The sequence below is a fragment of the Flavobacterium sp. LS1P28 genome (genome assembly GCF_003970335.1).
Taxonomy (GTDB): Bacteria; Bacteroidota; Bacteroidia; order Flavobacteriales; family Flavobacteriaceae; genus Flavobacterium.
Map to the genome: position 1 here is coordinate 1 of NZ_RYDI01000018.1, position 57,671 is coordinate 57,671.

At 34.6% G+C, this 57,671-nt stretch carries 45 protein-coding genes, 1 tRNA gene and 2 pseudogenes (1 of these 48 running past the window's edge); 29 read left to right on the plus strand and 19 right to left on the minus strand.

Annotated features, from left to right (window positions below):
* Positions 1 to 158: 158 nt before the first annotated feature.
* Complete coding sequence (locus tag EKL97_RS12755) at positions 159 to 1,202, minus strand: NAD(P)-dependent alcohol dehydrogenase (protein WP_126462502.1); 1,044 nt, start codon at positions 1,200 to 1,202, stop codon at positions 159 to 161.
* Between the two features lie 183 nt (positions 1,203 to 1,385).
* Between EKL97_RS12755 and EKL97_RS15890 the strand changes: the two are divergent.
* A pseudogene (locus EKL97_RS15890) lies at positions 1,386 to 1,818 on the plus strand (DUF6526 family protein).
* Between the two features lie 101 nt (positions 1,819 to 1,919).
* Positions 1,920 to 2,489 carry a pentapeptide repeat-containing protein gene (locus EKL97_RS12765; protein WP_126462505.1) on the plus strand — a complete coding sequence of 190 codons (570 nt, stop codon included), beginning with the start codon at positions 1,920 to 1,922 and terminating at the stop codon, positions 2,487 to 2,489.
* Here EKL97_RS12765 and EKL97_RS16050 read toward each other — a convergent pair.
* Together EKL97_RS16050 and EKL97_RS12775 are read right to left on the minus strand one after the other, a co-directional pair.
* Positions 2,439 to 2,615, minus strand: coding sequence for an ATP-binding cassette domain-containing protein (locus tag EKL97_RS16050; RefSeq protein WP_317125144.1), 177 nt, complete (start codon positions 2,613 to 2,615; stop codon positions 2,439 to 2,441). The genes EKL97_RS12765 and EKL97_RS16050 overlap by 51 nt on opposite strands.
* A 202-nt stretch (positions 2,616 to 2,817) precedes the next feature.
* Positions 2,818 to 3,228 (minus strand): OsmC family protein, encoded by a 411-nt coding sequence (locus tag EKL97_RS12775; protein ID WP_126462508.1) that lies wholly within the window; start codon positions 3,226 to 3,228, stop codon positions 2,818 to 2,820.
* Between the two features lie 241 nt (positions 3,229 to 3,469).
* On the opposite strand from EKL97_RS12775, the gene EKL97_RS12780 reads away from it, so the two are divergent.
* Genes EKL97_RS12780 through EKL97_RS12790 form a run of 3 tightly spaced genes read left to right on the plus strand, consistent with a single transcriptional unit; the run spans position 3,470 to position 5,005 of the window.
* Positions 3,470 to 4,090, plus strand: coding sequence for a hypothetical protein (locus tag EKL97_RS12780; RefSeq protein ID WP_126564041.1), 621 nt, complete (start codon positions 3,470 to 3,472; stop codon positions 4,088 to 4,090).
* Positions 4,091 to 4,139: 49 nt separating this feature from the next.
* A complete protein-coding gene (locus EKL97_RS12785) occupies positions 4,140 to 4,523 on the plus strand; it encodes a hypothetical protein (RefSeq protein ID WP_126462513.1) in 384 nt (127 codons plus the stop codon).
* 14 nt (positions 4,524 to 4,537) lie between these two features.
* Entirely contained in the window at positions 4,538 to 5,005 is a 468-nt protein-coding gene (locus EKL97_RS12790) for a PEGA domain-containing protein (RefSeq protein WP_126462516.1), read from the plus strand.
* A 248-nt stretch (positions 5,006 to 5,253) separates the two neighbouring features.
* Here the strand turns inward: EKL97_RS12790 and EKL97_RS12795 are convergent, their stop codons facing one another.
* Positions 5,254 to 6,312, minus strand: coding sequence for a sensor histidine kinase (locus EKL97_RS12795; protein ID WP_126462519.1), 1,059 nt, complete (start codon positions 6,310 to 6,312; stop codon positions 5,254 to 5,256).
* A gap of 635 nt (positions 6,313 to 6,947) precedes the next feature.
* Between EKL97_RS12795 and panB the strand changes: the two genes are divergently transcribed.
* From panB to EKL97_RS12830, 6 genes are all read left to right on the plus strand, one after another.
* Positions 6,948 to 7,766, plus strand: coding sequence for a 3-methyl-2-oxobutanoate hydroxymethyltransferase (gene panB / locus EKL97_RS12805; RefSeq protein WP_126462522.1), 819 nt, complete (start codon positions 6,948 to 6,950; stop codon positions 7,764 to 7,766).
* A gap of 91 nt (positions 7,767 to 7,857) precedes the next feature.
* On the plus strand, positions 7,858 to 8,547 hold the full coding sequence (locus EKL97_RS12810) for an RluA family pseudouridine synthase (RefSeq protein ID WP_197037243.1): 690 nt from the start codon (positions 7,858 to 7,860) through the stop codon (positions 8,545 to 8,547).
* A 71-nt stretch (positions 8,548 to 8,618) separates the two neighbouring features.
* A complete protein-coding gene (locus tag EKL97_RS12815) occupies positions 8,619 to 9,959 on the plus strand; it encodes a hypothetical protein (protein WP_233579303.1) in 1,341 nt (446 codons plus the stop codon).
* A 26-nt stretch (positions 9,960 to 9,985) separates the two neighbouring features.
* Positions 9,986 to 11,314, plus strand: coding sequence for an aldehyde dehydrogenase (locus tag EKL97_RS12820; RefSeq protein WP_126564042.1), 1,329 nt, complete (start codon positions 9,986 to 9,988; stop codon positions 11,312 to 11,314).
* A gap of 185 nt (positions 11,315 to 11,499) precedes the next feature.
* Positions 11,500 to 11,832 (plus strand): nitroreductase family protein, encoded by a 333-nt coding sequence (locus EKL97_RS12825; protein ID WP_233588586.1) that lies wholly within the window; start codon positions 11,500 to 11,502, stop codon positions 11,830 to 11,832.
* A gap of 32 nt (positions 11,833 to 11,864) precedes the next feature.
* Positions 11,865 to 12,647, plus strand: a complete 783-nt coding sequence (locus EKL97_RS12830; RefSeq protein WP_233588587.1) for a hypothetical protein — start codon at positions 11,865 to 11,867, stop codon at positions 12,645 to 12,647.
* A gap of 543 nt (positions 12,648 to 13,190) precedes the next feature.
* Here EKL97_RS12830 and EKL97_RS15895 read toward each other — a convergent pair.
* A complete protein-coding gene (locus EKL97_RS15895; protein WP_233584064.1) occupies positions 13,191 to 13,376 on the minus strand; it encodes a hypothetical protein in 186 nt (61 codons plus the stop codon).
* A 22-nt stretch (positions 13,377 to 13,398) separates the two neighbouring features.
* On the opposite strand from EKL97_RS15895, the gene EKL97_RS12835 reads away from it, so the two are divergent.
* The 3 genes and pseudogenes from EKL97_RS12835 to EKL97_RS12845 all read left to right on the plus strand — a co-directional run bounded on the left by EKL97_RS12835 (position 13,399) and on the right by EKL97_RS12845 (position 18,673).
* The gene (locus tag EKL97_RS12835; protein ID WP_233588588.1) at positions 13,399 to 16,779 is read left to right on the plus strand and encodes a PAS domain S-box protein; all 3,381 of its coding nucleotides are present in this window, start codon (positions 13,399 to 13,401) and stop codon (positions 16,777 to 16,779) included.
* A 126-nt stretch (positions 16,780 to 16,905) separates the two neighbouring features.
* Positions 16,906 to 17,166: pseudogene (locus tag EKL97_RS12840) on the plus strand (neutral zinc metallopeptidase); the annotation flags it as partial.
* A gap of 226 nt (positions 17,167 to 17,392) precedes the next feature.
* Complete coding sequence (locus EKL97_RS12845) at positions 17,393 to 18,673, plus strand: DEAD/DEAH box helicase (protein ID WP_126515451.1); 1,281 nt, start codon at positions 17,393 to 17,395, stop codon at positions 18,671 to 18,673.
* Between the two features lie 638 nt (positions 18,674 to 19,311).
* Here the strand turns inward: EKL97_RS12845 and EKL97_RS12850 are convergent.
* Both EKL97_RS12850 and EKL97_RS12855 read right to left on the minus strand, forming a co-directional pair.
* Positions 19,312 to 20,667: a RagB/SusD family nutrient uptake outer membrane protein gene (locus tag EKL97_RS12850; protein WP_126515452.1), complete on the minus strand. Its 1,356-nt coding sequence runs from the start codon at positions 20,665 to 20,667 to the stop codon at positions 19,312 to 19,314.
* 11 nt (positions 20,668 to 20,678) lie between these two features.
* Positions 20,679 to 23,699, minus strand: coding sequence for a SusC/RagA family TonB-linked outer membrane protein (locus tag EKL97_RS12855; protein WP_126569008.1), 3,021 nt, complete (start codon positions 23,697 to 23,699; stop codon positions 20,679 to 20,681).
* A 665-nt stretch (positions 23,700 to 24,364) separates the two neighbouring features.
* Between EKL97_RS12855 and EKL97_RS12860 the strand changes: the two genes are divergently transcribed.
* The 3 genes from EKL97_RS12860 (at position 24,365) to EKL97_RS12870 (ending at position 28,192) form a co-directional block, all read left to right on the plus strand.
* Entirely contained in the window at positions 24,365 to 24,580 is a 216-nt protein-coding gene (locus tag EKL97_RS12860) for a hypothetical protein (protein ID WP_126462544.1), read from the plus strand.
* Between the two features lie 222 nt (positions 24,581 to 24,802).
* Entirely contained in the window at positions 24,803 to 27,298 is a 2,496-nt protein-coding gene (locus EKL97_RS12865; RefSeq protein WP_126569023.1) for a serine hydrolase, read from the plus strand.
* A gap of 42 nt (positions 27,299 to 27,340) precedes the next feature.
* Positions 27,341 to 28,192, plus strand: a complete 852-nt coding sequence (locus EKL97_RS12870) for a cyanophycinase (RefSeq protein WP_126462550.1) — start codon at positions 27,341 to 27,343, stop codon at positions 28,190 to 28,192.
* Between the two features lie 646 nt (positions 28,193 to 28,838).
* On the opposite strand, the gene EKL97_RS12875 is transcribed toward EKL97_RS12870, so the two are convergent.
* On the minus strand, positions 28,839 to 29,624 hold the full coding sequence (locus tag EKL97_RS12875) for a pseudouridine synthase (protein ID WP_126554144.1): 786 nt from the start codon (positions 29,622 to 29,624) through the stop codon (positions 28,839 to 28,841).
* Between the two features lie 128 nt (positions 29,625 to 29,752).
* The gene (locus tag EKL97_RS12880) at positions 29,753 to 31,288 is read right to left on the minus strand and encodes a YifB family Mg chelatase-like AAA ATPase (RefSeq protein ID WP_126462556.1); all 1,536 of its coding nucleotides are present in this window, start codon (positions 31,286 to 31,288) and stop codon (positions 29,753 to 29,755) included.
* A gap of 234 nt (positions 31,289 to 31,522) precedes the next feature.
* Between EKL97_RS12880 and EKL97_RS12885 the strand changes: the two genes are divergently transcribed.
* The 4 genes from EKL97_RS12885 (at position 31,523) to EKL97_RS12900 (ending at position 37,902) form a co-directional block, all read left to right on the plus strand.
* Positions 31,523 to 34,519, plus strand: a complete 2,997-nt coding sequence (locus EKL97_RS12885) for an amidohydrolase family protein (RefSeq protein WP_126569009.1) — start codon at positions 31,523 to 31,525, stop codon at positions 34,517 to 34,519.
* A 44-nt stretch (positions 34,520 to 34,563) separates the two neighbouring features.
* Entirely contained in the window at positions 34,564 to 35,868 is a 1,305-nt protein-coding gene (locus EKL97_RS12890; protein ID WP_126462562.1) for an amidohydrolase family protein, read from the plus strand.
* A gap of 8 nt (positions 35,869 to 35,876) precedes the next feature.
* Positions 35,877 to 36,254 carry a PH domain-containing protein gene (locus EKL97_RS12895; RefSeq protein WP_126462565.1) on the plus strand — a complete coding sequence of 126 codons (378 nt, stop codon included), beginning with the start codon at positions 35,877 to 35,879 and terminating at the stop codon, positions 36,252 to 36,254.
* 331 nt (positions 36,255 to 36,585) lie between these two features.
* Entirely contained in the window at positions 36,586 to 37,902 is a 1,317-nt protein-coding gene (locus tag EKL97_RS12900) for an ammonium transporter (RefSeq protein ID WP_126569010.1), read from the plus strand.
* Positions 37,903 to 38,155: 253 nt separating this feature from the next.
* Here EKL97_RS12900 and EKL97_RS12905 read toward each other — a convergent pair whose 3' ends face one another.
* Complete coding sequence (locus EKL97_RS12905) at positions 38,156 to 40,003, minus strand: CocE/NonD family hydrolase (protein WP_126462571.1); 1,848 nt, start codon at positions 40,001 to 40,003, stop codon at positions 38,156 to 38,158.
* A 495-nt stretch (positions 40,004 to 40,498) separates the two neighbouring features.
* Here EKL97_RS12905 and EKL97_RS12910 point away from each other — a divergent pair, with 495 nt between their 5' ends.
* Genes EKL97_RS12910 through EKL97_RS12930 form a run of 5 tightly spaced genes read left to right on the plus strand, consistent with a single transcriptional unit; the run spans position 40,499 to position 45,761 of the window.
* The gene (locus tag EKL97_RS12910) at positions 40,499 to 41,971 is read left to right on the plus strand and encodes a sodium:solute symporter (protein WP_126554123.1); all 1,473 of its coding nucleotides are present in this window, start codon (positions 40,499 to 40,501) and stop codon (positions 41,969 to 41,971) included.
* Complete coding sequence (locus tag EKL97_RS12915; protein WP_126515464.1) at positions 41,952 to 42,386, plus strand: GNAT family N-acetyltransferase; 435 nt, start codon at positions 41,952 to 41,954, stop codon at positions 42,384 to 42,386. Before EKL97_RS12910 ends, EKL97_RS12915 begins: the two co-directional genes overlap by 20 nt.
* Before the next feature lie 6 nt (positions 42,387 to 42,392).
* Positions 42,393 to 43,547, plus strand: coding sequence for an amidohydrolase (locus EKL97_RS12920; protein ID WP_126569011.1), 1,155 nt, complete (start codon positions 42,393 to 42,395; stop codon positions 43,545 to 43,547).
* Positions 43,537 to 44,688, plus strand: coding sequence for an alanine racemase (gene alr / locus EKL97_RS12925; RefSeq protein ID WP_126569012.1), 1,152 nt, complete (start codon positions 43,537 to 43,539; stop codon positions 44,686 to 44,688). Before EKL97_RS12920 ends, alr begins: the two co-directional genes overlap by 11 nt.
* Complete coding sequence (locus EKL97_RS12930) at positions 44,688 to 45,761, plus strand: alanine/ornithine racemase family PLP-dependent enzyme (protein ID WP_126462586.1); 1,074 nt, start codon at positions 44,688 to 44,690, stop codon at positions 45,759 to 45,761. Before alr ends, EKL97_RS12930 begins: the two co-directional genes overlap by 1 nt.
* A gap of 172 nt (positions 45,762 to 45,933) precedes the next feature.
* On the opposite strand, the gene EKL97_RS12935 is transcribed toward EKL97_RS12930, so the two are convergent.
* Genes EKL97_RS12935 through EKL97_RS12945 form a run of 3 tightly spaced genes read right to left on the minus strand, consistent with a single transcriptional unit; the run spans position 45,934 to position 50,591 of the window.
* The gene (locus tag EKL97_RS12935) at positions 45,934 to 47,967 is read right to left on the minus strand and encodes a protein-disulfide reductase DsbD family protein (RefSeq protein WP_126569013.1); all 2,034 of its coding nucleotides are present in this window, start codon (positions 47,965 to 47,967) and stop codon (positions 45,934 to 45,936) included.
* Positions 47,967 to 49,277, minus strand: a complete 1,311-nt coding sequence (tilS, locus tag EKL97_RS12940) for a tRNA lysidine(34) synthetase TilS (protein WP_126569024.1) — start codon at positions 49,275 to 49,277, stop codon at positions 47,967 to 47,969. Before tilS ends, EKL97_RS12935 begins: the two co-directional genes overlap by 1 nt.
* 27 nt (positions 49,278 to 49,304) lie before the next feature.
* On the minus strand, positions 49,305 to 50,591 hold the full coding sequence (locus tag EKL97_RS12945; protein WP_126462592.1) for an anthranilate synthase component I family protein: 1,287 nt from the start codon (positions 50,589 to 50,591) through the stop codon (positions 49,305 to 49,307).
* 142 nt (positions 50,592 to 50,733) lie between these two features.
* On the opposite strand from EKL97_RS12945, the gene EKL97_RS12950 reads away from it, so the two are divergent.
* A complete protein-coding gene (locus EKL97_RS12950; protein ID WP_126569014.1) occupies positions 50,734 to 51,138 on the plus strand; it encodes a VOC family protein in 405 nt (134 codons plus the stop codon).
* Positions 51,139 to 51,174: 36 nt separating this feature from the next.
* A complete protein-coding gene (locus EKL97_RS12955) occupies positions 51,175 to 51,555 on the plus strand; it encodes a DoxX family membrane protein (RefSeq protein WP_126462598.1) in 381 nt (126 codons plus the stop codon).
* Positions 51,556 to 51,632: 77 nt separating this feature from the next.
* Here the strand turns inward: EKL97_RS12955 and lpdA are convergent, their stop codons facing one another.
* From lpdA to EKL97_RS12965, 3 genes are all read right to left on the minus strand, one after another.
* Positions 51,633 to 53,036, minus strand: a complete 1,404-nt coding sequence (gene lpdA, locus EKL97_RS12960; protein ID WP_126569015.1) for a dihydrolipoyl dehydrogenase — start codon at positions 53,034 to 53,036, stop codon at positions 51,633 to 51,635.
* 127 nt (positions 53,037 to 53,163) lie between these two features.
* On the minus strand, positions 53,164 to 53,319 hold the full coding sequence (locus tag EKL97_RS15600) for a hypothetical protein (RefSeq protein ID WP_156063275.1): 156 nt from the start codon (positions 53,317 to 53,319) through the stop codon (positions 53,164 to 53,166).
* Positions 53,320 to 53,926: 607 nt separating this feature from the next.
* On the minus strand, positions 53,927 to 54,385 hold the full coding sequence (locus EKL97_RS12965; protein ID WP_126462604.1) for an Lrp/AsnC family transcriptional regulator: 459 nt from the start codon (positions 54,383 to 54,385) through the stop codon (positions 53,927 to 53,929).
* Between the two features lie 280 nt (positions 54,386 to 54,665).
* Here EKL97_RS12965 and EKL97_RS12970 point away from each other — a divergent pair, with 280 nt between their 5' ends.
* Entirely contained in the window at positions 54,666 to 55,871 is a 1,206-nt protein-coding gene (locus EKL97_RS12970; protein WP_126569016.1) for an aminotransferase class I/II-fold pyridoxal phosphate-dependent enzyme, read from the plus strand.
* A 104-nt stretch (positions 55,872 to 55,975) separates the two neighbouring features.
* Here EKL97_RS12970 and EKL97_RS12975 read toward each other — a convergent pair.
* From EKL97_RS12975 to EKL97_RS12985, 3 genes are all read right to left on the minus strand, one after another.
* Positions 55,976 to 56,051: transfer RNA gene (locus EKL97_RS12975), tRNA-His, on the minus strand.
* 74 nt (positions 56,052 to 56,125) lie between these two features.
* A complete protein-coding gene (gene bshB1, locus EKL97_RS12980) occupies positions 56,126 to 56,842 on the minus strand; it encodes a bacillithiol biosynthesis deacetylase BshB1 (protein ID WP_126554109.1) in 717 nt (238 codons plus the stop codon).
* Between the two features lie 52 nt (positions 56,843 to 56,894).
* Positions 56,895 to 57,671: the 3' portion of a chorismate-binding protein gene (locus EKL97_RS12985; protein WP_126569017.1), read on the minus strand. It continues 300 nt past the right edge of the window; only the last 777 of its 1,077 coding nucleotides appear in the window; the start codon falls outside the window, past its right edge; it ends in the stop codon at positions 56,895 to 56,897.

The window sequence follows — 57,671 nt, forward strand, 5'->3', positions numbered from 1 at the left end:
TTGAAGAATTTAACAATCAAATTAATTACAAAAATGTAGCTTAACTTAATGTGCAGTTTTTATTTGCATATCCACATTCCTATTTACACATAAAAAAAGCCCCTAAAAAAGCCGAAATGTATCAGTTTTTTTTAGGGGCTTGGTTTTTAAACTTATTTTTACAATGTAGCCATGTCTATTACAAAACGATACCGGACATCTCCTTTTGTCATTCGGTCATATGCTTCATGAACATTTTTGATATCAATCATTTCTATTTCAGAAACAATGCCATGTTCCGCACAATAATCTAACATTTCCTGAGTTTCAGGCAAGCCGCCTATAAGCGAACCTGCAAGACTTCTTCGTCCGCCTATGAGACTAAAAGCTTGAATTTCATAAGGTGTTGGTGGTACGCCCACACAAATATGCACGCCGTTTACTCTCAATAATGACAAATACAAATTTAAGTCGTGTGGTGCAGAAACAGTATCCAGAATAAAATCAAAAGAACCAGCTACACTTTCGAGTTGTTTGGCATCTTTAGTAACGATAAAATTATGTGCTCCTAATTTTCTGGCATCGGCTTCTTTATTTGCTGATGTACTTAACACGGTAACTTCAGCTCCAAAAGAAACTCCAAATTTAACCGCCATATGTCCCAAACCACCCAAACCAAGAACGGCTAATTTATGCCCTTTCCCAACTTTCCAGTGTCTCAATGGAGAATAGGTCGTGATTCCGGCACATAATAAAGGCGCTACAGCAGCCAAAGGCAATTTATCTGAAACTTGCAAAACAAAATCTTCATGTACTACAATGGTATTCGAATAACCGCCATAAGTAGGTGTTTTTCCGTCTTGTCCTAAAGCATTATACGTGTCGGTTCTTCCTTTCAAACAAAATTGTTCTAATCCCTCTTTACAGTTTTCACAACTTCTACAAGAGTCTACCAAGCAACCTGTCCCTGCTATATCTCCTATTTTAAACTTCTTTACATGACTTCCTACCTTTACCACTTTACCTACAATCTCATGTCCCGGAACCATTGGGTAAATTGAACCGCCCCAGTCATCTTTAATTTGGTGTAAATCACTGTGACAAACACCACAAAACAGGATGTCAAATTGTACATCATGTGGTCCAACTTCTCTTCTTTCGAAATCCCAAGGTGCTAAATCTGTCTTAGCATCTTGTACTGCGTATCCTTTTGTAGCTATCATTTTTTTTATATTTTCAATAAAATTATTGAATTTATCTTGAAAAACGAGTTATCGAAATGTTAAAGAAATCTAAAGAAATTATAAAGGTCTACTCCGTTAAAAAAAAACTCATAGTAATTGCATAGCCTTTAATGCTTTAAATCCATAGTTTAATTTATATTTAATTTTTTTTAAACTACATTAATGAAAGCACAATCTTATAAAAATCACATTCGGTACTATCCGCCTCATCATTTTATTCATTATCCAATAATCATGACATTGCTGCCTTCAGTATTTATTTTAGTTGTACCAAAAGAAGATTCTTTAATCTGGATATTTATTAGTGTACTCTTTGTCGTGCTTTTGCCTTGTTTTTATGTTGCGTCAACATTATGCGTTGATCCTACAAAACCGAATTGTCTATTTAGAACTTCGGTACCGTTATTTTTCTCTTACCGGAAAAACATTGGAAGATTTTTAACGTCATTTAAATGACGATCAGCTATTTGCGTTACGTTTTGCCTCAGATGATGAATTTCAAGCGTTAACTCTAAGAGCGCTGAATGAAAATCTTTCGGCAAAGGAAATTAAAAAAGCGATTCAGCACTGGAAAGCGGATTACGAAAGAGTTTAAAATTCCAAAAATAATAAGACTAATTTATCCAATTTAACAATTTCGAATTTTGTTTCTTTGTGATGAAAAGATAGCAATAAAACTGAATTTAAAACCACTAAATGCCCGAATATTTTCTAGATATTGAATACAAAGACATTACGTACAAGGAAGAGGAAGTCAATTTTAAGGAATTTGAATGCTGTACTTTTACAAATTGTAATTTCTCCCAATGCGTTTTTTTAGCGGTAACTTTCATTGATTGTACCTTCAATGACTGCACTTTTAGCAATGCTAAAATTAATTATGTGGCCTTTAGAACCGTAACTTTTAATCGGTGTGAAATCAAAGATGTCAATTTTGCCATGTGCGATAAATTAATTTTCGAAATCGCTTTTAAGGATTGTATTTTGGATTTCTCTAAATTTTACACTTTAAAAATCAAAGGAACCTCCTTCTCCAATTGTAGTCTTATTGCCGTTGATTTTATGAGCACTGATTTGACCGAAGTTGTTTTTGAAAACTGCGATTTATACCGTTCTGAGTTTGCAAAAGCAATTGCCAACAAAGCTAGTTTCAAAACAAGCTATAATTATACAATTGATCCCAAAACAACAAAATTAAAAAAAGCCGTTTTCGCTTTAGAAGGATTGAAAGGATTGCTCTATAAACATGAAATCATAGTAAAATAGTGCTTTATGAATCAATATCTGATCGTCATACTCCGTATCCATCGTAGAAAGCAAATACAACAACGTCGATTTTCCACAGCCAGATTTTCCTATGATTGAAACAAACTCTCCATGTTTGACACGCATATCCAGTGATAATTATTTAATGAAAGAAACATTAGTTTTATTTACAAGTTTTTAAATAGTTATTTTACTGATAATCAAAGAGTAATTATACGTTCATTAAGTAAAAAAATTTGTATTACTATTTTTTTGAAACATTCCTTTTACAGACATCAAAAAGGCTCGATTTAAAATTAAACCGAACCTTTTTGATGTCTGTATATTTTTAAACTAAGGAAGCAGTCGAAGAAATTGCAGCATTCAAAACTTTAGAAATAGGACAATTTTTTTCTGCTTTAGTTACTAATTGTTGAAAAGCATCTTCTGTTATTCCGCTAATTTTTGCTTGAAGCATCAGGTGCGAGGTAACAATGGTTCCATCAACTAAATCAATGTCGCATTTGGTTTCGATACTTTCGATTTCAAACCCTTCTTCACTAATGTAGGCCGAAAGTTGCATCGTAAAACAGCCTGCGTGTGCTGCGGCGATAAGTTCTTCAGGATTAGTCCCCACTCCTTCTTCAAAACGAGATTTGAATGAATATTGGGTATCTTTTAGTGTGGTACTTTGTGTAGTTAGTTTTCCGGCTCCTTCTTTGAGTGAACCATTCCAGACTGCGGTTGCATTTCTTTTCATAATTATAAATTTTCTGTTTTCTCAAATTTAGTTCTTTTTAAAAAAAGAGTATAGTATATCCACTATTTTTAACTAAAATTTAAAATTAAATCAAAAAAAATTAACAAAAACGTGGTTAAAATAAATACTGTTTAATTTTAATAGTATCAGTAAATTCTTTATGTTTGCTTTTTGAAAAAGTATACTTTACTTACAAAAAAAACTAATTGACAACCAATAAAAAAAACTAATTAATCAGCAAATGAAATTAACTACAATTATTTTTTTATTATCGATTGTAATTTTACTAAATAGTTGTGCTTCAGGATACAAACCAATACAACCCGCTTCACTTAATTATATTTCGAACAACACACTTCATGGAGTAACGCTGGAATACAAATATGATTTATTAAATAAGAAATACGCAAAGAAAGAGACTAAAAAAGGGCTTCGACTAGTGGCTGTTAAAGTAAAAAACAACACTGAAAAAGATTTGGTTTTTGGAAAAGATATAAAATTAAATTTTGAAAGCGGAAATGAATTGTATCTATTGGAGAATGAAAAAACATTCAAATCTTTAAAACAAAGCCCAGCCTCCTATTTGTTTTATTTATTACTATCTCCAATTCAATTTTTTACCACAAAAACCAATTCAAACGGAATGACGGAGCAAACCAGCTCGACACCAATAGGACTGATTATTGGACCCGGATTAGCCTTAGGAAATATGATTGTTGCGAGTAATGCCAATAAAAAGTTCAAAACTGAGCTGAACGATTACTCCATTAATGGCAAAATAATAAAAAAAGGAGAAACTGTTTTTGGACTTATTACTTTTCAGTCTGATAATTATGGTGCTATTAAAGTTAGAGTAGAATAAAAATTACCCATAAAATAATAATAATAATAATAACCAATTCCATCTGACAATGAAAAAATTATCTCTTCTCGTTTTTGTATTTTTAGCTTTTAGCTGTAGTCCAAAAATCACTTCTAATTTTGAATCTTCAGAAAAACCACTAACAATTGAAGACCCCGTAGCCTTTCTTGATGTTCATCATGCAATTCCTGAAGGTGCCAAAAAAATAGGAAATGCCAGATATCAGGACAGTGGTTTCACAACCGATTGTGATTTTAACTCACACCTGACAAAAGCCCGAAAATTAGCCCGAGAAAAAGGCGCTAATCTTGTAAAAGTAACCGAAAAGAGAACTCCCGATATATGGAGTCTTTGTTATCGCATCAAAGTAGATTTCTATTATTATGACGGCGACGTAACCACAATCCCCCAATATAAATTACAACTTAATTAATTATACACACTCTAATGAAAAAAACAATCCTTATTTCTACATTATCCCTAGCGCTACTAATGAGTAGTTGTGCTACAATTGTTTCCGGCTCTAAACAAAAAGTAAATTTTAGAAGCAACCCTGCTGCTGCCTCTATTTTTATTGATGAAATCGAAGTAGGAAAAACGCCTTTTGAAATCAAACTGGAACGAAAAAAAGAACATCATGTGATGATTAAATTAGAAGGATACCAAACTTTTGAAACTAACTTGACCAAAAAATTCAATGCTTGGTATATTGGAAATATTTTATTTGGTGGCTTGATTGGTATCATTGTAGATCCTATTACTGGAGCAATTTACAACTTAACACCTAAAGAAGTCAATGCTGAAATGAATAAAGGAACTGCTTTCAAAGTAAATAAAAGTGAAGTGTACATCGCTGTCGCTTTAAATATAGATCCAAACTGGAAAAAAGTAGGTCAATTAGAAAAAATAAACTAATACTAAGTATTTACACCAAAAGCTAAGGTGGCAAAAATATGGTATTAGGTGTACTAAAAAGCACCGGTTTTGCCGTTCTCTTTTTATCCCTGTCATAAACTAAAAGCTGTAACGCTATTCCAAATCAAGAATAGAATTACAGCTTTTTTTTATATTGCACCTAGTAATCTTGTTGTTTACAGTGCTTAAAATATTTTCTCAGATTTCGTAAGCCCTAAGAAGAACAAAAACACATTAGAAAACTATTTTTAGCCCTTTTTTGTATCAAAAACAATTGAAAAAGTAGCCCCTTTATTTGTCCCACTGCTTTGTGCATAAATTACACCGTTGTGTCGTTCTACTATGTTTTTGCACAAATACAATCCAATTCCTGTAGAAGGCTCATTTGAAGTGCCAGACATACTCATTTTAGTGAATTTTTTAAATAATTCGTCACTCTGTTTTTGAACAAAACCTACTCCTGTATCCTTCACTTTTAAATACAGTTTAGTGCCATCAAGATACACATGAACCTCAATTTCACTATTTGGGTAGGAGAATTTTATAGCATTATCAATTACGTTGACTAAAACTCGAATCAACAACTCGTCGTCAATTGATAAAAGTGCTTCCTGAACGTCAATTGATAAAACTAATTTAATATTTTTGACCACTAATACCTGATCTAATTGTTTTGCCACCATAGAAAAAACAGGTGAAAATTGAATTAGGGAGTCCTGAGAATTTCTTTTTATAATTTGATCTTGTTCTTTTAATAATGTGATAAAACTTTCAATATAATGAAATTGTTCACCACTGGATTGAACTATTAACTCCGCTAATTCTTTTATATAATCCGAAGAATCCTCTTCTAAAATAAGCAATGCGGCCGATTTTGAATTTCCTACAAAATTTCTTAGATCATGCGAAAGCAAATAAACTAAATCTTGTTTTTCAGTAATGAAATTTTCGTTATCAGCTATTGATTCTTGAATATTACTCATTAACAACCCTGCTTCATCCGAAAAATTAGTTGGCAAAGAAGGTATTGTTCTGTCTTTTCTATAGGCAATTAATGACCTGGAAGCTACCTCAATTGGTTTAATTAGTTTTTTTAAAAAAAATAAAGTGACCGCTGTTGCTAATAAAGTAATAATCAGCGCAAAAATTAAAATAGAATCGGCTGAAATTGTTTTACTTGCATAAAGCACAAAAAATAACAATCCAATTAATGGAATGTGAATGCCTATAAATGCAACAAACAGGAATTTGAAGGCATAACTATTTTTGAGAAAACCAATCCGAGACAATTTTTCATACAACTGCATAAATTTATTTTTTTAAAATGCAAATGTATTAGTAAAAAATTACAGAACCCAAAAATTACAATTAATTTTTATCTTATTTGTAACACACAATGAATATTCTAAAAATAACTCATCAAACTACTTTCTTCGAGTGTCAATAAGATAAATAATTTTCCAGTGGTTGTCTTTTTTGAAAAGTGTAAACGCATTTACCTCAGTATGACATAGTGTACCATTAACATAAAACTCATACGTTGTCCAGACATGCGCCATGGCTCCGTTTATTTGAATGGAATACCTGAGAATTTTTTCTTGAAATTTTAAGCTATAGATTTATAAAATGCCCCCTGGTTTTTCATGAGAAAGCAAAGTGCCTTTTTCATTCTCAGCAATGGATTGCAATATCTTTGTATCATCACAAAGTAAATGCAATTGAGGTGAATCTCTGGCATGGAAGGCTTGAAAAAAAGTGTCAATTACGCTTTGAACTTCTTGATATTGAGACTTCTAATATACTGAGGAGAGCAATAAAGTCAGTACTAGAATTTTTCGTATGATTACTTTTTTGATTAATTTGTATCCGATATAATATAAGTGCTACATTTTCAACCTAAAATTATACATTTTAGTACCTTTACACTCTCAAAAAAGGAAATATGTCTGTCGCAAAAAAAGATTATAAAAGAATTACAACAAAGTCATTGATTGAAATGAAGGCTAATGGAGAAAAAATTTCGATGCTCACCGCATACGATTACACCATGGCAAAAATCGTTGATACGGCAGGAGTTGATGTAATATTAGTGGGAGACTCCGCTTCAAATGTTATGGCTGGTCATGAAACTACATTACCTATTACGCTGGATCAAATGATTTATCACGCCTCCTCTGTGGTAAGAGCCATTGAAAGAGCTTTGGTAGTGGTGGATTTACCCTTTGGAAGTTACCAATCCGATCCTAAAGAAGCCTTGCGCTCTGCCATCCGAATCATGAAAGAAAGCGGTGGTCATGCCGTAAAACTAGAAGGTGGTAAAGAAATTAAAGACTCTATCAAGAAAATATTAAACGCCGGAATTCCAGTTATGGGACATCTAGGTTTAACACCACAATCCATTTATAAATTTGGAACCTACACCGTTCGTGCCAAAGAAGAGGAAGAAGCTCATAAGTTAATCGAAGATGCTAAATTACTAGAAATACTAGGCTGTTTTGCCTTAGTTTTAGAAAAAATTCCAGCTCATCTAGCCGAAAAAGTAGCCCAAAGCATCTCGATTCCAGTTATTGGTATTGGTGCTGGGGGTGGTGTTGACGGACAAGTATTAGTAATTCATGATCTGTTAGGAATGAACAACGAATTCAGTCCTCGTTTCTTAAGAAGGTATATGAATTTATATGACGGAATGACAACGGCCATTGGCCAATATGTTGCAGATGTAAAATCAAGTGATTTCCCTAATGCAAATGAACAATATTAAATTTGACTTCTTAGATGAGTAGCCTTTAAGAGAATTTGATTATTGTCGAATACTCTAAGAGTATTGGAAATCCAACAATCTAAAAATCCAAATGAAAATAATTTCTACTAAAAACAACCTTCAAATCCTTCACGAAGACAATCATCTTATTGTAATTAACAAACGTGTAGGAGATATTGTTCAAGGGGACAAAACGGGTGATAAACCCTTATCAGATGTGGTTAAAGAATACATCAAAGACAAATACAACAAACCCGGGGAGGTTTTCCTGGGTGTTGTACATCGCTTAGATCGGCCAACAACCGGAATAGTTGTATTTGCCCGAACCAGTAAAGCTCTGACTCGAATGAATGAATTATTCAGTACCCGTGAAACTCAAAAAACATATTGGGCCATTGTCAAAAACAAACCTGCCAAGCCCACTGATACACTCGTTCATTATTTAAAAAGAAACGAAAAAAACAATAGTTCAAAAGCGCACGAAAAAGAAGTCCCTGAAAGCAAATTAGCCAGTTTAGAGTATACAATTATCAAAGAACTAAACAACTACTATGCGCTTGAGATCAATCTTCATACTGGAAGACACCATCAAATAAGGGCTCAACTTTCAGCGATTGGATTACCTATAAAAGGGGATTTAAAATATGGTTTTGACCGAAGCAATCCGGACGGAGGAATCCATTTGCATGCTAGAAAATTAATGTTCATTCATCCTGTTACAAAGGAAAATATAAAAATAATTGCTCCTGCTCCAAATGATGTGATCTGGAATGCCATTTAATACTAAAAAAACAGTATTTTACTTTCAACCTTTCAATAACTCAATAATAAATATTCACAAAAACAAATTGTATGAAAAAACTACCTATTATTTTTTGTTTCATTTCGTTCTTAAACATGACCGCTCAAGACCATTTTTCAGGAATCAATATGTCTACTAGAGTCGGAATACTTAATGCCGGTATGAATCCTGCGGAACTGTCTAATTTAAGTTCAAAATATGAAATAAATATTTTTTCGGCCAGCGTAAATGCTTCTAATAATAAAATAGGATTTAGTGATATTGTTAATGGTGAAAACTTAGAAAATTTGTTATTTACAGGAAATACCCCTGTAAATATGCGCGTAGATGCTGAAATATACGGCCCAGGTTTTGCTATGAAAATGGATAAATGGGCTTTTGGTTTTACTACAAAAGCTGCTGCAAAATTAAATTTAATTGATATTGACCCACAACTTGGTGCGGCGATCAATACCGGAAATCTTATTGGTTCTTCATCAATAAGCAATGATTACAACCAACGTTTAAATGGAACAAGCTGGGGAGAAATAGGAATTTCAGCAGCCAGAAACGTATTTGAAAATGAAAACCATAAATTTAATGCGGGTGCTACCTTGAAATTATTATTTCCAGGCTCGTACACCAACTTAGGCCTGGATCAATTTCAGGGAACCATTAATACTATTGGTGCCGAAGCGTATTTAAATAATACTCAAGCGTCAATGAATATTGCGTATTCCGGGAACTTCAATGATGGTTTTACTGATTTTAATAATTACTCTGAATCCGTTTTTGGAAAACTAAACGGAGTTGCAGCTGATTTTGGTGTAAATTACCAATGGAAAGACCAAGACGGTTACAAAATAAATGCGGGTATCGCAGTGCGAAATATTGGTACGATGACCTTCAAGGATGATGCAAATTCCTCTACTAATTATGCATTAAACATACAGTCTACTTTTTCTAACCCAAATGGTTTGGCATTAAGCCAATTTCAAAACACTACTACTTTAAAGGAAGTAGAAACCATTTTAGTAAACGACGGATACTTAACTAAAACCACATCCAGCAAAAACTTCAAAGTAACCTTACCTACTGTTTTCTCCGCCTATGCAGATATAAAAGTAATACCTAAATTTTTTGTTGCGCTTTACACACAACAAAAATTAAAGGATGACACCAGCGATAATCAGGTGACAACACAAAATGTGGTTTCTATTACACCTCGATTTTCTTTGAAAAATTATGAAATTTATTCCTCTTGGTCAGATAACGAAATTTCCGGAATTACTGGTGGTGTCGGGTTAAGAGTGTATGGCTTTTATATGGGATCCAGTTCTATAGTGACTGCTTTGGCCAGCGACAGTAAACAAGCTGATTTTTATGTAGGCTACCGACTTGGGTTAAAATAATAAATCTGTACCTTTAAAATCATAATATGAAAAATGAAAATAGTGTAGACTACCGAAAAGAATCTTTAAAAAAACTATTGCATACCATCATAAAACAGGAACAAGCAATTATTAAAGCGCTTTACGATGATTTTAAAAAACCAGCCTTTGAAGCCGTTTTAACAGAAACAAATTATGTCGTAAGTGATTTAAAAGAAACCATTAAAAACATTGATTCTTGGGCTAAACCCAAAAAAGTTCTCGCTTCTTTTTTGAATTTTCCATCGTCAGATTACATATATAGTGAGCCTTACGGAAATGTATTGATCCTTTCGCCTTGGAATTATCCGTTTCAATTAGCCTTATGCCCTCTGATTGCTGCTGTTGCTGCCGGAAATAAAGTAACCCTAAAACCCTCTGAACTTACCCCAAATACGTCTACTATAATAGCGAAAATTATAAATGAAACTTTCCCTGTAAAAGATGTCGTCGTCATTACCGGAGACGCGACTGTTGCTCAGGAATTATTAAAAAAACGTTGGGATTATATTTTTTTTACAGGAAGTGTTGCCGTTGGCAGAATTGTAGCAAAAGCTGCAGCCGAAAACCTAACTCCAGTTACGCTGGAATTAGGCGGGAAAAGTCCTTGTATTGTTGATGAAACTGCCAATTTAGAATTGAGTGCCCGCCGCATTGTCTGGGGAAAAATTATAAATGCCGGACAAACATGTGTTGCCCCTGATTACATAGTGGTGCACCATAAAATGAAAGCTACTTTCATAACTTTACTAATTCTGGAAATTGAAAAGGCACTAGGTCCAAATCCGGAAGAATCCCCTGATTACGCCAGAATTATCAATTTGAAAAACTGGCAACGCCAATTGCATCTATTGGAAAACCAAAAAATACTTTTTGGAGGTCAATACAATAAAGACACTTTATTCCTTGCTCCTACGCTATTGGACGAGCCAAAAATGGACAGTCCGGTGATGACCGAAGAAATTTTCGGCCCCATACTTCCTATACTCTCATACCATTCAGAGGCAGATATTGAAAAAATAATTTTAAGTTTCGAAAAACCATTATCCTTGTATTTATTCTCTCAAAACAAATCTTTTATTGCAGAAGTTTTACAAAAATATTCTTTTGGCGGTGGCTGTATCAATGATACCGTAATCCATTTAGCGAATAATCGCTTGCCTTTTGGCGGTGTTGGTACTTCAGGAATGGGAGCCTATCACGGAAAACGGAGTTTTGATACTTTTTCGCATAAAAAAGCCATTGTAAAAAGGGGGACATGGCTGGATTTACCCCTTCGGTATGCGCCTTACAAAGACAAATTAAAGACCTTTCAAAAAATATTAAAATGGATGTAACCCATGAAAAAACCGTCAGTGCATCCATAAAATACCGACGCTCAGTTCGGGTTTTTATAAATGAAACTATTGTGCGAAAAAAGTAAAAAAGTGTATTTACTTAGCCACAATATGGCAACAAGCTGGAAGCAGAATATTCAAAAAGAGAACAATTTGCTTTTCATTATTATCAAAAAATCGTTCCGTTGTTTTACTTTGATATCACAGGAATTATTGGAATAATCAAATTTATTGCATTTCAATTCATTGGGTTATTCAAACCCATATATGGACAGGTAAGACAAAGTGACATGCACATTGTAGCCCATAAAAGTGCCAGACTTACGGCACAAAATTTCATGATCAACATGACTGCTATAAACTATGATACGTGCCAAATGGAAGGTTTTGATTCGCTACGAATAAAAATATTACATTTACCGGCATCATCCGAAATTAATATGCTACTGGGTAGCGGAAAAGGAGTGTACGGAAAACGATTCAGAGTTCCTTTTGAATACGTTTATTTTGAAAAATAACAGAATAATTAACCCACTAAAACGACCAACAAATGTTGAAAACTACACAAAACCGAATACACGAAATAGAAAAAAATGGATATCCTTTAGATTTTGGAATCGTTTTTAACCATGCTTTTGAAAATTATAAAAAAATTGCGGTTTATGCCGGTTTAATTATTTTTGTGTTTTTTATACTGCTGATTGTTTTTGTATCAGTAATATTTGTTGCCTTTTTTGATTCTGCCATGATACTGGAAAAAATGAAACCGGAAAATTTACAACTGGAAAATTTAAGTTTAAACTTTATTTTAATTGTATCCGGGGTTTCTGTTTTACTATCGAGTTTATTTAGTCCTATTAGCGCCGGTTTAATCAAAATGGCGTATTGTGCTGAAAGAGATGAAGAATTTCATGTATCAACCATGTTTGAATACTATAAAATATCGTATTTCAAAGAACTCTTCATTGCTACTTTACTAATTTCAATTTTTAGCACCTTACTATCATCATTGATTGACTATGCACAAATACCCTTCATCGGATTTATTATCACAGTAACTATAACATTATTCACGATACTGACCATTCCACTTATTATTTTTGGAAACTTAAATGCTATTGAAGCTTTAAAATCAAGCATACTAATCGTGGTAAAACAACCGCTTATTTTGCTGGGTTTATTGGTAGTGGGTGCCATTTCTACATTAGTGGGACTCATTGGGTGTTGCATTGGTATAGTATTTACAGTACCCTTTATGTATTCTTTATACTATGCGATTTATAGTGAAATTATTGGTTTTGAAACTACACTAGAACCGGAACAAATGTTCTAATAAAACCGCTTTTTACTAAAAGCCAGAACATAATTACAAGCTGATTTTGGCTTTTTGTAAAAAATAATCTTATATTTATTTTTTACAAAAAGCCAAATCTAGTCTTTAAACCTAACAAACAGTTTCTATGGTGTTATACTGTAGCTTATTATTTACCATTGACTCAGAGTCAATTTTATTCAGCGTTTATAATTCTTTTGCAATCAATAATTTTTTGTGGATTGTAATTCCTGTTTTATTTGTTTTTCTAGTCTGTAAAATTTTTAAAATAAAAATACTATTAAGCAATTCCTTTATTAAATACTATAATGAAGAGGATAGTAAAAACATAGAAAACCAGCGCTATCTTTTATATTTGGGCATACTAATTCCGGTACTTGAAACCCTATTTGAAATTTTCAAAATAAGACCTCTAAGCTTACTGATTTCAAATCTTGGTATCGGTACTTTTTTACTGATTCTCTATTTTATCAGCAAAAAATCAGCTGTTGTGTTTCAAAACCTGGGAAAAATATTTATGATAGTGTATGTAATCTGTTTTAGTTACATATCAATAAATTTGATTTTTACACCCTCTGACAGCATACCTATAGCCGCTTTTGTACTAGCTTTATTCTTTTCGTATACCATCATCAAACCCACCAAACTATATTGGATTTTCCTTATGTGCGTATTTATCTTTTTATTTATACTGTATTTTTTTGAAATAATACCCTTACGATCAATCATTATTTTATCGAATTTCTCATTAATGATCCTAATTATAAACTACATACGGTACACCTCTTTATTAAAAATTACTGATAAACTACGTTTTACTAATGAAATTGTAAATAAAGGCAACTCTCTCATTCTTGCTACCAATAAAAAAGGAGAAATTGTATTTTGCAGTGAAAATGTAAAGACTATTTTAGGTTATTCAGTAAATGAAGTTATGGGATTGGGCTACTGGAAAGTTACTGAGGACAAAGAATTTTATGGTGAAGAGTATCATATTAATTTTAAGGATGATCAGTTGTTTACCAGCAAAGTAAAATGTAAAAATGGAGCATACAAACACATTCAATGGAATGATAAAAAATTCTCAGATGATTTGATCATTGGGATAGGACAGGATGTAACAAATGAAATTAAAATACAAAACCAATATAAAAATTTAATTGAAAATGCTATTGATCTAATTTTTGAAGTCGATAATGAAGGAGATTTTATATTTGTCAATGATTATACTATTAAATCTTTGGGATACAAAATAGATGAAATCATAAATCGAAATTATTCAGAATTTATACGAGAAGATTACCTTATCAGTATCAAAGATCTCTACCAGAATTTATTAATAAATGAAAATTATTTTTCTACCATTGAATTTCCATTGATAAAAAAGGATGGGCAAGAATTGTGGGTTTCCCAGAAAGTGATTATCCGGAGAAATGAATTTGGAGAAGTGGTAGCTTATTCTAGTATTGCCAGAGATATCACTAAGTTTAAAGACATAGAAAACGATATTAAAATACGTCAGGAAAAAGTAGAGGAATACAATGAAGCTGTAAAAAAACTATCAACAACCAACTTTAGTAATTACAAAAACCTGGATGTTAGTGTGATGAAAATAATTGAATTAGCTGCTAAAGTATCAAAGTGCAATCGGGTAAGTTATTGGAAATATACCGAAGATACAATTACCTGTGAAAATTTATATGACTTGGACCATAATTCTTATTCTAAGGGCTCCGTTTTAGAAAAGAAAAATTATCCTATTTATTTTGAGTCCATCAAAAACAAAACACAAATCAGTGCTCCTGATGTTTTTAATAAATATGAAATATCAGAATTTATAAATGACTATTTTTTAAAAAACGATATCAAATCACAACTTGCCATTCCCATTTTCATAAATGGAGATTTATCTGGAACCATTAGCTTTGAAACAGTAAAAACACAACGATACTGGGACAACGAGGACATTATTTTTGCCCGAACCATCTCGGATATTATATCGTTGACTATGATTTCTCACAGTCGGTATGAAACAGAGAAGAAATTAGAATACAAGAGTGAACTTTTATCTGCTATGGCACTTTGTACAGAGAAATTTTTGAACAGCAATGACATCAACGATATTTTCTCAGATGTACTCATTATTATGGGTAAAACTACAAAATCCCATAGAGCGTATTACTACGAAAATGATAGTAATACAGGTTTTATTAGCCAAAAATACAGATGGATAATTAACAATCATAAAATAACGGAAAACAATATTAAACTTCAAAATCTACCACATGTGTTTTTTGAAGAATTGTTGATACCGCTTTTAAACAACAAAGTTTACGATGCAATAATTTCAAAAATTGAGAATCCTTCCTTAAGGAATAAATTAGAAAATCTTGATGTTGTAGCAATAATCCTTTTTCCAATTTTTATCAAAAATAGGTTTCATGGCTTTTTGGGATTTGATGATACTCAAAATGAGAGATGTTGGTCCGAAGATGAGGTCAATATTTTACAAACATTAGCTAGAAACATAGCCTCATCAATAGAACGTATTACGAACGAGACCGCGATATATGAAAGTGAAGAGAAATTTAGATTATTAGCCAATAATATTCCAGGAACCGTTTATTTATCAAATTATGATGAAAACAACACAAAGATCTACATTAATGATGAGATTGAAAAGCTTACCGGATATCCAAAAAATGATTTTCTAACGAACCATTTATCCTTTATTGATTTAATTCATCCCGAAGACAAATTAAAAACCATTGCTACTCAAAAAAATGCAATAGATACTAAAATTCCGATTCATATTGTTTACCGGATTATACACAAGAACAAAACGGTTGTATGGGTGGAAGAATTTGGTGATACCATATACAAAGATGGGAAAATTGCATTCTTGGAAGGAATTTTTATTGATATTACAGCAAGGAAACAAACCGAAACCATAGTCAAAGAAAAAGAACTAGCAGAAGCTGCCAATAAAGCAAAATCAGAATTTCTGGCCAATATGAGTCATGAAATAAGAACACCGTTAAATGGGATTATTGGATTCACAGATTTGTTAATGAAAACACAACTTGGCTCAACCCAAGAAAAATACATCAATACAGTAAAACAATCCGCATATTCCTTGCTGGATATCGTAAATGACATTCTTGATTTTTCAAAGATTGAAGCCGGAAAACTAGATTTACACATTGAAAAATATAACGTAAAAGATGTTCTGGGTCAGATTATTGATTTAATATTATACGAATCCAACCAAAAAAATCTAAGTTTAAAACTAAATATATCGTCTGAAATTCCTGAATATTTTTGGATAGACATTGTCCGATTAAGACAAATTTTAATTAATTTATTGTCAAATGCTGTAAAATTCACAGAAAAGGGTTCCATTAAATTAAATGTTTCTGTGATTGAAAAAATTGATGCGTCGCATGTTAAGATTCGATTTGCAGTGATCGATACAGGAATTGGAATATTAGAAAAAAACAAATATAAAATTTTTCAGGCTTTTTCACAAGAAGACAGTTCTACGACAAGAAAATATGGAGGAACAGGATTAGGCCTGACAATTTCAAACCAATTACTTGGTATAATGAACAGTACCCTGCAACTGGAAAGCACCATCGAACTGGGAAGTACTTTTTATTTTGATTTAGATTTAAAAACCAGCAACGAAACTCCAAAAAATAGTACTGATCCTGAAATAGATCTAGATAAAAAAATACCTATTACAACCGTCAAAAATGCTAAAAAACTAAGCGTTATGATTGTAGAGGATAACAAAGTAAACATGTTACTGCTTAAAACCATTATCAAAAATTTATTTGTAAATCCAATAATTTTCGAAATAGTCAACGGCAAAGAAGCTATCGAAAAATTTGAAATACTCCGGCCTGATCTTATTTTTATGGACATTCAAATGCCCGAAATGAATGGTTACGAAGCAACAAAAATAATAAGAAGCTTGAGTTCGGGTAAAAACCTGCCTATTATTGCAATAACTGCGGGCACCGAAAAAGAAGAGAAAGAAAAATGTCTCGCTGCAGGAATGAATGATTATATTTCAAAACCTATAGTCAAAGGAGTCATTGAGGAAACAATTGCTAAATGGATACTGTAGCCAACTATTTTTCTTTTAATTTATGTACATTTTATTTAAGTACATGACAAAAAGCTAAACAGATTGTTTTCTAAAGACTTAAATCCTGTCAAAAGAAATTTTGACAAGTAATCTAATCCGATAGCGGATTTGCAAGCTGATTTTTATGCGGGCGTATGAACACATTACAATCAAAAAATGAATGATTTACAGGAGGAAGGTGATATTGATGAAGCTTTAAGTGCAGCACATGCAGTTGGTGATGATGCGATTCAAGCTAAAATTCAAGGACACATTGTTCCGGAATCCTTTACACACGGAAGTTCCGCACAACGGAAAGTCTGGTTTATGAAAGGGTATCAATCTGGAGATATTACTCAAGGCGATACTTTTGTAGGAATTAATTAAAAAAGTGTTTAGTCTAATATGAATACTGAACTTTACATTATTTTCCTTTTTTAACTTAGATAATTGGTACCACCAAAGCTTTAGTATAGGAACGGATTAAAAATAACGTACTCGCTTTAAGTAAACAAAGTTAAACAATAAAACCATAACAGGGAAATTAGCAGTACCTTTGCGCCAAATTAAAGGAGTAAACTAAATAATAGTGTTTGCTTCATAAACACCATTTATGTCATTTAACTCATTAGGCTTATCGGATGCTTTACTTAAAGCCATCAGCAAAAAAGGATACACAACCCCTTCTCCAATACAACAAAAAGCAATTCCACCCATTTTAGAAGGCAAAGATGTATTAGCATCCGCACAAACGGGAACAGGAAAAACGGCTGGTTTTACACTGCCTATTTTACAATTATTATCGCAAGGGCAACAGTTGCGACAAAGGCCCATTCGTGCTTTAATATTAACGCCAACCAGAGAATTAGCCGCACAAATATTAGCCAATATAAAAGAATACAGTGAATTTTTAGACTTAAAAAGCACCGTTATTTTTGGAGGTGTAAACCAGAATCCACAAGTTACCCAACTGCGTCAGGGTATCGATATTTTAGTCGCCACACCAGGTCGGTTAATCGATTTGCAAAACCAAGGATTAATATCGCTTGCCAAAGTTGAAATCTTAGTTTTAGATGAAGCGGATCGCATGCTAGATATGGGTTTTGTACGAGACATTGAGCGCATTATAAAAGTATTACCTGCAAAAAGGCAAAATTTGATGTTTTCGGCAACCTTTTCAACAGATATAAAGAAATTGGCCATGGGCATTTTGCATCATCCCGTTCATGTGGAAGCAACCCCAGAAAATACAACCGTGGATGCTATTACTCAAATAGTGTATCCTGTTGCCAAAGAGAAAAAAACAGAACTCATCATTAAATTGATTACAGAGGGAAACTGGAAACAAATTTTGGTTTTCACCCGTACGAAACAAGGTGCTAATAAGCTGACGGAAAGCATGATTAGTGCCGGAATTAAAGCAGCTGCTATTCACGGAAATAAAGGCCAGGGAGCACGTACCAAAGCCTTGGCGGGCTTCAAAGACGGAAGCCTGACCGCGTTGGTCGCTACAGATATTGCGGCCAGAGGTCTGGATATACCATTATTACCACATGTGGTCAATTTTGAATTACCCAACATTCCAGAAGATTACGTTCACCGCATAGGCCGTACAGGAAGAGCTGGAGCTAATGGAGAAGCTATTTCATTATTCAGTCCGGACGAAACAGTCTTTCTACGTGATATAGAAAAATTAGTGGGTTTGAAATTACCTAAAGAAAACATCAAAGGTTTCGAGCCAGATCCTAACGCTTCCAAAGAACCTATCAAACAAGGACAAGGAAGACAACAACGCGATTCAACTCCGCGAAAACCAAAAACAGAGACCACAAACCGCACCAGCAATAACAGTTTTGGTCCAAGACGCCCGAGTCAAAATAATGATCGACGTTAAACTAAATAATAGTTTAAGAAAATACATTTTTTTTAGGAGCAGAACGAGTTCGTTTTTTAAGAACGTATTTCCCGCTATACACTACAATCTTTACACCCTGTCAGAGTTTTGAACCCTGACAGGGTGTAAAGGATTTTCATTTCTATCGGGGCTATTTAGATCGTTTTTATTTTTATCATAGCATTTTGTATTTAACTCTTTGAAAAACAAAGTCGAGCTCGTTTCCCGCTGCGCGCTGCGCAAAGTCTCCGACTTTGAGTATGTGTTTTTCAGTCTCCGACTGATCTTAAAACCCCGATAGGCGGATTTGCAATGGGGCTATTCAAACCGCTTAATCGGGGCTCAAAACTACTCTTGTTGGTTTCAACTATATCCAAAAGCACAGCTATCATTGACCATCAGCAGATTGTTTTTCTTATAAGACAATAACTATTTATAAAAATTCTGCAAAATCAGAAAATGTTTAAAGAACTTTTGTTAAAAGAATGGCTGAATGATATTTATTTCTATTAATAGTTAATTTTATATTAGCATTCAAAACACAATACTTGATCCAATTAATTTAAAATTTTAAACGTAAAAAAGGAGCTCTGCTATACAAACAGAACTCCTTTTTAACTTTAAAACTAAATTTTTATTTAATACCCATCATTTTGAGTTAAGTTTTTATTTACATCTATTTCTCTTCTCGGAATAGGTAAAATTAAATTATTGGCATCGTAAGGAAGAGATCCAATATTTTGTTTTAATCGTTTTGCATCAAATAAAGCAAATCCTTCAAAAGATAATTCTCTTTTTCTTTCCATTAAAATAGTAGCCAAATCAACAGTGATAAATAGAGCTGCACCCGAACGTTGGCGTAGTATATTAACATCATTAACAGGAGAAAGCCCTGTAACCGTTCCTAGTCTAAAATTAGACTCAGCCCTTGTTAAATACATTTCAGCTAGACGTAGCATTGGTATATTCGCAAATTGGCTTTTCCATTTTGTTGTACACCACCATTTTGCTTTGTAAAAGAAATCGGCTCTCTTATCATTCGGATCATCATAAATATCCCAATGCTGTGATAAAATTTCCACATCTGGATTTCCCACGCGACCTCCAAAAGCAGAACCGGCCCAAAACACATTAAAATCATTAGAGCTAGCATCCTGACTCGTTATTTGCCAAGCAAATAAATCTTCATTTGAATTTTCTAAATTATTAAATGCTTGTGCAAAAGTAGTCGTTAAAGTCGCGGAACTTTCATTAATAACGATATCAGCCATATTTCGGGCATTGGCATAGTCTCCTTTTTGCAAATAAACTCTAGCAAGAAGTGCCGCTGCACTGTATTTTGTTGCAAAAATATCATTCGATGCTGGTAACAAAGTGTAAGCATCTTTTAAATCCGCAATAACCTGAGTGTATACTTCTTCTAAAGTGTTCCTTTTAGGAAATTCAATCTGACTAGGATCCAGCACCCCTCTAAGAACAATAGGAACTCCAAGCTGACTATTTACGGATCCCGAAACATAGGGTTTCGCAAATAATCGTGCCAAATCAAAATATACCAGACCTCTAAGGAATTTTGCTTCTCCTTCGGTAACATCTTTATCAGCCACGTCGGTGATTACAGCTAAATTATCAAGTACGATATTAACGTGATTACTAATTCCATATCCGTTTAGCCAAATACTTGCAACAAAACTATTGTCCGTTAAAATAGCTTTCTCATTATATTCTCCTGGTTGAATATAAGTTCCGTTCCAATAAAGATCACCATCATTGGCCAGTAATTCTGAAGCTAGTGCGATTCCACCGCCATAACTAGAACTGGACCTCGCAACACCGTAAGCATTGATTAAAATCTTATGTATGTTCTCTGGAGTTGAAATGGCTACCTCTTTTGAAATGGCTTGTTCCGGCTTAATATCCAAGTTATCATCACAACCCACAAAGAAGATAGTAAGTAATGACATTAAAATTATTATGTAGTTATACTTTTTCATAAATGTTTTATTTATAGATCAATATTTAATCCAATAGTAATTGTTTTAGCAGGAGGAGCGGAATAAAATGCAATTCCTTTTTGAATATTAGAATCGCCATTATTATCAAAAGAGGCTTCTGGATCATATCCACTATAATTAGTAAAGGTTAGCAGATTGACTCCTGTTAAGTAAAGTCGCACCCTGTCGACAGACAATTTTTGAATGAGTGTTTTAGGAAGCGTATATCCTAAAGATAAATTTCTTAATCGAACAAAATCAGTTTTTTCTAAATAACGTGTTGAGGCTTGTTGCCCGTTTGTAGAATACATTCTGGCTTGAGGTACCATAGTAATATCCCCCGGATTTTGCCATCTATTTAACTGATCCGTTGTTTGATTGTCTTCATATCGGGCATTCCCTGATTGGAATTTCCCACCTTCATTATACATAGAAGATCCCCATTCGCCTTGAAAAGTAAAAGAAAAATCAAAATTTCTAAAAGATACCGTATTGGTCATTCCTGTCATAAACGTAGGATATGGACTTCCTGAAATTACTCTTTGTGCTTCACTATAATTATTAGTTGTTGATTTATCTAAACTACCATCTGGATTTGCCGTATTTCGATAAAATAAAGCATCTCCATTTGCGGGGTCAACCCCAGCATATTCCACTATATAAAAAGAGGAAATGGTTTCACCTACCCTAACAATATTATGTCCAGCTACAATATCTCCACCAGGCAAAGCAGTCACTTTATTATCTAAAGTCGAAAGGTTTAAAGACGTTTTCCAATTAAAATTAGTTGTTTTGATATTGGTAGTATTCAATACAAATTCAAACCCTTTATTAGTCAAAGATCCTACATTACGAGTTAAAGAACTCCAGCCTGAAGTTCCCGGAAGTGGTTCATTTAATAAAAGATCATTTGTTTTTTTAACGTAATAATCAATTTCACCGCTTACTCTGCTATTCAATATTCCAAAATCAATTCCCACATCAAATTGATTTGTCTTTTCCCATTTTAAATCTTGATTTACCAATTGAACTGGATTAATTGCTGATCGTTGATTATAGGAGGATCCTTCAAAAAGACCTAAACTAGCAAAGTTGCCAATACCTGCATTTCCCGTTACTCCAAAACTTCCTCTAACTTTTAATAAGTTGATGACACCACTGTCTTTCAAAAAATCTTCTTCAGAAATAATCCAACCTGCAGAAGCAGCAGGAAATACTCCGTATCGGTTTGATACTCCAAATCGCGAAGAACCGTCATAACGTATGCTTCCTTTTAAGAGGTATTTATCCATAAATGAAAAAGTAGCTCTACCAAAATAGGAAAGAAAATTATACTTTGTTCTACTTGAAGATCCAGCTATTATTTCAGAAGCACTTTCTATAGTTTGCAGCGCATCTGACGGAAATCCTGTTCCCGCAACATATTGCCTGCTTCGAGAACTTTCTTCAAAGCTCATTCCTCCAACAAACTCTACGTCATAATCCTCATTAAATGTTTTAGCATAAGTAAAATAATTATTAATACTGTACTTATCTGACTGAACTGCATTGGCATCTGCATAACCATTAGTAGAAACAGATTCCGTCAGACTTCCTGAAAAATATTCTTCCGTTTGATTGTTATTATCATAGCCTAACTCTGTTTTAAAAGTCAATTCAGGCAAAATTTTATATTCCAAATAACTATTCATTAAAGTTCTAAAAATATTTACTCCCCAACTTCCATTGAATTCTTGCATTAAAAAATTATAATAGATGGTAGATTGATTGTTAGGTGTCACCCCATCGTCTAAATAAGCGGGAGATAAAGGGGATTGTGCCACCGCTTGCAATGGAGTTGCAAAAGAATTATCTGATCCAATTCTTGCAATATTTGTTTTACTTAAACTCGTATTAAGTCCCACTCTTAATCTATCGGAAACTTTATGATCTAAATTCCCTCTATAAGAATAACGCTCCATACTGTTCCCTCTAATAATTCCTTGCGTGTTATTATAACCACCTGAAATAAAGAATACCGTTTTTTCATCACCTCCTGATATAGAAAAGGTATGGTCTTGAACTGATCCTTTTACCAAGGCTAAATCTTGCCAATCCGTATCAACTTCATTAATTCTCCAATTTTTACCATTCCCCTGTTGATCAAAAACACCTCCAGGTTCCGTTAACCATAAATCCGCAGCTCCATAACTATTTGCAGAAGCTTCGGTAAAAAGCTCCGTATATTGTGCTGTATTTAACCAGCTCATTTTATTGGTTGCTTCGCTCCAACCTGCAGAGGTGTTCAAAGAGATTTTCGTTTTCCCAGATTTCCCTTGTTTAGTTGTAATCAAAACAACTCCATTCGTTCCTCGAGCTCCGTAAATGGCGGCAGATGAAGCATCTTTTAATATTTGAATAGATTCAATATCATTAGGATTTAATGAAATTAAAGGATTAATAGGGGCGCTTCCCGTACTTTCATTATCATTTATCAATGGCAACCCATCGATTACGTATAAAGGCTCTTGAGACGAAGAAATACTAGAAATTCCTCTTATTCTCATTTTCACACCACCTTCTACTTTACCATTTATTTGAGTAATTTGGACACCCGCAGCTTTACCAACAAGTGCATTTTGCAAATTTGCTACTGGAATTTGATTAATTTGATCAGAAGAAATAGAAGCGATGTTATCCGTTAATTTACGCTTGGATTGTTTTCCAAAACCAATTACTAGAACTTCTTTTAGCTCAGCCGAATCTTCTTTTAAAATTAAATTTAGGGTACTTATCCCTGCTACACTTAATTCCTGAGTTTTTAATCCAATGTAACTAAAGATTAAAACGGCATTAGAGCCAACATTTTTAATCGTAAAATTTCCATCCATATCTGTAAGTACGCCATTGGTTGTTCCTTTAACTAAAATAGTGGCTCCTGGAAGGGGACCATTAGAATCCGACACTCTACCAGAAACCTCTTGTGAATAGGTCATAGTAGTACAAAACATCGTTAGAAACACCATCAAGCCTTTGAGTAGACTATTTTTCATAAATAATAAATAAGTTAGTTAATACCTGTTGTTATTTGTTATAATTTTAACAAATATACACAAATAAGTTAAGAAAATATTAATTGATAACTGATAATAATCAAAAGAGAAGGAATTAAATTTAAAATAGGAAATCATTTACCAAGCGTTAAAGAGTATCGCTTTGAATGAAAAAATTTAAGCAATAAAGCCTAAAACATTAAAAATCATAACTTTAGAATACAAAACAAGGAGGTGATAATTTGTTTTTAAAAGGTATAAAAATCTTAAAAAATTATACTCATTTTTAAAAAATAAATAAAATATAGGTTAGCACGTGTTAAAATAATAAAATATGAAATTAAAATTTGGTATTCATACAAAAAAAAGAAAATATCGTTTACATTTTTTAACAAAAAACAAAGTACTATTAAATAGTAAATTTCCGTTTTTCCGTGAGAATTCAGAACAAGAGAATAATCAGTCATAATGTAAATCCCTTTCTTTTTGAATCGATTGCAAAACTGACTGTATTCTCTAATTTATTTTTAATTTTATGCTCTACAAAACCATAACTCTTATACTCTTTTGGAACATAAACCAGAATTAAATGTTTTTTAAAGCGAATAATCTCTGTTGTTTGTTTTAAAACGGAAATATTTATTGCCTAAACCAAAAGATATCGGATGCCTTATATCCAATACATTTTCTATGACTATGCCGATGAAAGTGGACATTCTATAACATCTCCACGAATTGAGGCTGAAATGGTTGTGTTTTTTGCTTTTTTACAAACTGCAAAACGCTATTTTAATTTCACATCGAATCCTGTTTTTTTGATTACTTTTATCATTTTCTCATTCGAAAAGAATCAATGCAGGCTTTTAAACTTGGAGGAATAGAATCCAATAATTACAAAAAAAAATAAAATATAGAAAAAATAATGTTCACTTTCTTTAAATATCAGTTTTTCTACTTGAAAGCTAGTCTTGTATTAAATTTAAAAGTCTTGTATTAAAAAATAAATTGTATTTTGGATCAATTCGATAGTTAATCCCATAGAAATTAATTGTAATTTTTTAACTAAAAAGATGAAAAATGTTGTAATAAACTCGATACTGATTATGAAAAAACTGTTATTTCTTCTACTGTTTCTTGTTCCCATTATCATTTTTTCACAAGAATCCAAAAAAATTGCTCATATTGATTCAGTACTGAATTATTTGCATCAACGACAACTTTTTAACGGCAGCCTATTGATTGGAAAAGAAGGAAAAATCCTTTATAAAAAAACATTTGGCAATGCAGACCCAAAAAATGACACTCCCTTAAATAATTCTTCAGCATTCAACCTTGCTTCTGTCTCCAAGCAGTTCTTTTCGATGATGATTATGATATTAAAAGAACAAGGTAAATTGAATTATGACGAATCTGTACAAAAATATTTACCAAACTTTCCATACAACAACATCAGCATTCGTCAACTGATGAATCATACTTCGGGACTTCCCGATTATTTCGAAATAGCGAAAGGCGACATGACATTGCTCGATACACTCAGCAATAAATCGCTGTTGGAATTACTAGCCCTCAAAAAACCAAATCTTGTTTTTCAGCCAGGAGAAAAATGGCAGTACTGCAATACTAATTATGCCATACTTGCCTCCGTCCTGGAAATGGTTTCTGGTAGCACGTCCGACAAATTTTTTCAGCAATATATAGCTGCTCCACTTAAAATGAACAACAGTTATGTCTATCATTTGAAGATGAAATCCTATCCGCCATCACGCGTTTTTGGTATGCGATATGAAGGAGGAAAATCATTGTCTAATGACCTGATTCGTTTTGATGGCGTAGTTGGCGATGGCAATGTATATGCTTCGGCAGAAGATCTATATAAATGGGATCAGGCACTCTACACCGGAAAAATTTTAAACAAATCAAGCTTCACAGAAGCGATCACATCCGGGAAACTAAATAATGGTGCCGAAACTAAATATGGTTTTGGCTGGGACATAATAGAGCCTGGAAAAACGGTGGCACATACTGGCAATTGGGTTGGTTTCAATGCCGCCATCATTCGATACATCGATAAAAATCAAACACTAATTATACTTGACAATTCTTCTAATTCTTATGCAAACAAGTTGATCCCGAATATTTGGGAAGAAAAACCCATTGCACTTCCACAAACCCAGCTTATTACCAATATAAAAGTAATTGATGGAACGGGCCTTCCGGCTTATGCCGCTAATGTTCGCCTTGTGGATGATCGCATACAAGACATCGGATCACTAAAGGTTTTCAAGAATGAAAGTACTACCGACGGAAAAGGAAAAGTACTGGCTCCTGGTTTTATTGACAGCCATAGTCATCATGCCTCAGGACTTGATGAAAACCCTGAAGGAATCGCAGCAACAAACCAAGGTATTACAACTATTGTAATAGGGCAAGATGGAGAATCAGTACCCATCGACACAATACTTTCATCGATAAAAAAAATCCCCGTAAGTATAAATATCGCTACATACACCGGACAGGCTTGGTTACGCGAAAAAATAATGAAGGATGATGTAGGTAGAAAAGCTACTACTCTTGAAATTGATGCTATGAAAATTTTGCTAGCATCTGAGATGGATAAAGGTTCGCTTGGACTTAGCACTGGACTTGAATACGAGGCAGCTTATTACAGTAGTCGCGATGAAGTAGTTGAACTTGCCAAAGTAGCTGCCTCCAAAGGCGGGCGTTACATTAGCCACATTCGCAGCGAAGATATGTATCTCGATGAAGCTATTGATGAAATTATTGATATTGGAAGAGAGGCAAAAATTCCTGTTCAAATCTCTCATTTAAAAATTGCCATGCGTAGTAGATGGGGCAATTCTGGTCTTATTCTTAAAAAATTACAACAGGCACGACTCGAAGGTATCAATATCACAGCCGATGTATATCCTTATACCATGTGGAATTCTACGCCGAGGGTTTTATTTCCAGAGAAAGATTTTGACAATCTCGCCAGTGCTGAATTTGCAACACAAGAATTGTTTGATCCTGCTAATTCAGTAATGGTCCGTTACGCACCAAGTCCTACTTGGCAAGGAAAAACGGTGACCGAAATTGCTGCAATAAATAATGAAACTGCTGCGCAGGCGCTCTTGCGCATCATTCGCGAGACATCAGCAATCGGTCAGGATGGAACTATTGTGGCAAAATCAATGAGTGAAACTGACATCAGCAATTTCCTCAAGTGGCCTTTTAGCAACGTCTGTTCTGATGGGTCGATGGGTGGACATCCTCGTGGACATGGTTCTTTCTCCCGAGTGCTGGGTCGCTATGTCCGTGAGCAAAAACTGATACCACTAGAAACGGCCATACAAAAGATGACTAGCTTATCTGCAGAAAACGTAGGCATAAAAAATCGCGGACTCATTGCCACAGGTTACTTTGCCGATTTAGTCTTGTTTGATCCTAATACTATAATGGATAATGCCACAGTAAGCAATCCTACGGCTCTTTCCACAGGAATACAGAGCGTATGGGTAAATGGAAAACTAGTTTATAACGAGCAAAAATCAGTTCCGAATTTTACGGGTAAGTTTATTAAAATGGAAAAAAATTAAATACAAAAAAGCAATCAAAATAATTATAAAACACCTAAAACCATGAACAAATCTATTTCAATTTCTAAATTTCATTTTATAATTTTTCTATTATTGGCCTTTTGTTCCATTCAAGCTCAAACTCCAAAAGGAACCTTATTTATCATTGGCGGTGGAAACAGATCAGATAAACTGATGACCTGTTTATTGTCCCTTTCTAAATTAGAAGCAAAAGATTATATCGTCGTATTACCCATGTCCAGCGAAGAGCCAGACAGTGCCTACATTTACTTCAATGATCAGCTAAAAAGGCTAACGCCAAATCCCATAGTGATGCTCAATTTTGATAAAAAAACCGCAACTAATCCAAAATGGATTGACTCTCTTCAAAAGGCAAAACTCATTTTTATAAGTGGAGGCGACCAAACCCGATTCATGGATATCGTCAAAAACACTCCCATTAAAACAGCCATTCATCAAGCCTACAAAAACGGAAGTACCGTTGCCGGAACAAGTGCTGGAGCAGCGGTAATGTGCGAACACATGATCACCGGAAATCAAAAATTAAATCCGGTATATACTGGAACTTTTGACAACATACGCCACAATAATCTCGAAACAACAGAGGGTTTAGGCTTAATGAAAAACGTGATTATTGATCAGCATTTTCTAAAAAGAAGTCGATACAACCGTTTATTATCTGCTATGGTAGAATTCCCTTCTCACGTCGGAATAGGAATTGATGAAGCCACAGCTATCATTGTTCAAAATAAAACTATAGAAATTACAGGAGAAAGCGAAGTTATCGTAATCAAAAATCCAAAAGGGATTCAAAAGTCAGGTACAAATAATCTTATATCCATAGAAAGTCTGGAAATGAGTATTTACAATAATGGTCAAAAATTTAAAATATAAAATTATTATCCAATTATAAAAACGGTCTGAAATTTATCTTACTTACGCTTATGTAAACTCTCCGGTATTTATCAGAATTCCAACTACTAAGAACACAACACCACAAACCGCACCAGCAATAACAGTTTTGGTCCAAGACGCCCGAGTCAAAATAATGATCGACGTTAAACTAAATAATAGTTTAAGAAAATACATTTTTTTTAGGAGCAGAACGAGTTCGTTTTTTAAGAACGTATTTCCCGTTATACATTAAAATCCTTATTAGGGCTGAACACCAGCCCTAATAAGGATTTTCATTTCTATCGGGGCTATTTAGAGCGTTTTTATTTTTATCATAGCATTTTGTATTCAACTCTTTGAAAAACAAAGTCGAGCTCGTTTCCCGCTGCGCGCTGCGCAAAGTCTCCGACTTTGAGTATGTGTTTTTCAGTCTCCGACTGATCTTAAAATTCAAAGATTCAAAAAACAAAATCGGTTAAAAACCGAAAGTCACTTCCTCAAAATCCGAGATTTTGTGGAACGTTGTGATAAACATCTGAAATTAAAAATTGTTGATCAAAAACCCCAACTCTGCTCCACTTTACACTGAAAACTGTTGTTTCCAAATACAACAATAATTTAAAGCTTTATTTTACAAATAAGTATTCTATTCATATGTAGATAATATTTGTTTTTTATAGGAATATGGTATCGCCAGATCTTCATTGGTGTTTGCGACAGCTTCTGTCATGGCGATTTCATACGTATTCAAATCTAGCTTAAGAATAGTACCTACTCTGCTAAACTCTTCATTAATCTTTGCATTCAAGATTAGTTGTTCATTTGTTATTGGATGATTAAAAATTAACTGATGTGCATGAAGCATCATTCCTTTCAGTTCAAAATTCTCCAACCATAATTTATTTTGCTTGTTACAACCATGTGGCCGACTTCCTAAAATGGGATGAAAAATATGTTTGAAATGTTTTCGTAATTGATGCATACGTCCAGTTTCAGGAATCGCTTCTACCAAACAATATCGTGACGTTGGTTGATTGTTAAATTCTAACTCAATTTCGGTAGTTTGCAATCGATGAAAGTAGGTTATTGCATTTTGTATAACACCATCATCATTGGTTAAATCATAATCAATCGTTAGTTCTTCGGGTGACCAACCACGTAAAATTGCTAAATACTTTTTTTCGACTTCGCGCGTGGCAAAACGATCATTCATAATTTTTAAAACCTTTTTATCCAACGCAAATAACAAGACACCAGATGTTTTGCGATCTAACCGATGAATAGGATAAACGTGTCGCCCTCCTATTTGATTTCTCAATTCTTGAATAGCAAAAACTTTTGCATCACGCGCATAGAATGATTTGTGAACCAACAAGCCACTTGGTTTATTAATTGCTATAATATATTCGTCTTGGTAAAGAATTTCTAACATTTGGCAAAAATAAAAGAGATTTCTATCGAAATCTCTTTTTTAACTTATTTATTTCTATTCTTTTCTTTTTCCCCCGCTAGCGCGAAGGTATTCTCATTTTTGCAGCCGTGAAACATCTGAAATCTATTTTAGCCCAACCACCCATCACGATCCAAACTTCTATACTGAATCGCTTCAGCAATGTGGCTGGAAACCACTATTGGAGCCGCATCGAGATCAGCGATAGTTCTAGCCACCTTCAAAATTCGATCATAGGCCCGAGCCGAAAGATTCAAGCGTTCCATCGCTGTTTTCAATAATTGTTTTGAAACATCGTCCAAGGCACAATATTCCCGAATGTGTTTGGTATTCATTTGGGCATTGTAATGGATATTTTCCATTTGCTCAAAGCGTTCGGTTTGAATTTCACGAGCCGCAGTCACTCTTTTGCGAATGTCTACACTACTTTCTGCTTTTTGATCATCCGATAATTTTTCGAAAGGGACTGGTGTCACTTCGATATGAATATCAATTCTATCTAATAAAGGTCCTGAGATTTTACTCAAATACCGCTGCATTTCATGTGGTGAAGAAGTTTGTGGCGAATCCGGATCGTTGAAAAAACCACTTGGACTCGGATTCATACTTGCCACCAGCATAAACGAGGATGGATAAGTAACTGTAAATTTAGCTCTGGAAATAGTCACTTCTCGATCTTCCAGTGGTTGGCGCATCACTTCCAGAACATCGCGTTTAAATTCCGGCAATTCATCCAGAAACAAAACGCCATTGTGCGCCATTGAAATTTCGCCGGGTTGCGGATAACTGCCGCCGCCAACAAGCGCCACATTCGAAATAGTATGGTGCGGGCTACGAAACGGACGCTGATTCATCAAACCTACTTCCTTCAATTTTCCGGCAACACTGTGAATTTTTGTGGTTTCTAATGCTTCACGCAACGTCATGGGAGGCAAAATACTGGGCAATCGCTTAGCTAACATGGTTTTTCCGGCACCCGGTGGACCAATCAAGATAATATTATGCCCGCCGGCAGCCGCAATTTCCATACATCTTTTTATAGACTCCTGCCCCTTGACATCACTAAAATCAAATTCAGGAAAGTCTAATGTTTTATAAAATTCGGCTCTGGTATCGATTGTTGTTGGTTCCAAAGTCCCTTTTCCTTCTAGAAAGTCAATTACTTCCTGTATGTTTTCTATTCCATACACATTTAATCCTGCAACAATTGCTGCTTCTTTCACATTTTGCTTTGGAAGAAAAAAACCTTTAAAACCCTCTTCTTTTGCTTTGATAGCAATCGGCAAAGCGCCACGAATGGGTTGCAAACCTCCGTCAAGCGAAAGCTCTCCCATGATTACATACTGGTCAATTTCATCGGCTTTAATCTGCCCAGAGGCTACCAGAATACCAATTGTCAAAGTCAGATCATACGCAGAGCCTTCTTTACGTAAATCCGCAGGAGCCATATTGATGGTGATTTTTTTGCCGGGCATCGCATAGCCATTGTTTTTAAGAGCAGCCGCAATACGGTAACTGCTTTCTTTAATAGCATTATCTGGTAATCCAACTAAATGGTATCCAATCCCTTTATCAATATTTACCTCAACGGTAATTGTTGTGGCTTCAACGCCAAAAACTGCACTTCCAAAAACTTTAACTAGCATCTGTTTTTATTTGATTTTAAAATTAATGAAACTTTTCTTATTGTTATTATAAATCTTACATAAATTCCAATAAAATAATGAACAGCAAAAATTTCATCAAAAAGACACTCAAAATACTTTGGTATACAGCTCTATACGATACATTTTTCGCGAAAACAAAATGTTAAAATTAAAAAAAGTGAAGGTATAATATTAACATTTTTCTACTTTTAGAAAATAATTAGAAACCACACTATGAAAAAAATCCTACTCCTACTCTGTTTGAGTTTTTTGGTACCAAAAACCTATGCTCAGGAATACTTTCCTAATAACGAAAGTGTTCAAAACAAAAACACCAATTTCACTGCTTTTACCAATGCCAAAATTTATGTTACCCCAACACAAATTATTGAAAAAGGCACTTTATTAATTCAAAACGGAAAAGTAATTGGTGCCGGTGCTACCATTACTATTCCTAACAATTGCGTTACTATAAATCTGGAAGGAAAATCAATATATCCTTCCTTTATTGACATTTATACCAGTTTTGGAATTGAAAAACCAAAAGGAATAACAAGTACGGAAAGAAATCCTTTGTACGATACTAAAAGAGTGGGATATTATTGGAATGAAAATATTCGCTCAGAAGTAAATGGATATGAAAGTTTTAAATACGACCCAACTAAAGCAGAGGAATTGTTAAAAGCAGGATTTGGTGTTGTAGGTACTCACGTTCCGGATGGAATTGCCCAAGGATCCGGAATGTTAATCGCTTTGAACAACGCTGATAAAAGCACACAATTATTATCTGACAAAATCACTAATCACTTTGCATTTACAAAAAGTGCCACTACAAATCAATCCTATCCTAGCTCATTAATGGGAATGATGGCCTTATTACGCCAAATGTACTTTGATTTAGATTGGTACAAAAAAGGGAATGCTGCAACCAAAGATTTATCATTAGAAGCCTTATCAAATAATGAAAAATTAGTTCAAATTTTTGCTTCGGAGGATAAATTAAATAGTGTTAGAGCTTCTAAAATAGCAAAAGAATTTGGATTGAACTATGTATTGAAAGGCATAGGAAATGAATTTGAAAGAATTGAAGAAATAAAAAAAACAAATTCTAAATTTATTATTCCAATCAATTTCCCTGAAGCTTATGATGTGTCTGATCCGTACCAAGCCAATCAAATGGAATTGAAAGATTTGCGTTTCTGGAATCAAGCCCCTACTAATCTAAAGGTTTTGTCTGATAACGGTATTGTTTTCGCCTTGACGACAGACAAATTAAAGAAGGTGGAAGATTTCAGAACCAATCTTCTAAGAGCCATTAAATATGGTTTTGATACAACCAAAGCATTAGAAGCACTGACAACAATTCCAGCATCAATTTTAGGAAAAAGCAACGAAATTGGAAGTTTAAAAACCGGAAGTCTAGCTAATTTTGTGATCACCTCCGGAGAAATATTCGAAGAAAAAACCATCGTTTACGAAAACTGGGTTCAAGGAAGTAAGTATGTCATCAATGATATTATGGTTAAAGACATTCGTGGTAAGTATGACTTAACGGTCAATAACACCAAATACAAATGGACTCTTGACGGCGACATAGCTGCACCAAAATCAGAAATCACAAGTGTTGATGCTAAAAAAATAAAGTCTAAACTTACTATTGCTAATAACTGGATTTCAATAATAATCAAACCCAATGATTCTACAAAAACCAGCTTTACAAGAGCAACAGGATACATAGACGATATTGAGAAAATTTCTGGAAAAGCAATTTTATTCAATGGAAATGAAGTGAAATGGAGCGCTGTAAAAACGGCTCCTTTTGCAAAAGCGGTTGATTCTTCAAAAATTGAAAAAAACAATATGATCCTCCCTACAACATTTCCAAATGTTGCCTTCGGGACGGTAAAAAAAGCAACACAACAGACACTTTTATTCAAAAATGCCACGGTTTGGACCAATGAAAAAGAAGGTGTATTAGAAGAAACAGATGTTTTAATCAAAAATGGAAAAATTGCTGCTATCGGCAAAAACCTTTCTGATGCTTCCGCCACAGTTTTAGATGCAAAAGGCAAACATTTGACCAGCGGAATAATCGATGAACATTCCCACATAGCCATTTCAAGAGGTGTCAATGAAGGGGGACACAACTCCAGTGCTGAAGTAACAATTGAGGATGTAGTCAATTCCGAAGACGTTAATATCTATAGAGATTTAGCTGGTGGTGTAACAACTTCGCAATTATTGCATGGTTCTGCTAATCCTATCGGAGGACGCTCTGCCATTGTAAAATGGAAATGGGGAGCTTCTGCAGAAGAAATGCTTTACAAAGACCAACCAAAATTTATTAAATTTGCTTTAGGTGAAAATGTGAAACAAGCCAACTGGGGAATTACCAACCCTACTCGTTTTCCTCAAACAAGAATGGGTGTGGAACAGGTTTTTACAGATTATTTTCAACGTGCAAAAGAATATGACTTGGCTTGGAAAACTTATAATTCAAGTGGTAAAAAAGGAAAAGGGAAAGCGCCAAGGGTAGACTTAGAACTACAGACTCTAGCTGAAATCCTTAATAAGGAACGTTTCATTTCCTGCCACTCTTATGTGCAATCTGAAATTTTGATGTTGATGAATGTTGCCGAAAAATTTAACTTTAGAGTAAATACCTTTACACATATCCTTGAAGGATACAAAGTAGCCGATGAAATGAAAAAACACGGAGTAGGAGCCTCGACGTTCTCGGATTGGTGGGCGTATAAATTTGAAGTGAATGATGCCATTCCGTTCAACGGTCCAATCATGCACAATGCGGGACTTGTAGTAGCCTATAACTCTGATGACGCTGAAATGTCCAGAAGATTAAATCAAGAAGCTGCAAAAGCAGTGAAATATGGAAACATTTCAGAAGAAGAAGCATGGAAATTCGTGACTTTGAATCCTGCAAAATTATTGCATATTGATGATAAAGTGGGAAGTATAAAAATAGGAAAAGATGCTGATGTAGTACTTTGGAACAACAATCCTTTATCTATTTATGCTAAAGCTGAAAAAACAATAATTGAAGGTGTCGTTTATTATGATGTGCAAAAAGATGAAGCACAAAGAGTAGCAGTTGCCAAAGAAAGAAATGAGTTAATAGGCCAACTATTGCAAGAAAAAAACAAAGGAATGATCACTCAAGAGCCTAAAAAGAAGGAAAAAATAGAATATCATTGTGATTCTTTGGAACATTAAGCTCAAGAAATCTACGTTTCTTAAATCTAAAACAACAAAATAGGATGAATAAAAATATATATATTTTACTATTGGTATTTAGCATATCAATACTTACAAAGGCACAGCAAGCTCCTGCTTCAAAACAATCAAAATCTATTTTAATTCTAAATGCAACAGCACATTTAGGAAATGGCGAAATAATCGAAAACAGTGCTATAGGATTTGTAGAAGGCAAAATTACATTAGTGGCAGATGCCCGATTAATAAAACTAGCTCAAGGAGCGTATGATATTACCATTGACGCCAGCGGAAAACACGTATATCCAGGATTTATAGCGCCCAATTCTACCTTGGGCTTAGTCGAAATAGATGCCATAAAATCTTCTGATGATGAAAGCGAAATAGGAAATATGAATCCTCACGTAAGAAGTATTATTGCCTATAATGCTGATTCAAAAGTAATTGAAACCATTAAACCAAACGGAATTTTGATGGCGCAAATTACCCCACGTGGCGGAAGAATTTCAGGCACTTCATCCATCGTTCAGCTTGATGCCTGGAACTGGAAGGATGCACTGATAAAAGAAAATGATGGGATTCATCTTAATTTCCCTTCTAGTTTTAAAAGAAGTGGTTCCTGGTTTGAACCCGGAACAATTGAAGCAAATAAAGACTATAGCAAACAACACTCAGAGATAACTACTTTTTTGACTAGCGCAAAAGCATACTTAGCAGATAGCCCCAAAGAAAGAAATTTGATTTTTGAGGCTACAAAAGGATTGTTTGACGGAAATCAAACCTTATTCATACACGCAAATGAAGAAAAACAAATTATTGATGCTATACAAATGGCAAAAGAAAATGGAGTTAAAAAAATAGTAATTGTTGGTGGTTATGAAGCGTATAAAACGGCTGACTTACTTCAAAAAAACAACATTGGAGTATTATTAAAAAGAGTGCATGATATGCCTGAAAATGAAGATCATGACATTGATTTACCGTACAAAAACGCTAAATTATTGACAGATAAAGGCGTTGTTGTAGGCTTGGAAAACAGTGGATCCATGGAGCGTATGAATACCAGAAACTTACCTTTCCTGGCCGGAACATGTGCTGCTTATGGACTTGACAAAGAAAAAGCGCTACAACTAATAACCTTCAATACCGCCAAATTATTAGGGATCGATAAACAATGTGGTACTTTAGAACAAGGAAAGGATGCTACCTTATTTATTTCTGAGGGTGATGCTTTAGACATGAGAACGAACAAACTAACTAATGCTTTTATTCAAGGCAGAATGATCAGTCTTGAAACACACCAAACAAAAATGAACGATATTTATAAAACAAAATACAATCAAAAATAACAAATACAATGGGACTATTTAACGCCATCCTGGGCAATGCCTCTGAAGTAAACATTAAAGATGTTGCTACTGAATTTGAGCCAATCCTAATTGATGGAGAAACAATCGAAAAAGCATATAAATTAATTCGGGATATGTTTGTTTTCACCAATAAAAGATTGATTCTGGTCGAAAAACAATTGGTTGGAACCAAGGTTGATTATATGTCAATTCCGTATTTGAGTATCAAAAAATTCTCTAAAGAAAGTGCTGGAATATTAGATATGGATGCCGAGTTGAAAATTTGGTTAAACAATGACGCAACCCCAATTGTAAAACAATTTGGTAAAGGTGGTAATAACATTAATGAAGTTTACAAACTTTTAAGCAAACATCTTTTAAAATAAGGAGATCCTTTAGTTTTTGAAAAATGCATCACTTGTAGCTATACAATTGGTGCATTTTTTATATATCAAATTTTGTCTTAATGCTAAGTGCATTAAAATTCCCAGATTGGAAGTCTAATTTTTCACCACAAGACCCCAAGTATTCACTAAATTGGTAATTTTATTTAACTAGATTTTAATAAAAAACAAATTTTATCTTTAAAATATAAAATACCCATAAAAAAATAGGGGTTAGATTGTAAAAATCATAAAAATAAAACATTAATATACTTTACTATAGGGGTATGTTGAACAATTTTATATTTTTATAAAAATTTAAAACTGAAAAACGATGCGAAAAATTATTCTAAGTGTGATATTGATCACGATTTTGGTATTAACCCTTTGTTCAAATTATTTCTTAGCCGAAAGTCCAGCTCCTACAGAAGCAGTAAAATTTGATACCGGCGATACCGCTTGGATGATCGTTGCAACTGCACTTGTATTAATCATGACACCCGGTTTAGGTTTCTTTTACGGTGGAATGGTAGGTAAAAAAAATGTCATTAGTACCATGCTTCAAAGCTTTATGGCAATGATAATCGTTACCGTGTTGTGGGTTGTCATCGCTTTCGGATTATCTTTTGGTCCAACTATTGGAGGAATAATAGGGAATCCAATTCCGCATTTATTTTTTCAAGGCGTAAGCACAAACACATCTTGGGGTCTAGCTCCAACAATTCCATTTATGCTCTTTGCCTTATTTCAAGCAAAATTCGCCATCATTACACCCGCTTTAATCACCGGCGCTTTTGCAGAACGAATTCGTTTTTGGGCGTACTTACTATTTATGGTTTTATTCATACTGCTCGTTTATACCCCGCTGGCTCACATGACATGGCATCCAGATGGTATTCTCTTTAAAATGGGCGTATTGGATTTTGCTGGTGGAACTGTAGTTCATATGAGTGCTGGTTGGGCTGCTCTGGCTGGTGCCATTTTCTTAGGCAAAAGAAAAGCAGAAAAAGGAAATCCCGCACGTATAACATACGTAATGTTAGGTACCGGATTGTTGTGGTTTGGATGGTTCGGGTTCAACGCAGGTTCCGCTTTAGGAGCTAATGGGCTTGCCGTACAAGCACTGGGGACAACTACTATTGCTGCTGCTGCTGCTGGAATGGCTTGGGTATTTCTTGATAAAATTCTTGGTCATAAATTGTCGGCAATGGGAGCTTGTATTGGTGTAGTGGTCGGATTAGTTGCCATTACTCCTGCAGCTGGTTTTGTTAGCATTCCTCATGCTTTGTTCATAGGAATTTTTGCAAGTATTGTGAGTAATCTGGTGGTTAGAAGTTTCCACAAATGTAAAATTGATGATGCTTTAGATGTATTTGCCTGTCACGGTGTAGGTGGCATCATTGGGATGCTTTTGACAGGTGTATTTGCTTCAAAATCAATAAACGCGGCCGTTGGTGATAACCAAGGACTTATTTTTGGAGAAACAACATTATTCTTAAATCAATTATTTGCTATGGTTGTCGTTTCCATATTTGCATTCTCAATGTCTTATTTCCTTTTCTATATTGTAAACAAAATAACTCCTCTAAGAGTAAGTGAAGAAAAAGAAGAATTAGGCTTAGATATTTCGCAACACGGTGAATTTCTATAAATCTTCGGTATAAAGTTAGAGACGCTCTGAAATTTCAGAGCGTTTTTTTGCTCTTATCCGTTCTAAATACCTATAATATACAAAGCAATTCTTATTCTTTAAACAATAAACTAAAAACTTTAAAAATAGCGTAGTACATATTAATTTTAGCCTGCATCCTTTAAAACTAAAATCCCAATCTTTAAAAAAAAGATTGGGATTTTAGTTTTAAATATAGTCGAATGCTTTTATGGCGCACAACCCGATTGCCGTTTTATTTTAAAACAGTACACTCAATTTTAGAGTCGTTATAAATCTTGTGCGTTTGTTTCTTAAAATCTTCAGGTTTTGCATAAAAGATATTGTCAACAAATGTCTGTGGATTCAAATCTATAAATGGAAACCACGTACTTTGAACCTGAATCTGGATTTTGTGTCCTTTTTTGAACGTATGAAATACATCTTGTAACTTAATATTAACTGCTGTTTTCTCATTGGCTACAAAAGGTTCTGGTTTTGAAAAACTATTTCTAAAACGGCCTCGCATAACTTCACTTCGTACCATCATGTGGTAATTACTCATCTTTAGATACGGAGCTACTTCTTTTGTTTCCGGTTCGTCGTTTGGGAAAACATCAATCACTTTTACAATCCAATCCGCATCAGTTCCTGTAGTAGAAACTTGTAATTTAGCCAAGATTTCTCCGGCTAATGTGGTATCATCATTCAATACTTCTGTTTCAAAAACAATCACATCCGGACGTCGTGCAGCAAAACGCTGGTCATCGGTCATGTATTTCCTTGGAGTAAGTCCGTTTTGTTTAATATCCTCCGAATAGGGTACCGGTTTCTTAGGATCACTAATAAATTCTTCAAAAGAAATATTTTGCTTAGCCAATTTTGTCAATTTACTCCCTTGCAAAAAGAAATCTTGTTTTTCAGTATTTACGGGAGGCCAGGCATCATAGGTTTTCCACTCTTTTCTTCCGGTGTCAAAAACATAAGCTTCAGGCAATTTATTAGCTCCTTTTCCATTATTTTTCAAAAAATGACGAAAGAAATTAGATTCAATATTTTTTTGATAAAAACCAGAAATACTATCTCCAAAATTAATATTACCAATCACTTGCTTTGCTGAATTCCTAGCCCAATCACCATGACTCCAGGGTCCCATAACAATTGTGTTGTAGTTTTTACTGCTCTTTTCTATCGTACTGTAGGTATTCAAAGGACCGTATAAATCTTCGGCATCAAACCAACCTCCTACTGTCATTACCGCTGGTTTAATATTATTCAAATGCTGTAAAATTCCACGCTTTTGCCAAAAATCATCGTAACTGGAATGGTCTTTCAGCTGTTGCCAAAACTCATTCTCTTTTCCATAATATTTGTCTAAATTAGAGAGTGGTCCTGCATCCAGGAAAAACTGATAATCATCGTTTGTACCCGCATTCGTAAATTTGTACCAAGGTTCCGTAGTACGTTTTGTTTTTTGAGGGCCAAATAACGGAGTGACTTTCCAATAACTCAACAAATACGCTCCATTGTGATGAAAATCATCAAAAAAGAAATCAGCGATACATGCCTGAGGCGAAACGGCTTTCAAAGCTGGATGATTACTCAATAAAGAATATGTAGCGTAAAAACCTGGATATGAGATTCCCCAAGTTCCAACATTTCCATTATTGTTAGCCACATTTTTCACCAGCCACTCTATCGTATCATAAGTATCCGAAGCTTCATCCGTATCTTTCTTGCCTTTTTTATTTGGAATAAAACCACGCATGTTGTCATACAAACCATCACTCATGAATCGTCCTCGAACATCTTGATAGACTACAATATATCCTTCTTTCATCATCGTTTCACTGGGAGAAATGCTTTTCTTGAACTGATTTTCTCCATAAGGCCCCGAGTTATATGGTGTTCTTTGCATTATAATTGGATATTTTGTAGAAACATCTTTGGGAGTATAAATGGCAGTAAACAACTCTACTCCATCACGCATTTTAATATGCACTTCCTTTTTAGTATAATTTTCAGACACATAATTGGCTTTATTGTCTTGGGCAAACAGAACTGCACCAATAAAAAAAAGCGAAATACCTAATAGTTTTTTCATGAATTTTTTTGAGTTAAAATAATTTTTAAAGATAAAAAATCTCTTCGAATATTGCATCCACATTCCTTCTTTTTTGAAATTTATGAATTTTAGATTATCAAAAAAATAACAAATATGTTAAAAAAAACAATCGTTTTTAGAGTCTTTTTAAAGAAAACTGCACGGTCAGATTGGCATTTTTCATCAAAAATTTCATTCGATTTTACTTCTATAAAACCAATACTATTAACGCAAAAAGTGGCCGTTATTTGTTGCAAAAAAGACAATATCTGCATTTTAAAAGGATTTTTTAGATAATTTGCCTTACATTTGTAAAATACCAAATTATTTTTTGTGGTTAATAAAGTCTTTTTTTTGCACTTTTAACCCAAAGCTAAGATCCCTTATTTTAGAAAATATTCTAAAAAAAATCATCTTTTTTTTGCAGTTTACTGCACCTTTTGCCTTTTGGAAAAATTCCATGTACAGGCTATTAAATAATCGAAAATTAATAATATGCACCTAATAGATTATGCAATCTTTGTTGTTTACATGCTGGTTATGCTAGGCGTTGGCGTTTATTTTTTCAATAAGAATAAAACCGCGGAAGATTTTTACGTTAGCGGAAGAAATATGAATAGCTGGCACATTGGTTTATCCGTTGTAGCCACAGATGTAGGTGGTGGATTCTCAATAGGATTGGGCGGTCTGGGTTTTACGATGGGAATATCCGGTTCTTGGATGCTGTTCACCGGACTGCTGGGCGCTTGGCTGAGTGCTGTTTTTCTAATTCCAAAAGTAAGTGCATTAGGACATAAATATAAGTTTTTCACTTTTCCCCAAATATTTGATCATTTTTATAATGCTAAAGTAGCGCTACTGGCCGGAATTATTTCGGCTATTGGATATCTTGGATTTACAAGTTCTCAGGTTTTGGCTGGAGCCAAATTAGCTTCGGCAACCATAGAAGGACTTAATTTACAAACAGCGCTAATTGTAATGGGACTTATCGCTGTAATTTATACGGCTATTGGAGGATTAAAAGCCGTTATTTATACCGATACAATCCAGTGGTTAGTCCTTATTGGCGGATTGGTTTTTATAGGAATTCCAGTTGCCTACAATGCCGTGGGAGGGTATGAGGCAATCAAGACTACCCTGGCACCTGAATATTTATCACTAACCAATGTAAAATGGTATCAGATTTTAAACTGGTCCATAACCATTATACCCATTTGGTTTGTAGGAATGACTTTATACCAGCGGATTTATGCTAGCAAAGGAGAGAAAGAAGCTAAAAAAGCATGGTTGATTGCGGGTGTTTTTGAATGGCCTATAATGGCATTTATGGGAGTGATTCTGGGAATGCTGGCTAAAGTGGCTGCAAACAAAGGAATGTTTGACGGTATTACAGATGCAGCCAATATGGATAGCGAAATGGGATTGCCTATTTTACTGGCCACTATACTCCCCGTTGGATTAATGGGGCTGATGCTTTCTTCCTATTTTTCGGCCATACTTTCTACCGCGGACAGCTGCTTAATGGCAGCTTCCGGAAATATTGTCACTGATATTATAGCTAAATTTTCAAAAAAAGAATTGAGTCATAAAAAAGAGCTTCGGCTCTCACAATTGGTCACCTTAATTGTAGGTCTTCTTGCTATTTTAATTGCTTCTCAAATGCAAAATGTACTGGAACTGATGCTCTACTCTTATGCTTTTATGGTGTCGGGCCTTTTCGTTCCGGTAATAGGCGCTTTATTTTGGAAGAAAAGCCATCCAACAGCTGCTTTTTGGAGCATGTTATTTGGGGGTGCCACCACAATCCTGCTAATTGTTACAGAGAATAAACTACCTTTAGATTTAAAATTACCGGAACATTTAGATGCAAACCTTTATGGAATAAGTATTTCTCTTATTTTATTCGTTACAATATCACTTTATCACTATAACAAAAAAGAAAGACAAAATGGAATTCAAACAAATTAATGACACAACCGGAGAAGATACAATTTATACCAATCAAATTATAGCATTATTCCTTTATACCCATTTAGAACAATATGGAGATACGATTGAAGACATTCGAAAATGTATTGATTACGTTATGAATCCTACAAAAGGAGGAAACATTGTAGTGGGAATCGAAGATCAAAAAATCGTAGGAGTTGTCATCTTGAACAACACGGGAATGAAAGATTTTATTCCTGAAAATATTTTGGTATACATTGCCGTGGACAACAGCCAACGGGGAAAAGGGTTTGGAAAACAATTGATGCAAAAAGCAATATCAATTGCCGAAGGAAATATTGCCCTGCATGTAGAACCGGATAATCCTGCCAAAAAACTATATGAAAGCTTAGGTTTTACCAATAAATATTTGGAAATGCGCCTCATTAAATAATCCAAAATGGAAAACTCAAACCCGTCCATCGAGACACTTGTACGGTTACGAAAGGAGCTTCACAAACACCCAGAGGTTTCGGGTAAAGAAAATCAAACAGCAAAACGCGTCCTATCTTTTCTCGAAAATTACCCTCCTGATGAATTGATTACCGCAGTAGGAACAACTGGTGTGGTTGCAATTTATAAAGGTAAAAAAAATGGAAAAACAGTATTATTCCGATGTGAATTAGATGCTTTGCCAATTGAAGAAACGAATCGTTTTGAACATCGTTCACTAATTGATGGTGTCTCACACAAATGCGGACATGATGGACACATGGCTATTCTTTGTGGTTTGGCAGCTGAATTGCATCAGAACAAACCGGACTCTGGAACCGTCATTTTGCTGTTTCAACCGGCTGAAGAAGATGGTAGTGGTGCTCAAAAGGTGTTTTCAGATACTAAATTCACTTTGATTCAACCTGATTACGTCTTTGCGCTGCACAATTTACCAGGGTTTCCAATCCATCAAATTGTAGTAAAAAACGAAACTTTTACCTGTGCCGTAAATAGCATTATCATAAAATTAAAAGGAAAAACAGCCCATGCCGGTGAACCTGAAAGAGGAATTAATCCTACTCTGGCAATAGCCGCCATTATCAATCAATTTAATGCTACTATTCAGACCGATATTACCAAAGAAAACTATTGCCAGATAACTCCCATTTATACCAAAATAGGTAAAAAAGCATATGGTGTAGCAGCTGGTGCGGGAGAAATTCATTTTACAGTACGAAGTGATAGCAATTTACAGATGAGAAAGATCGAAATAGCTTTAGAAAATGCAGCCCGATCAATCGCAAAAGAATATCAACTGAAGTGTAAAACGCAATGGACACAAAGTTTCCAAGCCAATGAGAATGACAAAACTGCTGTAGCATTCATCAAAAAGGCAGCAGAAATTAATGGTTTTGAACTATTCGAAAAAGAGAAACCATTCACTTGGGGCGAAGATTTTGGTTTGTTCACACAGCACTATCCCGGCGCCATGTTCGGACTGGGAGCTGGGGTAAACACTGCCGCACTACACAATCCTGATTATGATTTTCCTGACGAAATTATAGCAACTGGAGTGGCTGTTTTTCATCACATCAGCAAACAAATTACAAATGCACACTAACTCAATAATAGAGCTTAATCGCTCCGCGTATCAAAAGAACATCGATTTTCTAAAAAAGACCTTTGGAAAAAAAGTACTGATTTCCTCTGTCGTAAAAGGAAATGCGTATGGTCATGGAGTACAGCCGTTTGTGGCTATGGCTTTTCAATGTGGTGTAACTCATTTTTCTGTTTTTGATGTTCAGGAAGCCAAAGTCGTAAAAACAACACTACAGGACAAAGCAACTATTATGGTTATGGGACTCGTTCAGGATGAAGATATGGAATGGGTAATCAAAAATGATATTGAATTTTTTGTCTTTGATAAAACTCGACTGACGAAAGCTATGAAAACAGCTAAAAAACTCGAAAAAAAAGCAATTCTGCACATTGAAGTAGAAACCGGAATGAACCGAACTGGTTTTGATAAGAACGAACTGAATACTGTTATTACTTTTTTAAAGAAAGAAGAACAACATCTTACTTTCAAAGGGCTTTGTACTCATTATGCCGGGGCCGAAAGTATCGCTAATTATTACAGAGTGGATCAGCAAATCAAGAAGTTTGAAGAAATTTATGCCTTTTTTTGTAAAAATGATCTGAAGCCACAAATGAGACATTCTGCTTGCTCTGCAGCATCAATAATGTTTCCACAAACCAGAATGGATATGGTGCGAATCGGAATAATGCAATACGGATTGTGGTCCAGTCCGGAAGTATTTGTTACCTATCTCAATTCTAAAAAAAATAAAATAGATCCGCTGCAACGCGTTATCACTTGGAAAAGTGCTATAATGAGCGTAAAGAAAGTAAATATTGGTGATTTTATTGGGTATGGAACCAGTTTTATGGCCAAAAGAAAAATGAAAATTGCTGTTATCCCTATTGGTTACTGCCACGGATACAGTCGCTCGTTGAGCAACCAAGGTCGTGTACTTATTCATGGACAACGCAGTATTGTAGTGGGTTCCGTAAACATGAACATGATGACTGTCGATGTTACTGATATCGACATGGCAAAAAAAGAAGATGAAGTGGTCTTGATAGGCACACAAAAAGAGCTATCCGTTTCTGTAGCTTCCTTTAGTGATTTCAGCAACCAACTCAATTACGAATTATTAACTCGGATTTCCAAATCAATTCCACGTAAAATCATAGAATAATGGCTTTTATAAAACTATATCGCAAAAAACTTGAAGAAAATTATGCCTTTCTGGATACTATTTTTAAATCCAGAAATATACAATGGGGCGTGGTTTCCAAACTATTGTGTGGAAATAAAATTTATCTCAAAGAAATCATCGCTTTAGGAGTACGTGAAATTCATGATTCCAGAGTAAGTAATTTGAAAAAAATTAAAGCCTTGGATCCGGAAATCCAAACCGTGTATATTAAACCACCTGCTAAACGAAGTATTGAAAGTATTGTGCGGTATGCTGACATCAGTTTTAATACTGAAATCTATACCATACAATTACTTTCAGAGGAAGCCGTAAAACAAAACAAGACCCATAAAATCATCATTATGATTGAAATGGGAGACCTTCGTGAAGGTGTAATGGGAGAAGAATTGATCGATTTTTATGGCACAATTCTAAAAATGCCTAATATTGAAATCTCTGGAATTGGTACCAATTTCAATTGCCTTAGCGGTGTAATGCCTACGCAGGACAAATTGATTCAATTGAGCTTATACAAACAGCTAATTGAAGCTAAATTCAATATCAGTATTCCATTTGTCTCCGGAGGAACTTCTGTAACTGTACCGCTACTCCTAAAAAATGCCCGACCAATGGCCGTGAATCATTTTCGAATAGGGGAAGCCCTATTTTTCGGGAAAGATTTGTTTACAGGAAATACCATAGAAGGAATGCACAATGATGTTTTCAAATTATACGCTGAAATCATCGAAATTACAGAAAAACCAAATACACCAACAGGGGAGTTAGGCGAGAATGTAGCCGGAAATTCCTTTTCGATGGATGCTGTCACTGATTTAGGCGATACTTCCCTTAGAGCTATTCTAGACATTGGTTTGTTAGACATGCAACCACAATACATCGAATCTGATGATACGGATATCACTATAGTAGACGCCAGTTCTGACATGCTGGTTATAGACATTTCAAATTCTAAAAAAAATTATAAAATTGGGGATTTAGTGGCGTTCAAAATACGATATATGGGCGCATTGTACCTTTTAAATTCTGCTTATATCGAGAAAATAATCGAATAAAAGGCAATTTTATACCCTACCTTGTATACGCATCTCACGCATCAATACTGAGTAAATTAAGTCTATAGTATTAAATATAAACACAAATCACACGAATTTCCACGAATTGAATCGTAGAAATTAGTGCAATTCGTGTTTAATATTAGATCTAGTATTTTTCCAGACGTACCTGTTATTCTACCTTTTTAAATCTATCAATTCCTTCTCTTAACCATCCTTTGTAGGCATTGATATCTGAGTTATAACTTTCTGGTTTATCAGACAGCATATTCTCTTCTACATCTAAAACAATGTAATACGGTTGCGCATTGGCTTTGTACCTTGTAATTTGGAAATCGCTCCATTTATTACCCACACTTACAATTTCTTTACCCGTTTCTTTAGATACGTATTGCTCGCTTTTTGGCAATTCTCTTTTATCATCTACATACAAAGAAATCAATACCACTTCTTCTTGTAATATTTTTAAAATCGCAGGATCTGACCACACATAATCTTCCATTTTTCTACAATTCACACAGGCATAACCCGTAAAGTCAAGTAAAATAGGTTTGTTTACTGATTTGGCATAAGCCAATCCTTTTTCATAATTATCAAAAGCAATAAGATCATGTGGCCCTAAATGTGCGCCTTCCGGCAAAATTTGGGCAGATGCATTTGAGCCACCTTGGGAGTTTCCTACTCCGTAAGGACTTTCGCTATAGGTCATTGGCGGCGGGAAACCAGAAATTAATTTTAATGGCGCTCCCCAAATCCCAGGAATCAAATAGATGGTAAAGGCCAAAACTACTAATCCAAAGGACAGTCGTCCTACTGAAATATGTGTCATCGGGCTATCGTGCGGCAACGTAATTTTCCCGAATAAATAAAAGGCCAATGTTCCAAAAATAGCGATCCATATTGCCAAGAACACTTCTCTTTCCAAGAAATGCAATTGCAAAACCAAATCAGCATTCGACAAAAATTTAAATGCCAAAGCCAATTCTAAAAAGCCTAAAACTACTTTAACTGTATTCAACCAACCACCGGATTTTGGCAATGAATTCAACCAACCCGGGAACATCGCAAACAACATAAAGGGTAAGGCTAGAGCCAATGAAAACCCAAACATACCCACAATTGGAGCTATTCCGCCTTTAGAAGCCGCTTCGACTAATAGGGTTCCTACAATCGGTCCGGTACACGAAAACGAGACAATCGCTAACGCCAAAGCCATGAATAAAATTCCAACTATCCCACCTCTATCCGCTTGATTATCCACTTTATTTGCCCAAGAATTAGGCAGCATAATCTCAAAACCACCCAAAAAGGAAGCTGCAAAAGTGACTAACAAAACAAAGAAAATAATATTGAACCAAACATTCGTGGACAACGCATTCAGCGCATCGGCACCAAAAATCCACGTCACTAAGAATCCTAAAACCACATAAATGAATATGATAGCTACTCCATAAATAATGGCATTACTAATCCCTTTTGCTTTTGTTTTGCTTTGTTTAGTAAAAAAACTGACTGTCATAGGAATCATTGGGAAGACACAAGGCGTAAGCAATGCGGCAAATCCAGATAAAAAAGCAATGAAGAAAATAGACCATAATCCTCTTTTTGTAGCTGGTTCAGAGTCTAGAGGAACGATTTTTTCAGGAGTAACTGTTTCTTCGTTATTTACATCCGGACTTACAGCTGCTGTATCAACTTTAGCCGTATCTATCACCGGTAAAACGGGGACTACAGCAGCTATTTCTGCTATTTTTGATGCCGAAGGAATTTTAAACGTAAAATTCTTCTCCATGTTAATACAAACATCTTTGCACACCTGGTAATTGAAATCGACTTTAATTTCAGTCAGCTTAGGATTTGTTAGTGTAATTTCCTGTTGAATTTGACCTTTCTTTTCGAAGAATGTTTCGTTAACTTCAAATATGTCATTAAAAGCAGTTCTCCTTTTGCTTTCTTTGGCTTTGCCCACTAAAGTGAAGTTCCCTTTTTGGTTTTTGAAAATGATTTCCAGTGGCAACGGCCCTCCGTCTGGAGTAAATTGAGAATACAAATGCCAATCCTTTTCTATAACAACATTAAAAGTAAGGATATAATTAGTGTCCGATTTTTTTTCTATTTTAGTTGTCCATTTGGCGGGATCTAGAATCTGGGCATTTCCATTGGCAAAAGCCAAAAAAGCAATAAGTATAAATAGTAGTTTCTTCATTATTCTGATTGTATTTTTAGTATATTTTTAGTTGTGTTGTCTATTCTAAAACGTTCATCCTGACGTAGACCAATTATCCAGACTATTTCATCATTCGAACATAAAAGCCAAGAATTTTCTTTTTCTAGCAAGGATAATTTTTCATCTTTAAAAAGCTTGCTTACTTTTTTTGACTTACCGTTCATCCCAAAAGGCTGAAAACTATCGCCTTCGTTCCAATGGCGTAAAATTAATGGATACTGCACTTTATCACCATCTACAAAGATAGTTTTATTTGAAACGATACCAATGTCGGCTACTTTGCAAAACGTAAGATTTAAGGGAATATTAACTTCTTTTTGATTTTCATCTATAAAATATTTGTCCTTTACATTTACGAAATTTATCGGACTTAGGATTAAGTAATCCCTGTCTTTTAATACTCTATATTCTGGAGAAAAAACATGTTTCCCAGATTGACTATCAACCAAATCATAAATATCATCCCAAGCTTTGAATCCAAATTCTTTCAGCCATTGGTACAAATAAGATTTGTAATTGGGTAATTTTTTTAGTTTTTTTAAATCAAAATAAATAGTCTCATTCTCTTGCTTTACCACTTGCTGATAAATCATAATTGAAGCATCTTCAGCCATAACTTGCGCGTCTTGCAAATACAGTTGTGTTTTGTGAAACGAGGAAAGAAAATTAGAATTCAATTCTTTTAACATCGGAACCAGATGATGCCGAATTTTATTCCGAAGGTATTTATCGGATGCATTACTGCTGTCCTCGCGCCATTTAATGTTATTTAATTTGGCATAATCTTCCATTTCTTTTTGGTTAAAGGCCAAAAGTGGGCGAATTACTTTATCGTTCTGCTCCGGAATTCCTGTCAAACCTTCTAATCCTGTTCCACGACTCAGATTGATTAGGAACGTTTCCAAATTATCATCGGCATGATGTGCTGTGAGAATATAATCGAATTTCTCAGTCTCTAATAACTCATAAAACCAGTTATATCGCAACTCGCGCGCGGCAACTTGTGTCGAAATTTTATAATCTTCAGAAAAAGCTTTGGTGTCAAATTGTGTTATAAATACTGGAATAGCATTTGCAGCAGCATATTCCTGGACAAAATTTTGGTCTTCAAAACTTTCCATTCCACGCAATTGAAAATTACAATGTGCAATTCCAATTTTATAATTCAATTGCTGAAACAAATGCACCAATACCATACTGTCTTTCCCGCCACTTGTAGCAAGAAGTATTTTTTTTCCGTTCAAGAACTGGAAATTATGAAGAAGATGGTTTTGGAATTTCTGTAGCATATTCAAATTTAATTCATTCATTTTGATTTAACTTAAAACTTCTCGCATCGCTTTTGCTTTAAGCAAACATTCTTCATACTCCTTTTCAGGAATTGATGGCGACGTGATAGCGCTTCCAACTGAAAAAGAAACATATTTTTTTTCTTGATTGTACAAAATGCTTCGGATAACTACATTAAAATCGAAATCACCATTTGGTGTAAAATACCCCACAGCACCGCTATATAAACCGCGTTTTGTTTCTTCGAGTTTTTCAATTATTTTCATCACCGAAATCTTTGGTGCACCCGTCATACTTCCCATTGGGAAAGTTGTTTTTAAAGTATCTACTATAGAATAGTGCGCCTCTAACTTTGACGTAACCGTTGATATCATCTGATGCACTTGCAAAAAAGAATAAATTGTACACAACTCTTGTACTTCAACGGATCCTTTTTGTGCTGTTCGAGACAAATCATTGCGCACTAAATCCGTAATCATAATATTTTCGGCCCGTTCTTTTGGGTCTAAAGCCAATTGCATTTTCGATTTTTCATCTTCAATTGGGTCTGAAAATCGTTTTGCAGTTCCTTTAATCGGTTGCGAAATAATTAGTTCTCCTTCTTTCCTTAAATAACGTTCCGGTGTCGCCGAAAGTAAAAAGTGATTGTTGTTTTTAAAAAAAACGGCAAATGGCGGCTGAGAAATTTCGTTGAGTTTTATAAATTTTTCTATGGGGTCAATCGTTGCATTTTCAGCAAAAAATTCCATACAGAAATTGGCTTCATAAATATCGCCCTGATGAATGTGTTCCAATATTTTTGAAACTTTTTGAAGATAATTCTCTTTCGGAATCCGTTGTTGGATCGTTATTTGTGAATTTTGAACGCTCAACGCTGAACACTGAACACTAATTTCTTTAAAGTCTGCCTCCACTTCCTCCACACACATATTGAGATATTGAATTTCGAGTTGATTTCCTTTCAATAAAAACAGTTTCTTAGGTTGGAAAAAATACAAATCCGGAAAATCCAGCCCGTCAAAATTAGCAGATTGCAACTGCTCAATATCATTTTTTAAATCATACGATAAATAACCAAAAAGCCAATCTTTCGTATTTTGCTGGTACTGTTTCAAATCCTCAAAGGCATTGTAAACATCTGTTTTGATGGAGGTAAAAGCATCTACGGCAAGAATACAATCGCAACTGGAGTACTGTTGCGGATACTCATTACTATCCATAAAAACAACTTCACGAAATTGTTGTGACCAAAGTAAAAGTTGTTGTTTGAACAATTTTGAATCAGAAATAGACTTATAAATTGAAGTTCTCAAAAAGTTTTAATGTTTAAAAATTCAAAATTACAACAAAAAAAATTCTTCAATAACTGGTTATGCTAAAATTAGCTTATTTTTTTGTAAATTTGGTAGTGCGTGATCAATTTTGGATTTTTTTAATCGTTTAATCATTCCCGTTATGGCTTCAAAAATTTTCCTTAATTTAGCAGTTAAAGACCTTAAAAAATCCATTGTTTTTTTTACACAACTCGGATTTTCTTTCAATCCTCAATTTACTGATGAACAAGCCACTTGCATGATTACAGGAAAAAACATTTTTGTGATGCTGCTTACTGAGCAACGATTTAAAGACTTTACCAAAAAAGAAATTTGCAATGCCCATAAAAATACCGAAGTATTAATTGCAATAGATGTTGAAAGCAAAAAAAAAGTGGACGAAATAGTACCAAAAGCGATATTTGCGGGTGGTACAACGTATATGGAGCCACAAGATCACGGATCGATGTATGCCCATGGTTTTGCGGATTTGGACGGACACCAATGGGAAATTATGTGTATGGATGAACGTGCAATTCCCCAATAATTATTCTCAAATATGTAACCAATAAAACCATATACTATGAAAATTGTAATTATTATTATCCGAACTTTAATTGGAATTTTGCTTCTTTATGCATCAATTAGTTTTTTTCTAAAACTAGCTCCAGAACCAGAGGTTACCGGAAATTTCAAGGCTTTTAATGTGGGCTTGGTTGCCTCTACTTACATTATGCCATTAGCCAAGTCTATTGAGTTGTTATGTGGCCTAGCCTTTTTGACAGGGCGTTATGTTACTCTTGCCAGTATTTTAATTTTACCAATAACCATAAACATTTTATTCATAAATTTTTTCTTGTCTCCAGAGGGAATTCCTACTGCCCTTTTCTTATTCTTGGGAAATATGTTTCTAATTTTTAACCATTGGAACAATTATAAAAGTTTATTTATTGCTAAAGACTAAATAAGTGCACCTCATAACAAAATAACCCGCTCAATGTAGCGGGTTTTTTTATTCTATAGCAAAAATTCATTCTTTAATTAGACATGCAAAGCTCTATTGTCAGTAGCGGCTAGTGCTGCTTCTTTGATCGCTTCTGCAAATGTTGGGTGAGCATGAGACATTCTGGAAATATCTTCAGCAGAAGCTTTGAATTCCATTGCAACTACTGCTTCAGCAATTAAATCCGCACAACGAGCCCCAATCATGTGAACGCCTAGTACTTCATCTGTTTTTGCATCAGCAAGAATTTTTACAAATCCGTCTAGATCGCCACCAGCTCTTGCACGTCCTAAAGCTTTGAAAGGAAAACTTCCTGCTTTATACTCAACTCCTGAAGCTTTCAATTGCTCCTCTGTTTGTCCTACAGCAGCCACTTCTGGCCAAGTGTACACAACTCCGGGAATCAAATTATAATCGACATGTGGTTTTTGACCTGCTAATATTTCAGCCACCATGGCTCCTTCTTCTTCTGCTTTGTGTGCTAACATTGCGCCACGCACCACATCGCCAATTGCATAAATAGTAGGAACTGAAGTTTGCAAATGATCATTTACTTCTACCATTCCTCTATCTGAGATTTTCACACCTGCTTTATCAGCATTTAATCCGTCAGTATACGGACGACGACCTACAGAAACTAGGGAATAATCTCCTTCCAGCGTAATTGTTTCTCCTTTTGTATTTTCAGCTTGAACTACAACGCCTTCACCATTTCGTTCTACGGATTTCACTTTGTGTGAAACATAGAATTTCATGCCTTGTTTTTTTAATACTTTAGTCAATTCTTTAGACAATGAAGCATCCATTCCTGGAATAATTCGGTCTAAATATTCTACAACAGAAACTTGTGATCCCAATCGCAAATACACTTGACCTAATTCGATCCCGATAACTCCACCACCAATAATTACTAAATGTTTTGGTACTTCTTTAAGTTTCAATGCTTCGGTTGAAGTGATGATTCTTTCTTTATCAATTTTGATAAAAGGCAAAGAAGATGGTTTTGAACCTGTAGCGATAATGATGTTTTTGGCTTCGATAGTTTCAGAAGTTCCGTCTGCTTTTGCCACCGCAACATGCGTAGCATCAACAAATGAACCCAATCCTTCCAGAACTGTAATTTTATTTTTGTCCATTAAAAATTTCACACCACCAGAAGTCTGATCTACAACTGCTTGTTTGCGCGCAATCATTTTTTCAAGGTTTACTTTTACTTCCCCGGAAACTTCAATTCCGTGATCTGCAAAATGTGCAATTTCACTGTAATGATGAGAAGAAGCAAGCAGTGCTTTTGAAGGAATACAACCAACATTGAGGCAAGTTCCTCCAAGAGTGGAATATTTTTCGATAATTGCTGTTTTAAAACCCAGTTGTGCACAACGAATTGCTGATACATATCCGCCTGGTCCAGAACCTATAATGACTACGTCAAATGAACTCATAGTATTTTTTTTTATTGTGTTTTTATAAAATGTTCCACAAAATTAAGGAATTAAGTTTTGTTTGAAGTTTAATTCAGAAGGTTTTTTGTTATGAAAATGACATAACCAATATTCATCAAAAAATTATTTATGGCTTTTTAGAAGGATCTCTATAAGTATGAAAATCAGAGTAAATAATAATTTCATCATTAAATACTTCATAAATAATTACAAAAGGGAATTTTTTAAAGGATAATTCTCTGAAAAACGGTTCTTTTTTTAGTGGGAATAGTTCAGGATTCATTTTTAATATTTTTAAATATCTTTTAAGATAAGTAGTTGGAACTATTTAATGTCATACTAAAAAATGAGTGAAATAATATTTAACATATAAGTCATATAAGAATTAAACCTTAAATGACCTTATGATTGTTATAGTTACATAAGGCTAACATAATCGAAACTTAAACTTACATGGCTTATATGGTAAAAAAAATGCAACATTGTTTTATTCTTATTGCTTAAGCAAAAAAAACTTTGCCTAATCCCTTTTTTTACTTTTATAAATTTCAATAGCCTCAATTATTTCAATTTCTGCTAATTTTGAAATAACTATTTTAAAAACCATATTTGGCATTTAATTGCTTCTCCAAATCTTCCCAAGAAGTTGATAAACTATTCCCGGAATGATAGACGGTTCTGGCTTCTTCCACTTTTTGATACTGATTATCCGAAACTAGGGAAGCTTTTTCTCAGTTTAAAATAGCGTCAAATATTCCTTCCAAAACGACTAATTTTGAATCATCCTGGATAAGTTTTCCAAAATTCACAATACCCTTTTGTCTAATTTCTTTAGTTTTCATGGAGCAATTGATTTATTCTAAATTTAATGACATTAAAACAATCAACATTTATATATCAACGACAGTCGTGCTTTTTACTTCGCTAATCATAAATGTGCTGTGCGTACTTCCTATATGTTGTAATGTCGTTAGTTTCGTTACTAAAAACTCTCGATAAGCTTCCATATCTTTTACCACAATTTTCAGGATATAATCATAATCACCGCTCACATGATGACATTCTAAAACTTCTTTTAGTTTCACCACTTCACTTTCGAACTTCGTGAGAAACTCTTTGGTATGCTGTATCAATTTGAGGTGACAAAAAACCACAAATCCTTTCTCGGCTTTGGAGCGATTAATCAACGCAACATACTTGTCAATAACCCCTTCTCTTTCTAATTTTTTAATGCGTTCATAAACGGCAGTAACGGAAAGATTGAGTTTTAAGGACAATTCTTTGGTTGTTTTCTTACTATCATTTTGTAATAAAAAAAGTAATTTTTTGTCTGTTGAATCTAATGTCATTGTGTTGCAAATTTCAAATTGATAGATAATCTATAAAAATCCTGATTACCGAACTAATTTAGTGAAAAAAATTAATTATTTAGTGTTATATAGTTTTATAATCTAATAAAACTACAGACTATTGATTTTTAATCTTAAAATATTTTGTTTTGAATAGGATTTCTTGACATACCGGAATGTCCAAGCCCTGATAGCAACGGCATCCTTTTACTTTTTTCTTTAAAAAGTAAAAGATAGAGTGAATAGCAGGAATAGCTTCAAATAACAATAAAAAATAATTATGAAAAATTTCAATCCCGCAGACAACATTCAGGATTTGCAGTACTTTGGCGAATTTGGTGGTGTGAATCCCTCTATTTCTGACTCCTCAACCTACACTTTTTTATCGGCAAAAACGATGTTCGATACTTTTGAAGGCAATATGGAAGGCTGTTATTTGTATTCACGTCATTCCTCGCCGAGTAATTTATACCTGGACAAAGCCTTGGCAGCCATGGAAGGCACGGAAACAGCGAACGTTTCGGCATCCGGAATGGGAGCGATTACGCCTACTTTGTTGCAATTGTGCGGTTCCGGCGACCATATTGTTTCTAGCAGAACCATTTATGGCGGAACGTATGCATTCCTGAAGAATTTTACACCTAGATTAGGTATCAAAACCACATTTGTTGACATCACAAAACTTGAAGTTGTAGAGGCTGCTATTACTGCTGAAACTAAAGTTTTGTATTGTGAGACGGTGAGCAATCCTTTATTGGAAGTGGCTGATATTAAAGGTTTATCAAAAATTGCAAAAAGACATAATTTGAAATTAGTTGTTGATAATACTTTTTCGCCACTATCCGTTTCGCCTGCTAAATTAGGAGCTGATATTGTGATTCACAGTTTGACAAAATACATCAACGGAAGCAGTGATACGGTGGGCGGAGTAACATGCGCCTCTCAGGAATTTATTGATAGTTTAAAAAATGTAAACAGTGGAGCCAGCATGTTATTGGGGCCAACGATGGATAGTCTGCGATCTGCCAGTGTGATGAAAAACTTGCGTACGCTGCACATCAGAATGAAACAGCACAGCCATAATGCGATGTATCTGGCGGAACGTTTTGAAAAAGACGGAATCAAAACAGTCTATCCGGGGTTAAAAAGCCATCCCAGTCATGAGATCTATAAAAGCATGATTAATCCTGAATATGGTTTTGGCGGGATGATGACGCTGGATGTTGGAACTTTGGTGAAAGCCAATGCTTTGATGGAGTTGATGCAGGCCAAAAATCTAGGGTATCTGGCGGTGAGTTTAGGCTTTTATAAAACCTTATTCAGCGCGCCGGGAACCTCAACTTCCAGCGAAATCCCTTTGGAGGAACAAATTGAAATGGGATTGACAGACGGTTTGATTCGGTTTTCTATCGGATTAGACAATGATATTGAAAGAACGTATCAAAGTATGAAGGTCTGTATGATGGAATTGAATCTGCTAAAATAAGGAGCCATAGTCATAGAATGATTATCCTTTAGCCGCGTATCATTTTTAAGAAAAACTAGAAAACACAAAAAAAGCTTCGAATTTCTTCGAAGCTTTTGCTTTCTGGGTGGAAGACGGGGCTCGAACCCGCGACCCTCGGTACCACAAACCGATGCTCTAACCAACTGAGCTACAACCACCATTTGCTTAGCGGTTGCAAATATACGATATAAGTTTATTTCTGCAAATATTTATTTCAAAAAATTACATGAAAATTAGATCAAATCTGCTAAGCTATTGACTGCCAAATATCTTTCAGTCGTAAAACCTTCTGCATGATCCAGTCCTGCAATCCTTCCTAAATCTCTGGAGCGATAATTCAGGCTTTCCAGAAAGTTTTTGCTTGTTATTGGGGATTCCGGTTCCTTTGAGTTGGCATCATAAAACTGGGAACTGTAGGCTAAAATTGCTTCAATTTTTTTATCGGTAAAACCTGTAATGTCGACTACAAAATCCGGCTCTATATTTTTCCATTGAATGTAATGGTAGACAATTTTTGGCCGCCAAGGCGCTTGCTTTTCGCCTGCTAATGAAGTTTCTATCTTGATCAACCCGGATAAAAAACAAGCATCAGACACTAATTTACTTCCTTTTGCATGATCAATATGGCGGTCATCAATAGCATTGCATAGAATAATTTCCGGCTGGTACTTGCGAATCATTTGTATAATTTCTAATTGGTGTTTTTCGTCATTGACAAAAAAGCCATCTCGCATTTCTAAATTCTCACGCACTGAAACGCCCAATATTTTTGCAGCAGCATTCGCTTCCTGATCTCTGATATCAGCGGAACCGCGAGTCCCTAATTCGCCACGTGTCAAATCAATAATCCCAACTGTTTTTCCTAAGGACATTTCTTTTAAAATGGTTCCCGCACAACCCAACTCTACATCATCAGGATGCGCACCAAAAGCCAATATATCTAATTTCATTATTTTCTGTTTATTTTATTTAAAGTTATACTAACTCGCCTTCATCTAATATTTATAATACTTTTTTCATTGTCATTGATTTATGGACGCTTTCCTCCCACTCTTTTTCAGGGACGCTATCTTTTGTGATACCACAACCCATATACAAATATGCGCTAGTCAATGCGAGATTCGAATCAAAATCAATTTGCATGCACCGCAAATTTACAAACAAATCAGAACTTACGGTATTGGTCGTGAAACTGCTGTTCAATTCCCCCAGAAAACCGGTGTAAAAACTCCTGTCGTACTGCTCGTTTTCTAGAATAAAAGTCTTAGCACTTTCTTTTGGCAATCCACAAACGGCAGGTGTGGGATGCAATAACTGAATTACTTTTTGCAAGCTGGAATCGGAATTTAAACGTCCAGAAATATCTGTTTTTATATGCCAGATACTTCCCGCTTTGACGCTGTACGGCTCCGTCACCAAAACTCCGGAAGCCACACTTTCCAGTTTTGAAACAATATAATCCGTTACAAACTGCTGTTCTTCTTTTTCTTTTTTGTGCCAAGTAATTTCGGATAAACCCAAATCTTTCTGCGTTCCCGCCAAAGAAATCGTTTCAAAAACGGCTTCAGTTGCTTTCAGTAATTGCTCCGGTGTAGCGCCCAACCAAGTTCCAATTTTTGGATGATAAAAACAATACACAAAAGTAGAAGGATAAAGCTGTACTAATTTTTCGAAAGTGGAAACCAAATCAAAATCTGCTACTTCAACGGTTTCTTTTCTGGAAAGCACTACTTTATTACATTCGTTATTCTTTATGGACTGGATCCCTTTGGAAACTAA

What these genes read in the sequence shown, in the direction of transcription:
- EKL97_RS12785 (WP_126462513.1), top strand. Translation starts at nt 4,140, where the DNA reads ATGAAAAAATTATCTCTTCTCGTTTTTGTATTTTTAGCTTTTAGCTGT.
- EKL97_RS12865 (WP_126569023.1), top strand. Translation starts at nt 24,803, where the DNA reads ATGAAAAAACTGTTATTTCTTCTACTGTTTCTTGTTCCCATTATCATT.
- EKL97_RS16050 (WP_317125144.1), bottom strand. Translation starts at nt 2,615, where the DNA reads ATGCGTGTCAAACATGGAGAGTTTGTTTCAATCATAGGAAAATCTGGC.
- EKL97_RS15600 (WP_156063275.1), bottom strand. Translation starts at nt 53,319, where the DNA reads ATGAATCCTGAACTATTCCCACTAAAAAAAGAACCGTTTTTCAGAGAA.
- EKL97_RS12815 (WP_233579303.1), top strand. Translation starts at nt 8,619, where the DNA reads ATGAAAAAACTACCTATTATTTTTTGTTTCATTTCGTTCTTAAACATG.
- EKL97_RS12970 (WP_126569016.1), top strand. Translation starts at nt 54,666, where the DNA reads ATGAAAAATTTCAATCCCGCAGACAACATTCAGGATTTGCAGTACTTT.
- EKL97_RS12830 (WP_233588587.1), top strand. Translation starts at nt 11,865, where the DNA reads ATGTTGAAAACTACACAAAACCGAATACACGAAATAGAAAAAAATGGA.
- EKL97_RS12895 (WP_126462565.1), top strand. Translation starts at nt 35,877, where the DNA reads ATGGGACTATTTAACGCCATCCTGGGCAATGCCTCTGAAGTAAACATT.
- alr (WP_126569012.1), top strand. Translation starts at nt 43,537, where the DNA reads ATGCACACTAACTCAATAATAGAGCTTAATCGCTCCGCGTATCAAAAG.
- panB (WP_126462522.1), top strand. Translation starts at nt 6,948, where the DNA reads ATGTCTGTCGCAAAAAAAGATTATAAAAGAATTACAACAAAGTCATTG.
- EKL97_RS12780 (WP_126564041.1), top strand. Translation starts at nt 3,470, where the DNA reads ATGAAATTAACTACAATTATTTTTTTATTATCGATTGTAATTTTACTA.
- EKL97_RS12855 (WP_126569008.1), bottom strand. Translation starts at nt 23,699, where the DNA reads ATGAAAAATAGTCTACTCAAAGGCTTGATGGTGTTTCTAACGATGTTT.
- EKL97_RS12885 (WP_126569009.1), top strand. Translation starts at nt 31,523, where the DNA reads ATGAAAAAAATCCTACTCCTACTCTGTTTGAGTTTTTTGGTACCAAAA.
- EKL97_RS12860 (WP_126462544.1), top strand. Translation starts at nt 24,365, where the DNA reads ATGCCTTATATCCAATACATTTTCTATGACTATGCCGATGAAAGTGGA.
- EKL97_RS12765 (WP_126462505.1), top strand. Translation starts at nt 1,920, where the DNA reads ATGCCCGAATATTTTCTAGATATTGAATACAAAGACATTACGTACAAG.
- EKL97_RS12790 (WP_126462516.1), top strand. Translation starts at nt 4,538, where the DNA reads ATGAAAAAAACAATCCTTATTTCTACATTATCCCTAGCGCTACTAATG.
- bshB1 (WP_126554109.1), bottom strand. Translation starts at nt 56,842, where the DNA reads ATGAAATTAGATATATTGGCTTTTGGTGCGCATCCTGATGATGTAGAG.
- EKL97_RS12900 (WP_126569010.1), top strand. Translation starts at nt 36,586, where the DNA reads ATGCGAAAAATTATTCTAAGTGTGATATTGATCACGATTTTGGTATTA.
- EKL97_RS12905 (WP_126462571.1), bottom strand. Translation starts at nt 40,003, where the DNA reads ATGAAAAAACTATTAGGTATTTCGCTTTTTTTTATTGGTGCAGTTCTG.
- EKL97_RS12810 (WP_197037243.1), top strand. Translation starts at nt 7,858, where the DNA reads ATGAAAATAATTTCTACTAAAAACAACCTTCAAATCCTTCACGAAGAC.
- EKL97_RS12915 (WP_126515464.1), top strand. Translation starts at nt 41,952, where the DNA reads ATGGAATTCAAACAAATTAATGACACAACCGGAGAAGATACAATTTAT.
- EKL97_RS12850 (WP_126515452.1), bottom strand. Translation starts at nt 20,667, where the DNA reads ATGAAAAAGTATAACTACATAATAATTTTAATGTCATTACTTACTATC.
- EKL97_RS12920 (WP_126569011.1), top strand. Translation starts at nt 42,393, where the DNA reads ATGGAAAACTCAAACCCGTCCATCGAGACACTTGTACGGTTACGAAAG.
- EKL97_RS12870 (WP_126462550.1), top strand. Translation starts at nt 27,341, where the DNA reads ATGAACAAATCTATTTCAATTTCTAAATTTCATTTTATAATTTTTCTA.
- EKL97_RS12820 (WP_126564042.1), top strand. Translation starts at nt 9,986, where the DNA reads ATGAAAAATGAAAATAGTGTAGACTACCGAAAAGAATCTTTAAAAAAA.
- EKL97_RS12935 (WP_126569013.1), bottom strand. Translation starts at nt 47,967, where the DNA reads ATGAAGAAACTACTATTTATACTTATTGCTTTTTTGGCTTTTGCCAAT.
- EKL97_RS12950 (WP_126569014.1), top strand. Translation starts at nt 50,734, where the DNA reads ATGGCTTCAAAAATTTTCCTTAATTTAGCAGTTAAAGACCTTAAAAAA.
- EKL97_RS12880 (WP_126462556.1), bottom strand. Translation starts at nt 31,288, where the DNA reads ATGCTAGTTAAAGTTTTTGGAAGTGCAGTTTTTGGCGTTGAAGCCACA.
- tilS (WP_126569024.1), bottom strand. Translation starts at nt 49,277, where the DNA reads ATGCTACAGAAATTCCAAAACCATCTTCTTCATAATTTCCAGTTCTTG.
- EKL97_RS15895 (WP_233584064.1), bottom strand. Translation starts at nt 13,376, where the DNA reads ATGATTGATCGTAAGGGTATTATTTCAAAAAAATACAGTATAAATAAA.
- EKL97_RS12890 (WP_126462562.1), top strand. Translation starts at nt 34,564, where the DNA reads ATGAATAAAAATATATATATTTTACTATTGGTATTTAGCATATCAATA.
- EKL97_RS12955 (WP_126462598.1), top strand. Translation starts at nt 51,175, where the DNA reads ATGAAAATTGTAATTATTATTATCCGAACTTTAATTGGAATTTTGCTT.
- EKL97_RS12775 (WP_126462508.1), bottom strand. Translation starts at nt 3,228, where the DNA reads ATGAAAAGAAATGCAACCGCAGTCTGGAATGGTTCACTCAAAGAAGGA.
- EKL97_RS12875 (WP_126554144.1), bottom strand. Translation starts at nt 29,624, where the DNA reads ATGTTAGAAATTCTTTACCAAGACGAATATATTATAGCAATTAATAAA.
- EKL97_RS12755 (WP_126462502.1), bottom strand. Translation starts at nt 1,202, where the DNA reads ATGATAGCTACAAAAGGATACGCAGTACAAGATGCTAAGACAGATTTA.
- EKL97_RS12835 (WP_233588588.1), top strand. Translation starts at nt 13,399, where the DNA reads ATGATCCTAATTATAAACTACATACGGTACACCTCTTTATTAAAAATT.
- EKL97_RS12965 (WP_126462604.1), bottom strand. Translation starts at nt 54,385, where the DNA reads ATGACATTAGATTCAACAGACAAAAAATTACTTTTTTTATTACAAAAT.
- EKL97_RS12930 (WP_126462586.1), top strand. Translation starts at nt 44,688, where the DNA reads ATGGCTTTTATAAAACTATATCGCAAAAAACTTGAAGAAAATTATGCC.
- EKL97_RS12910 (WP_126554123.1), top strand. Translation starts at nt 40,499, where the DNA reads ATGCACCTAATAGATTATGCAATCTTTGTTGTTTACATGCTGGTTATG.
- EKL97_RS12845 (WP_126515451.1), top strand. Translation starts at nt 17,393, where the DNA reads ATGTCATTTAACTCATTAGGCTTATCGGATGCTTTACTTAAAGCCATC.
- lpdA (WP_126569015.1), bottom strand. Translation starts at nt 53,036, where the DNA reads ATGAGTTCATTTGACGTAGTCATTATAGGTTCTGGACCAGGCGGATAT.
- EKL97_RS12795 (WP_126462519.1), bottom strand. Translation starts at nt 6,312, where the DNA reads ATGCAGTTGTATGAAAAATTGTCTCGGATTGGTTTTCTCAAAAATAGT.